This is a genomic window from Streptomyces sp. NPDC040405, assembly GCF_055595765.1.
In genome coordinates, this window is record NZ_JBVIVI010000001.1 from 836,023 (window position 1) to 891,816 (window position 55,794).

51 protein-coding genes and 2 pseudogenes (1 of these 53 only partly in view) are annotated in these 55,794 nt (G+C 72.2%); 29 read left to right on the top strand and 24 right to left on the bottom strand.

Annotated features, from left to right (window positions below):
* Positions 1–95: 95 nt before the first annotated feature.
* Both ACZ59A_RS03690 and ACZ59A_RS03695 read right to left on the bottom strand, forming a co-directional pair.
* Positions 96–329, bottom strand: a complete 234-nt coding sequence (locus ACZ59A_RS03690) for a hypothetical protein (RefSeq protein WP_470953023.1) — start codon at positions 327–329, stop codon at positions 96–98.
* Positions 330–502: 173 nt separating this feature from the next.
* Positions 503–1,321: pseudogene (locus ACZ59A_RS03695) on the bottom strand (pectate lyase family protein); the annotation flags it as partial.
* Positions 1,322–1,633: 312 nt separating this feature from the next.
* Here ACZ59A_RS03695 and ACZ59A_RS03700 point away from each other — a divergent pair.
* From ACZ59A_RS03700 to ACZ59A_RS03725, 6 genes are all read left to right on the top strand, one after another.
* Complete coding sequence (locus tag ACZ59A_RS03700; RefSeq protein ID WP_470953026.1) at positions 1,634–2,422, top strand: intradiol ring-cleavage dioxygenase; 789 nt, start codon at positions 1,634–1,636, stop codon at positions 2,420–2,422.
* Positions 2,423–2,611: 189 nt separating this feature from the next.
* Entirely contained in the window at positions 2,612–3,313 is a 702-nt protein-coding gene (locus ACZ59A_RS03705) for a FadR/GntR family transcriptional regulator (protein ID WP_468055462.1), read from the top strand.
* Between the two features lie 97 nt (positions 3,314–3,410).
* Positions 3,411–4,820 (top strand): four-carbon acid sugar kinase family protein, encoded by a 1,410-nt coding sequence (locus ACZ59A_RS03710; protein ID WP_470953029.1) that lies wholly within the window; start codon positions 3,411–3,413, stop codon positions 4,818–4,820.
* Entirely contained in the window at positions 4,820–5,665 is an 846-nt protein-coding gene (locus tag ACZ59A_RS03715; protein WP_470953031.1) for a class II fructose-bisphosphate aldolase, read from the top strand. Before ACZ59A_RS03710 ends, ACZ59A_RS03715 begins: the two co-directional genes overlap by 1 nt.
* 95 nt (positions 5,666–5,760) lie before the next feature.
* Positions 5,761–6,699: an NAD(P)-dependent oxidoreductase gene (locus ACZ59A_RS03720; protein WP_470953034.1), complete on the top strand. Its 939-nt coding sequence runs from the start codon at positions 5,761–5,763 to the stop codon at positions 6,697–6,699.
* A complete protein-coding gene (locus ACZ59A_RS03725; RefSeq protein ID WP_470953036.1) occupies positions 6,696–8,048 on the top strand; it encodes a GntP family transporter in 1,353 nt (450 codons plus the stop codon). Before ACZ59A_RS03720 ends, ACZ59A_RS03725 begins: the two co-directional genes overlap by 4 nt.
* Here ACZ59A_RS03725 and ACZ59A_RS03730 read toward each other — a convergent pair.
* The 3 genes from ACZ59A_RS03730 to ACZ59A_RS03740 form a co-directional block, all read right to left on the bottom strand.
* The gene (locus tag ACZ59A_RS03730; protein ID WP_470953039.1) at positions 8,045–10,144 is read right to left on the bottom strand and encodes an FUSC family protein; all 2,100 of its coding nucleotides are present in this window, start codon (positions 10,142–10,144) and stop codon (positions 8,045–8,047) included. The two genes, ACZ59A_RS03725 and ACZ59A_RS03730, sit on opposite strands and share 4 nt — an antisense overlap.
* A gap of 29 nt (positions 10,145–10,173) precedes the next feature.
* The gene (arfA, locus tag ACZ59A_RS03735; RefSeq protein WP_470953042.1) at positions 10,174–11,682 is read right to left on the bottom strand and encodes an arabinosylfuranosidase ArfA; all 1,509 of its coding nucleotides are present in this window, start codon (positions 11,680–11,682) and stop codon (positions 10,174–10,176) included.
* 270 nt (positions 11,683–11,952) lie between these two features.
* The gene (locus ACZ59A_RS03740; protein WP_470953045.1) at positions 11,953–12,924 is read right to left on the bottom strand and encodes an arabinan endo-1,5-alpha-L-arabinosidase; all 972 of its coding nucleotides are present in this window, start codon (positions 12,922–12,924) and stop codon (positions 11,953–11,955) included.
* A gap of 128 nt (positions 12,925–13,052) precedes the next feature.
* Here ACZ59A_RS03740 and ACZ59A_RS03745 point away from each other — a divergent pair, with 128 nt between their 5' ends.
* On the top strand, positions 13,053–14,444 hold the full coding sequence (locus tag ACZ59A_RS03745) for a glycoside hydrolase family 30 protein (RefSeq protein WP_470953047.1): 1,392 nt from the start codon (positions 13,053–13,055) through the stop codon (positions 14,442–14,444).
* Positions 14,445–14,497: 53 nt separating this feature from the next.
* On the opposite strand, the gene ACZ59A_RS03750 is transcribed toward ACZ59A_RS03745, so the two are convergent.
* On the bottom strand, positions 14,498–15,517 hold the full coding sequence (locus ACZ59A_RS03750; protein WP_470953050.1) for an NADP-dependent oxidoreductase: 1,020 nt from the start codon (positions 15,515–15,517) through the stop codon (positions 14,498–14,500).
* Between the two features lie 91 nt (positions 15,518–15,608).
* Here ACZ59A_RS03750 and ACZ59A_RS03755 point away from each other — a divergent pair, with 91 nt between their 5' ends.
* The 3 genes from ACZ59A_RS03755 (at position 15,609) to ACZ59A_RS03765 (ending at position 17,907) form a co-directional block, all read left to right on the top strand.
* Positions 15,609–16,031 (top strand): MarR family winged helix-turn-helix transcriptional regulator, encoded by a 423-nt coding sequence (locus ACZ59A_RS03755; protein WP_470953052.1) that lies wholly within the window; start codon positions 15,609–15,611, stop codon positions 16,029–16,031.
* Positions 16,032–16,150: 119 nt separating this feature from the next.
* Entirely contained in the window at positions 16,151–17,119 is a 969-nt protein-coding gene (locus tag ACZ59A_RS03760) for an ATP-binding cassette domain-containing protein (RefSeq protein ID WP_470953054.1), read from the top strand.
* Positions 17,116–17,907 (top strand): ABC transporter permease, encoded by a 792-nt coding sequence (locus ACZ59A_RS03765; RefSeq protein WP_470953057.1) that lies wholly within the window; start codon positions 17,116–17,118, stop codon positions 17,905–17,907. Before ACZ59A_RS03760 ends, ACZ59A_RS03765 begins: the two co-directional genes overlap by 4 nt.
* On the opposite strand, the gene ACZ59A_RS03770 is transcribed toward ACZ59A_RS03765, so the two are convergent.
* The 6 genes from ACZ59A_RS03770 to ACZ59A_RS03795 all read right to left on the bottom strand — a co-directional run bounded on the left by ACZ59A_RS03770 (position 17,888) and on the right by ACZ59A_RS03795 (position 24,993).
* On the bottom strand, positions 17,888–21,070 hold the full coding sequence (locus ACZ59A_RS03770) for an ATP-binding protein (protein WP_470953060.1): 3,183 nt from the start codon (positions 21,068–21,070) through the stop codon (positions 17,888–17,890). The genes ACZ59A_RS03765 and ACZ59A_RS03770 overlap by 20 nt on opposite strands.
* Before the next feature lie 53 nt (positions 21,071–21,123).
* Positions 21,124–21,615, bottom strand: a complete 492-nt coding sequence (locus ACZ59A_RS03775; protein ID WP_470953063.1) for a hypothetical protein — start codon at positions 21,613–21,615, stop codon at positions 21,124–21,126.
* 140 nt (positions 21,616–21,755) lie between these two features.
* On the bottom strand, positions 21,756–22,613 hold the full coding sequence (locus ACZ59A_RS03780; RefSeq protein ID WP_470953066.1) for an SMP-30/gluconolactonase/LRE family protein: 858 nt from the start codon (positions 22,611–22,613) through the stop codon (positions 21,756–21,758).
* Entirely contained in the window at positions 22,610–23,389 is a 780-nt protein-coding gene (locus ACZ59A_RS03785; RefSeq protein WP_470953069.1) for an IclR family transcriptional regulator, read from the bottom strand. Before ACZ59A_RS03785 ends, ACZ59A_RS03780 begins: the two co-directional genes overlap by 4 nt.
* 214 nt (positions 23,390–23,603) lie before the next feature.
* Complete coding sequence (locus ACZ59A_RS03790; protein WP_470953071.1) at positions 23,604–24,830, bottom strand: PucR-like N-terminal domain-containing protein; 1,227 nt, start codon at positions 24,828–24,830, stop codon at positions 23,604–23,606.
* 10 nt (positions 24,831–24,840) lie between these two features.
* Positions 24,841–24,993 carry a hypothetical protein gene (locus ACZ59A_RS03795; protein ID WP_470953073.1) on the bottom strand — a complete coding sequence of 51 codons (153 nt, stop codon included), beginning with the start codon at positions 24,991–24,993 and terminating at the stop codon, positions 24,841–24,843.
* Positions 24,994–25,149: 156 nt separating this feature from the next.
* On the opposite strand from ACZ59A_RS03795, the gene pgfA reads away from it, so the two are divergent.
* The 9 genes from pgfA to ACZ59A_RS03840 all read left to right on the top strand — a co-directional run bounded on the left by pgfA (position 25,150) and on the right by ACZ59A_RS03840 (position 36,475).
* Entirely contained in the window at positions 25,150–26,211 is a 1,062-nt protein-coding gene (pgfA, locus tag ACZ59A_RS03800; protein WP_470953076.1) for a cell envelope lipid trafficking protein PgfA, read from the top strand.
* 109 nt (positions 26,212–26,320) lie between these two features.
* Entirely contained in the window at positions 26,321–27,505 is a 1,185-nt protein-coding gene (locus ACZ59A_RS03805) for a glycosyltransferase family 4 protein (RefSeq protein ID WP_470953078.1), read from the top strand.
* Positions 27,506–27,511: 6 nt separating this feature from the next.
* The gene (locus ACZ59A_RS03810) at positions 27,512–28,240 is read left to right on the top strand and encodes a class I SAM-dependent methyltransferase (RefSeq protein ID WP_470953081.1); all 729 of its coding nucleotides are present in this window, start codon (positions 27,512–27,514) and stop codon (positions 28,238–28,240) included.
* Positions 28,237–32,613, top strand: a complete 4,377-nt coding sequence (locus ACZ59A_RS03815; protein ID WP_470953084.1) for an alpha-(1->3)-arabinofuranosyltransferase domain-containing protein — start codon at positions 28,237–28,239, stop codon at positions 32,611–32,613. Before ACZ59A_RS03810 ends, ACZ59A_RS03815 begins: the two co-directional genes overlap by 4 nt.
* A complete protein-coding gene (locus tag ACZ59A_RS03820) occupies positions 32,610–33,959 on the top strand; it encodes a condensation protein (RefSeq protein ID WP_470953087.1) in 1,350 nt (449 codons plus the stop codon). The genes ACZ59A_RS03815 and ACZ59A_RS03820 overlap by 4 nt, the downstream gene beginning before the upstream one ends.
* Positions 33,956–34,696: a class I SAM-dependent methyltransferase gene (locus ACZ59A_RS03825; protein WP_470953090.1), complete on the top strand. Its 741-nt coding sequence runs from the start codon at positions 33,956–33,958 to the stop codon at positions 34,694–34,696. The genes ACZ59A_RS03820 and ACZ59A_RS03825 overlap by 4 nt, the downstream gene beginning before the upstream one ends.
* Positions 34,681–35,619, top strand: a complete 939-nt coding sequence (locus ACZ59A_RS03830; protein WP_470953093.1) for a hypothetical protein — start codon at positions 34,681–34,683, stop codon at positions 35,617–35,619. Before ACZ59A_RS03825 ends, ACZ59A_RS03830 begins: the two co-directional genes overlap by 16 nt.
* Entirely contained in the window at positions 35,616–35,825 is a 210-nt protein-coding gene (locus ACZ59A_RS03835) for a Trm112 family protein (protein ID WP_470953095.1), read from the top strand. Before ACZ59A_RS03830 ends, ACZ59A_RS03835 begins: the two co-directional genes overlap by 4 nt.
* Before the next feature lie 32 nt (positions 35,826–35,857).
* The gene (locus tag ACZ59A_RS03840; protein WP_470953098.1) at positions 35,858–36,475 is read left to right on the top strand and encodes a hypothetical protein; all 618 of its coding nucleotides are present in this window, start codon (positions 35,858–35,860) and stop codon (positions 36,473–36,475) included.
* On the opposite strand, the gene ACZ59A_RS03845 is transcribed toward ACZ59A_RS03840, so the two are convergent.
* Genes ACZ59A_RS03845 through trxA form a run of 3 tightly spaced genes read right to left on the bottom strand, consistent with a single transcriptional unit; the run spans position 36,450 to position 37,916 of the window.
* Entirely contained in the window at positions 36,450–36,875 is a 426-nt protein-coding gene (locus tag ACZ59A_RS03845) for an OsmC family protein (protein ID WP_450873314.1), read from the bottom strand. The two genes, ACZ59A_RS03840 and ACZ59A_RS03845, sit on opposite strands and share 26 nt — an antisense overlap.
* A gap of 44 nt (positions 36,876–36,919) precedes the next feature.
* The gene (locus ACZ59A_RS03850) at positions 36,920–37,531 is read right to left on the bottom strand and encodes a histidine phosphatase family protein (RefSeq protein ID WP_470953101.1); all 612 of its coding nucleotides are present in this window, start codon (positions 37,529–37,531) and stop codon (positions 36,920–36,922) included.
* Positions 37,524–37,916 (bottom strand): thioredoxin, encoded by a 393-nt coding sequence (trxA, locus tag ACZ59A_RS03855; protein ID WP_470953103.1) that lies wholly within the window; start codon positions 37,914–37,916, stop codon positions 37,524–37,526. The genes ACZ59A_RS03850 and trxA overlap by 8 nt, the downstream gene beginning before the upstream one ends.
* A 163-nt stretch (positions 37,917–38,079) precedes the next feature.
* Between trxA and ACZ59A_RS03860 the strand changes: the two genes are divergently transcribed.
* The 3 genes from ACZ59A_RS03860 (at position 38,080) to ACZ59A_RS03870 (ending at position 40,547) form a co-directional block, all read left to right on the top strand.
* Complete coding sequence (locus ACZ59A_RS03860) at positions 38,080–39,645, top strand: oxidoreductase (RefSeq protein WP_470953106.1); 1,566 nt, start codon at positions 38,080–38,082, stop codon at positions 39,643–39,645.
* A 165-nt stretch (positions 39,646–39,810) separates the two neighbouring features.
* A complete protein-coding gene (locus ACZ59A_RS03865) occupies positions 39,811–40,317 on the top strand; it encodes a DinB family protein (protein ID WP_470953109.1) in 507 nt (168 codons plus the stop codon).
* Between the two features lie 89 nt (positions 40,318–40,406).
* Complete coding sequence (locus ACZ59A_RS03870) at positions 40,407–40,547, top strand: hypothetical protein (protein ID WP_470953111.1); 141 nt, start codon at positions 40,407–40,409, stop codon at positions 40,545–40,547.
* Positions 40,548–40,591: 44 nt separating this feature from the next.
* On the opposite strand, the gene ACZ59A_RS03875 is transcribed toward ACZ59A_RS03870, so the two are convergent.
* Positions 40,592–41,455 (bottom strand): helix-turn-helix domain-containing protein, encoded by an 864-nt coding sequence (locus ACZ59A_RS03875; protein ID WP_470953114.1) that lies wholly within the window; start codon positions 41,453–41,455, stop codon positions 40,592–40,594.
* Between the two features lie 128 nt (positions 41,456–41,583).
* On the opposite strand from ACZ59A_RS03875, the gene ACZ59A_RS03880 reads away from it, so the two are divergent.
* Both ACZ59A_RS03880 and ACZ59A_RS03885 read left to right on the top strand, forming a co-directional pair.
* Complete coding sequence (locus tag ACZ59A_RS03880; protein ID WP_470953117.1) at positions 41,584–42,357, top strand: SDR family oxidoreductase; 774 nt, start codon at positions 41,584–41,586, stop codon at positions 42,355–42,357.
* A 35-nt stretch (positions 42,358–42,392) separates the two neighbouring features.
* The gene (locus tag ACZ59A_RS03885) at positions 42,393–42,836 is read left to right on the top strand and encodes a hypothetical protein (RefSeq protein ID WP_470953119.1); all 444 of its coding nucleotides are present in this window, start codon (positions 42,393–42,395) and stop codon (positions 42,834–42,836) included.
* 102 nt (positions 42,837–42,938) lie between these two features.
* On the opposite strand, the pseudogene thrS reads toward ACZ59A_RS03885, so the two are convergent.
* From thrS to ACZ59A_RS03910, 5 genes and pseudogenes are all read right to left on the bottom strand, one after another.
* Positions 42,939–44,153, bottom strand: a pseudogene (gene thrS, locus ACZ59A_RS03890) (threonine--tRNA ligase); the annotation flags it as partial.
* A 244-nt stretch (positions 44,154–44,397) separates the two neighbouring features.
* Positions 44,398–45,063, bottom strand: coding sequence for a hypothetical protein (locus tag ACZ59A_RS03895; RefSeq protein ID WP_470953120.1), 666 nt, complete (start codon positions 45,061–45,063; stop codon positions 44,398–44,400).
* 149 nt (positions 45,064–45,212) lie between these two features.
* Entirely contained in the window at positions 45,213–45,983 is a 771-nt protein-coding gene (locus ACZ59A_RS03900) for a siderophore-interacting protein (RefSeq protein WP_470953123.1), read from the bottom strand.
* Positions 45,984–46,042: 59 nt separating this feature from the next.
* Positions 46,043–46,960 carry a PDR/VanB family oxidoreductase gene (locus tag ACZ59A_RS03905; RefSeq protein WP_470953126.1) on the bottom strand — a complete coding sequence of 306 codons (918 nt, stop codon included), beginning with the start codon at positions 46,958–46,960 and terminating at the stop codon, positions 46,043–46,045.
* 46 nt (positions 46,961–47,006) lie between these two features.
* A complete protein-coding gene (locus tag ACZ59A_RS03910) occupies positions 47,007–47,636 on the bottom strand; it encodes an MSMEG_1061 family FMN-dependent PPOX-type flavoprotein (protein WP_470953128.1) in 630 nt (209 codons plus the stop codon).
* A gap of 126 nt (positions 47,637–47,762) precedes the next feature.
* On the opposite strand from ACZ59A_RS03910, the gene ACZ59A_RS03915 reads away from it, so the two are divergent.
* From ACZ59A_RS03915 to ACZ59A_RS03930, 4 genes are all read left to right on the top strand, one after another.
* Positions 47,763–48,383 (top strand): TetR/AcrR family transcriptional regulator, encoded by a 621-nt coding sequence (locus ACZ59A_RS03915; RefSeq protein WP_470953130.1) that lies wholly within the window; start codon positions 47,763–47,765, stop codon positions 48,381–48,383.
* Between the two features lie 129 nt (positions 48,384–48,512).
* Positions 48,513–49,103 carry a dihydrofolate reductase family protein gene (locus ACZ59A_RS03920; protein ID WP_470953132.1) on the top strand — a complete coding sequence of 197 codons (591 nt, stop codon included), beginning with the start codon at positions 48,513–48,515 and terminating at the stop codon, positions 49,101–49,103.
* A 40-nt stretch (positions 49,104–49,143) separates the two neighbouring features.
* Entirely contained in the window at positions 49,144–50,016 is an 873-nt protein-coding gene (locus ACZ59A_RS03925; RefSeq protein WP_470953133.1) for a class I SAM-dependent methyltransferase, read from the top strand.
* Positions 50,017–50,088: 72 nt separating this feature from the next.
* Complete coding sequence (locus ACZ59A_RS03930) at positions 50,089–51,054, top strand: nucleoside hydrolase (protein WP_470953136.1); 966 nt, start codon at positions 50,089–50,091, stop codon at positions 51,052–51,054.
* Between the two features lie 9 nt (positions 51,055–51,063).
* Here the strand turns inward: ACZ59A_RS03930 and ACZ59A_RS03935 are convergent, their stop codons facing one another.
* Together ACZ59A_RS03935 and ACZ59A_RS03940 are read right to left on the bottom strand one after the other, a co-directional pair.
* A complete protein-coding gene (locus ACZ59A_RS03935; protein WP_470953138.1) occupies positions 51,064–52,368 on the bottom strand; it encodes an MFS transporter in 1,305 nt (434 codons plus the stop codon).
* Positions 52,369–52,457: 89 nt separating this feature from the next.
* Positions 52,458–53,972: an argininosuccinate lyase gene (locus tag ACZ59A_RS03940; RefSeq protein ID WP_470953140.1), complete on the bottom strand. Its 1,515-nt coding sequence runs from the start codon at positions 53,970–53,972 to the stop codon at positions 52,458–52,460.
* A gap of 166 nt (positions 53,973–54,138) precedes the next feature.
* Here ACZ59A_RS03940 and ACZ59A_RS03945 point away from each other — a divergent pair, with 166 nt between their 5' ends.
* A complete protein-coding gene (locus tag ACZ59A_RS03945) occupies positions 54,139–55,146 on the top strand; it encodes a LacI family DNA-binding transcriptional regulator (RefSeq protein WP_470953143.1) in 1,008 nt (335 codons plus the stop codon).
* Positions 55,147–55,241: 95 nt separating this feature from the next.
* Here ACZ59A_RS03945 and ACZ59A_RS03950 read toward each other — a convergent pair whose 3' ends face one another.
* Positions 55,242–55,794: the 3' portion of a hypothetical protein gene (locus ACZ59A_RS03950; protein WP_470953145.1), read on the bottom strand. 119 nt of this gene lie beyond the right edge of the window; the window shows 553 of its 672 coding nt (coding positions 120–672); the start codon falls outside the window, past its right edge — the gene reads right to left on this strand; its stop codon occupies positions 55,242–55,244.

The window sequence follows — 55,794 nt, forward strand, 5'->3', positions numbered from 1 at the left end:
CCACACCCCACCGGTTGTTTCTGACCCCCCCCCCCCCCCCCCCTCCTCCCCCCCCCCCCCCCCCCCCCCCCCCCCCCGCTCCGGACAAGCGGGGGCTACCAGGTGTAGAGCGCGTAATCCCCGTCCTTCGTGAACACACACTTGAAGCCCACGAGCTTCCCCTGCTGAGCCAGCTGGTTGCCGTAGGTCTGGCAGGCACCGATGGTGCTGAAATGCCTCGGCAAGGCGGAGGCGGCGGAGGCCGTCCCGGCGGCCCCCAGCGCGAGAACCGAAGTCGCGACCGCGGTGGCGGCGGCAGTGGCGAAGACGCGGCGCTTGTTCTTCAACATTTCTCCCGGTGAGAAGGACAACGTTCGCTGATACGGCGCTTCCGTGAAACCGCGGACGTCGCCGCCTCGTCATCGTAGGGGACCTTCACCGTGGCAACGGGTCGCTATTTCTATGGAATTCCCTATACCTTGAACCGGTCCGGGTGCGTCACAATTTGCCCGCGCCCGCCTGGGATCTGCGCGCCCATACGGGAATGCGCACCGGTTTCCGCGCCCTGGACATAGTTGTCGTAGAAGTGGCCGGTGCCGAATCGGAGGCCGGGAATCCGGGATTAGACATTCGCAAACCAATTGTGGTGGTACGTCACCTTGAGATGACCGGTGTCCTCGCTCGCGTTGTTGTCGCTGTGGCCGACCAGGCTGCCCCTTAAATGGTCGGCGAATTTGTTCCAGGAGACGGTGATTTTGTCCGAGCCGTGATCGATGTCGAGCAGACCGTCGTCATAGTCCTTGCCGTGGTCCCGGTCGGCGGAGAACGTGTTGTGGTCGACCCAGACCCGGGTGGACGCCTGGACGGTGATGCCGTCGGACGGCTTCCTCGGCTTGCTGATGGTGAGGTTGCGGACGACGACGTTGGTCACCTTCTTCAGCCGCAGACCGCCCCCGGTGAAGCCGGAGCCGGAACCGACGCCCAGGACGGTGGTGTTGGAGCCGATGTCCACCTGACCGGTGAGCGGGATCAGCCCGGAGACCCTGACCACCTTGGCCTGGTCGCCGGTGACCGCGGCGGTGAAGGCGGCCGGCGAGCTGACGGTGGTGGCGGTGGCATTGCCACCGCCGGTGGTGCCCGCGCCGAAGCCGATGGGGGTGGTCTCGGCGGCGGCCCCGCCCGCCGCGCGGGTGACGGCGTCCGCGTCCTGCGCCGAGAGCGCGGACAGGCCGCCGAGCGCGAGGGTCGCGGCCACGCCCGCGGCGACGGCCGCCAAGCGGCGCCGGTGGTGGCCGGTGGCGGTGGCGTCCGTCGTGAAGTGGTGGTCACCTGCGGAGTTCATGAAGGAGCCCTCTCAGTCGGAGGATCCCCACCCGCGGGGGCAATCGCTTGCGGGAGCGCGCGGCAAGCACACAGGCCACCGGGGCCGGTGGGGACCGTCGGGGGTGCGGCTCTGACGGCGGCGGAAGGCGCTGCCCGGGCACGGTGTGGTCAGGACCGCCCAGCAGACGACAGCCATCACAGAAGAAGCTAGTAAGCGCTTGTTGGAGATGTCAACACCACTGACCCATAAGGGAGTTGGCGATAACAAGAGTTGACGCGCGGAGACTTTGCCGAACTGACAGGCGCCCCACAGGTATCAGCCCTACTTTCCATGCCCATGACAGACTCATCTCCCGCCCCCATCGGGCGACGCAGAGTACTCATCGCCGGAAGCGCCGCCGCGGCGGCCGTCGGAATCGGCGCCGGGACCGCCGCCACCCGTCCCGGAGCGGCCACCAACGGCGAAACCGCCGCCACCGACCTGGCCCCGGCCGCCAACGCGATCTGCACGCTCACCAAGCAGCTGACCGAGGGCCCGTACTACCTCGACCACGCCCTGGTACGGGCCGATGTCACCGAGGACAAGCAGGGCGTCCCCCTGGAGCTGGTCCTCCCCGTCGTCGACAAGGACACCTGCGCACCGCTCAACAAGGCGCTCGTGGAGATCTGGTACTGCGACGCGCTCGGCGAGTACTCCGGCTTCGTGGGCAACAACGGCCACCAGGAGCCGGACAACGGGAAGTTCCTGCGCGGCGGCGTGCTCACCGGCACCGACGGCGTGGCCAAGCTGAAGGGAATCTACCCCGGCTGGTACCGCGGCCGCTGCATCCACATCCACATCAAGGTGCACACGGGCGTCACCCTCACCGCCGACGGCTCGTTCACCGGCGGCAACGAGATCCACACAGGTCAGCTCTTCTTCAGCGAGACGATCACCCAGGCGGTCGCCAAGCTGACCCCGTACTCCACCAACACCGTCCCCCGCACCCCGCTGTCCTCCGACGGCATCTACGGCAACGGCGGCACCGCCGCCGGGCTGATGGCCGTGACGGCGCTGGGCAGCACCCCGTCGGCCGGATATCGCGCCACCCTCACCCTGGGCATCGACGCGGACGCCTGACCACTGGCCTTCCGTCCCCGCTCGACCCCCGCCCGGCCCCGGCGGGGGCCGGGCGGGGTCACTTTTTCGCCAGGAAGTCCCGGAGAGGTCTTGACGGTGGCCGAAACCCTGCCTACGTTCTCCTGGACATCAGATGTCTGATGTCCACGGGAGCCGAGTCCCAGGGATCTGGCAAGGAGGTCGACAGCAATGCCGCTGTCCGACGACATCGCCGAGCGACTGCTGACCGCGATCATCGACGGTCACTACCCGCCCGGTACGGCCCTCCCCCCGGAGGGCGTACTGGCCGAGCAGCATGCCGCCAGCCGGCTCACGCTGCGCGAGGCGATCAAGGTCCTGCGCTCGCAGAACGTCGTCCGCATCCACCGCGGACGCGGTACGTACGTCAACAACCCCGACCAGTGGACCGCGCTGGAGCCGATGATCCGCGCGGCCGCCGCCGGGCCACGGGCGGGCGGGGCGATCTCCGAGAAGCTGATCGAGGCCCGGCAGATGATCGAGGTCGGCGCCGCGCAGCTGGCCGCGGCCCGGCGCACCGACGACGACCTCACCGAACTCGCCGAGCTGCTGGACGAGATGCGGGCGGCGGCCGACACCGGGGACACCGAGCAGTTCGTGACCGCCGACATCGCCTTCCACGACGTGGTGATGCGCGCCTCCGGCAACGCCTTCGTCCCGCTGCTCTTCGAGCCGTTCGGACGGCTGCTGATCGAGGGCCGTCGGCAGACGTCCGCCGTGCCCCAGATCCGTACGAACGCCATCGCCCACCACGAGACCGTCCTGGCGGCGCTGCGCGGCGGGGACCCGGACGAGGCCCGGCGGGCGATGGCCGACCACATGGCGCAGACGACGGACGACCTGCGCACGCACGTCATCGAGCCACGCGGCTGACCCCCCTTTTTCTCGTTCGCCGCCGCCCCGGCGGTGGCCCCGGCCTGCCCGGAAACCGCACGACCGCGCCCGTAGAGTCAGGAAAGTAGAGCCGCACATGCCCGACACCCCGCGCTTCCCCGAGGCGCACGAGCTGCCCCCGCCCCGCGAGGTCGATCCCGCCGAGGTGGCCGCCGCCGCTGTCGCCTCCGGCCGCCGCCTGGTCGTCCTGGACGACGACCCCACCGGCACCCAGACCGTCGCCGGAGTCCCCGTCCTCACCACGTGGACGGTCGACGACCTGCGGTGGGCGCTGCGCCAGGACAGCACGGCCTTCTTCGTGCTCACCAACACCCGCAGCCTCTCCCCCGACGCCGCCGCGGCCCGCAACCGCGAGGTCGTACGGGCCCTCGCGGAGGCGTCGGCGGCCGAGGGCGTGGGCTATGTGCTGGCCAGCCGCAGCGACTCCACGCTGCGCGGCCACTTCCCGCTGGAGACGGACGTCCTGGCCGAGGAGACGCCCGTGGACGGCGTCGTCCTCGTCCCCGCCTACATCGAGGCGGGACGGCTCACCGCCGACTCCGTGCACTGGATGCGGACGGCCGAGGGCATGCTTCCGGTCGGCCGGAGCGAGTTCGCGCGCGACGCGACGTTCGGGTACGTCAACTCCCGGCTGCCGGAGTGGGTCGAGGAGAAGACCGGCGGACGCGTACCCGCCGGGGACGTCCTGCGGATCACCCTGGAGGACCTGCGGCTGCGCGGACCGGGCCATGTCGCCCGGCTGCTGACCTCGCTGCGCGACGGCCGGACGGCGGTGGCGGACGCCCTCTGCGACGACGACCTGCGCGTCCTGGCCCTGGCGGGGGCGGCGGCGGAGTCGGAGGGCACGCGGCTGGTCTACCGGTGCGGCCCCTCGTTCGTACGGGCCCGGGCGGGCCAGGCCGCACGCGCCCCGCTGACCCCGGCCGAGCTGCGCCACCCCGGCGAGCGGGAGCCGTATGGGCTCATCGCCGTCGGGTCCCATGTCGGGCTCACCACCCGGCAGCTGGACCGGCTGCGCGAGCGCGGCGGAATCGCCGAATTCGAGCTGGACGTGCGCGCCCTGCTCGACGAGGGGTGCCGCGCGGAACACATCGCCGACGTGGCGGAGGCGTGTGCGCGGGCCCTCGCCACGAGTGAGGTCGTCGTCCGCACCAGCCGCGCCCTGGTGACCGGCGACGGCGCGGACGACTCGCTGGCCATCGCGCGCAGCGTGTCCGCCGCGCTGGTCGCCACCGTACGAGCCGTCACGGCGGCCCGGCGCCCCGCGTACGTCGTCGCCAAGGGCGGCATCACCTCCAGCGACATCGCGACCGAGGGCCTGGAGATCCGCCGGGCCTGGGCGCGCGGCACCCTGCTGCCCGGGATCGTCTCGCTGTGGGAGCCGGAGTCCGGCCCGAGCGTCGGCATCCCGTACGTCGTGTTCGCCGGGAACGTCGGCGACGACCACGCCCTCGCGGACGCCGTCGACCTGCTCAGGAGCGTCTGATGCTGCTCACCGGAACCGACGCGCTGACCGCCTCCGCCCGCGAGGGCCGGGCGATACCCGGGTTCGTCGCGTACAACCTCGAAACGGTGCAGGGCATCGTCGCGGCGGCGGAGGCATCGGGGCGGCCGGTGCTGCTCCAGGCCGGTTCGAGCGCCTTCAAGCACGCGGGGCGCGCGGCGCTGATGGCGCTCGCGATGGACGCGGCCCGCCGGTCGAGCGCGCCCATCGGCGTCCATCTGGACCACAGCCGGGACCTGGAGGAGATCGTCGCGTGCGTGGACGCGGGCTATACGTCGGTGATGATCGACGGCTCGCATCTGCCGTTCGCGCAGAACGTGGCGCTGACCCGGAGGGCCGTGGAGCACGCCCACGCGGCCGGGGTATGGGTCGAGGCCGAACTCGGCGCGCTGGCCGGTGACGAGGACGTGTCGACGGACGCGACGGCCCCCGGCGGCTCCATGACCGACCCGGAGCAGGCAGCCGAGTTCGTGGCCGCGACCGGCGTCGACGCCCTGGCCGTCGCGGTCGGCAACGTCCACGGCTTCACGGCGGACCCGGTCCGGCTGGACCTGCCCCGCCTGGAACGCATCCGGGACGCGGTACCCGTCCCCCTCGTCCTGCACGGCGCGAGCGGCCTGCCGGAGGCGGAGCTACTGGGCGCGGTGCGGCGCGGCGTCGCCAAGGTGAACGTCAACGCGGAACTGCGGCGGGCCTACCTGACGGCCGTGTCGTCGACCCTGCCGGACGCGGCAGACGGCGCGGACGCCGTCGCCACCTGGGCGGCGGGCCGAGCCGCGGTGGCGAACACGGCCCGCCGAATCGCCGACCGCCTGGCATCGGCGTAAGCGAATTGCCCACCGCCGGGGGCTTGTTCGCCACCCCGCGCCACCCGCCGCACAACAACACCCACACCCTCACCCTCACCCTCACAGGAACACGTATGCCTTCTCCCTCTCCCCAGACCGGCAACTCCCCCCGTATCGCCGTCATCGGCCTCGGGGCCATGGGGCTTCCCATGGCTCAGCATCTGGCCGCCGGTGGCTTCGCCGTGACCGTGTTCGACATCGCCGCCGGGCGGCGGGCCGCGGCCGTCGGTGTGGGGGCCGCCGAGGCGGTCACTCCGGCTGAGGCCGCGCGGGGGGCCGATGTGGTGCTTCTCGCCGTACGGGATCAGGCCCAGGTGGACAGCGCGCTGTTCGGCGAGGCCGGTGCGGCGGGGACGCTGCGGGCCGGGGCCGTGGTGGTGCTCACCAGCACCGTGGGGCCGGTCGCGGCGCGGGCGACGGCCGCCGCGCTCGCCGAGCGGGGCGTACGGCTCGTGGACGCCCCCGTCAGCGGCGGGCCGACGCGGGCCGGGAACGGCGATCTGCTGATCGTCGTCGGCGCCGAGCCCGACGCCCTCGCGACGGCACGCCCCGTGCTGGAGCGGCTCGCGTCCACGCTCACCGTCATCGGTGACAAGCCCGGCGACGGGCAGGCGCTCAAGGCCATCAACCAGCTCCTCGCGGGAGTGCACATCGCGGCGGCCGCCGAGGCCGTGGCCCTCGCGCGCGAACTCGGGCTCGACCCGCGGACGGTGATCGACAGCCTGAGCCAGGGCGCGGCGGGATCGTTCATGTTCGCCGACCGGGGGCCGCGCATGGCGCAGGTCTACGAGGACGCGGCGGACCCGGTCGAGGTGCGGTCGCGGCTGGACATCTTCGTGAAGGACATGGGCATCGTCACCGGGATCGCGAAGGACGCGCACGTCCCGGTGCCGCTCGCCTCGGCCGCCGAGCAGCTGTATCTGCTGGGCGAACGGGCCGGGCTCGCCGCGCGCGACGACTCGTCCATCGTGACCGTCCTCTCCCCGAACGTGCCGAAGGGAGCGGGACAATGAGCCACGGCGCGCTTCTCCTCGTCGCCGCGGCAGGCGTCGCCCTGCTGCTGGTGCTGATCATCAAGGCGAAGGTCCAGCCCTTCGTGGCGCTGCTCGTCGTGAGCATCGCGGTGGCGCTCACCGCGGGCGTCCCGGCCGCGGATCTCGTCACCACCATCGAAGAGGGCATGGGGTCGACGCTCGGCCACATCGCCACCATCATCGCCCTCGGCGCGATGGTCGGCCGGATCATCGAACTCTCCGGCGGTGCCGCCTCGTTGGCGCATTCGCTGATGGAGCGGTTCGGGGAGAAGCGGACCCCGCTCGCGCTCACGACGGCCGGTTTCCTGCTCGGCATCCCGGTCTTCTTCGAGGTCGGGCTGATCATCCTGATGCCGATCGTGTACGGGGTGGCCCGGGCGTCCCGTAAGCCGCTGCTCGTCTACGCCCTGCCGATGGGCGCGGCGATGCTCACGGTGCACGCCTTCCTGCCGCCCCACCCGGGCGCGGTCGCCGCCGCGACGACGATCGGGGCGGACCAGGGCTGGGTGCTGCTGTTCGGCATACCCGTGACGGCGGTCGTGATCGCGATCGGCTATCTGCTGGCCAAGCGCATGACGCGGCGTACGTACGCGATGACGGCCGATGTGCGGGAGAAGGTCCTCGAAAGCGGGGAGGACGAGAAGAGTGTCGAGACTCCGCCGTCCTTCGGCATGATCCTCACCCTCATCGTGACCCCCATCGTCCTCATACTCCTCGGCACCATCGCCACGAACACCCTCGCCGAGGGCTCCACCCTGCGCGCCGTCCTGACCGTGCTCGGCGCGCCCATGGTGGCCCTGCTCGTCGCGGCCGCGCTCAGCGCGTACTTCCTGGGCATACGCCGCGGGTGGTCGGGCGCCCGCGTCTCGGAGGTGATGGGCGCGGCGCTGCCGGGCGTGGCGATGGTCATCCTGGTGGCGGGCGCGGGCGGCGTGTTCGGCAAGGTACTGGTGAAGACCGGTATCGGCGATGCCGTGGCCGACGTCCTGGACCGCACCGGACTGCCCCTGCTGGCGCTGGCCTTCGCGATGACGGCCCTGCTGCGGGCGGTGCAGGGCTCCACGACGGTGGCCCTGGTGACGACGGCAGGTCTGATCAACCCGCTGCTGCAGCGCACGGACCTCTCCCCGCAGCAACTGGCCCTGGTGTGCCTGGCGATGGGCGCGGGCGGCCTGTCGCTGTCGCACATCAACGACGCGGGCTACTGGATGTTCACCAAGCTGGTCGGTCTGGAGGTCGGCGACGCCCTGCGCACCTGGACCGTCCTCACCACGGCGATGGGCGTGGTCGGCTTCCTGCTGACCGGCGCCCTGTGGCTGGTGGTCTAGACCCTCCTGGGCGACAGGCCGGTGGTGAAGGTGTCGACGGCCAGGGCCGTGCGGAGGCAGAGGGTCAGGGCGCGGGCCCTGGCGTGGGCGACGCCGTCCGGGGAGCGGTGGTCGGTGAGGTCGGTGAGGCCACCGCGCCGGGCGGAGTCGTCGAAGGACGCCCGCAAGGTGGCGGCCGGGACCGGGCCGCCACCGTCGAGGGCGTCGGCGAGGGCGGTCAGCCGGGTGTCGAAGAGGGCCGCGATCTCGGCGGCCTCCGGCACGGCGTCGGCCGTACGGCGCGGCTGCGCGGCGTACAGCTGCGACGCGCACCGGTTGAGGTCCGCGATCGACCGCTGGATGGACTCGATCTCGGTGGCGGTCCAGCGGGCGCGGTGGCCGCGCGGCTCGTGGCGGACCGCGGCGACCGCGGCCTCCAGCCGCTCGCGGGTGTGGCGGCTGCGGGAGCGCAGGGCGTCGATGTCCTCGTGCCGCACCACCCCCGGCTCGGTCAGCCCGCCGACCAGCACGTTCAGCAGCCTCCGTTGTACGTCCGTCCACGCGGCGACCAGTGAGGACAGCCGGTCGTGGTGATAGGTGGGCAGAACGACGAAGACCAGGAGCCCGATCATCGCGCCGAGGAGGGTGTCCGCGGGACGGCCCCAGGCGATGAGGTCGGGGGCCTTGCCCAGCCGGGTGATGAGGACGACGAGCCAGGCGGTGATGAAGAAGTTCAGCACCAACTGGCCGACGCGCAGGGTGAGGAAGACGCATACGGCGAGCACCACCGCGGCGACGACCAGCCGGTCCGGCGTCCACCAGGCGGGCAGCAGGGCGGCCCAGGCGGCGAGGCCGCCGAGGATCGAGCCGATGGGGCGGGCCCAGCCGCGGGCGAAGGTGTGTCCGTAGTCGGGGAACAGCACCAGCATGGTGGTGAGCGCCGCCCAGAAGCCGTGTCCGGGCAGGCCGTGGCCCCAGAAGTCGCCGAGGGCGCGGCCCGCCGCCTCACCGGCCGTGGTCCCGACGGCGACGCGGAGGGCGTGCGGGAACAGCGGGTCGCCGGGGCGCGCCGCGGCCCCCAGCCGCCGGAGCCCGGCGCGGGCGGGGTGTTCGGCGGGGAAGAGGGCCAGGACCGAGCCGTCAGGGTCCTCCCGGTCGGCCCAGAGGCCGACGAGGCGCCCGGCCTCGTCCAGTGACGGCAGCAGCTCCTCGGCCATCGGGCCGCGCCAGGTCCCCAGGGTCCGTACGGCGTCCGGTGCGAGGGGCTCCCGGCGGGAGGTGCGCAGGGCGCGCGCCACGGAGTCCAGCGCTTCGGCGATCTCCGCGCGGGGCGCCTTCGGGGTGTCGGACGCGAGCAGCAGGGCGCGCCGGATGCGTTCGGCCTCGACGAGCAGTCCGTAGAGCGGTGCCGCGCCGGGGCGGGTGAAGCGCGGCAGCAGATCGAGCGCCCTGCGGGCGGCGGTGAACGGCGCCGGGGCCGGGTAGCCGCCGGGCTCGGCGCGTGCGTACGCCGCCAGCGAGCCGTAGAGCGCGGCCAGCGCCTTGCGCTGCGCGGGGTGGCGCCGCCCGTACGGGGGCAGCAGCTGGGCGGCGAAGGTCAGGGCCGCGCCCGCCGCCATCCAGCGCACCATCACCAGCCCCGCCTCGACCGTGGCGGCGAGGTCGGCGGTGATCAGGCATCCGATGACGACGAGGCACGCGCGGATGCCGGGCGCCACGCCCAGCGCCCGCCACAGCCCGGCCAGGTACGAGAGGGCCGCGAGGGCGATCAGGAAGTACCACCCGGCCTGGTGCAGCCAGACACCGGCGAGGGCGGCGAGCGAGAAGCCCGCGCCGAACGCGAACGCGTTCACCGCCCGGTGCCGGACCGGCGCCAGCAGGGTGCCGATGCCGCAGATGAAGGTGCCCACCGACATCATGACCCAGGCCAGCGGATCGCCGGTCAGCCCGCCGAGCACCGTCGCGGCGACGACCGCCAGGGCCGCCCGCACGATCGCGCCGGGCTCCGAGGACACGCGTTCCATGGTCAGCGCCGCCCGGAAGCTGCGGCCGACCGCCGATGGCCACCCGCGTATCTCGCCCTGTACCTCGTCCTGTGTCTCGTGCACCGTACTCATATAGGTGCACTATACAAATTATTTGCGGCCTACCCCAAACGGATCACGTTCCAGGACATCGGCTCCAGCGTGGCGGTCAGGACGCCGTCCGCGAGCGCCGTGCCCTCGCCCGCGTGCGGGGTGACGCGCTCGGGCTCGGCGAGGGTGTTCCGGGCCTCCGGGTCGGCGTCGGCGAGCACGCTGTGCTCGACCACCCGGGCAGGCGCCATCCCGTGCAGCGCCACCTCCAGCGGGAGCGGCCGGTGCTGGTCGCGGTTGACGGCGAAGACGGTGACCGCGCCGGTCTCCTCGTCCCGTACGGCCGTGGCGTGCAGCAGCGGCACCTCGCCGTACTGCGCCGTCTCGTGCGCGGGGCCGTCGGGCGCGACCTGGAGCACCCGGCCGCGCCCGTACGCCGACGCCTGGGCGAAGGGGAAGAAGGTGGTCTGGCGCCAGGCCGGGCCGCCCGGTTCGGCCAGGATCGGGGCGATGACGTTGACGAGCTGGGCGAGGCAGGCGACCGTCACGCGGTCGGCGTGGCGCAGCAGCGCGATGAGGAGCGAGCCGAAGACGACGGCGTCGGTGACGGAGTAGTTGTCCTCCAGCAGCCGCGGCGTCTCCTCCCAGTCAGGCGGCTCGGCGTTCGCGAAGCGGCTCTGGTACCAGACGTTCCACTCGTCGAAGGAGAGGTTGATCTTCTTCTTCGACTTCAGCCGGGCGCCCACGTGGTCGCAGGTCGCGACCACGTTCTCGATGAAGGACTCCATGTCGACGGCGGAGGCGAGGAAGGAGTCGCGGTCGCCGTCGTGCTCCTCGTAGTAGGCGTGCAGGGAGATGTAGTCGACCAGGTCGTAGGAGTGCTGGAGGACCGTGGCCTCCCAGGCGGCGAAGGTCGCCATGGACTGGTTGGAGCTGCCGCAGGCCACGAGCTCGACGTCCGGGTCGATCTGCCGCATGGCGCGGGCGGTCTCGGCGGCCAGCCGCCCGTACTCCTCCGCGGTCTTGTGGCCGGTCTGCCAGGGGCCGTCCATCTCATTGCCCAGACACCACAGCCGGATCCCGTACGGGTCCTTGTCGCCGTGCCCGACGCGGCGGTCGGACAGGGCGGTGCCGGAGGGGTGGTTGGCGTATTCCTGCAGCTCCAGGGCCTCGGCGACGCCGCGCGTGCCGAGGTTGAGCGCCATCATGGGCTCGCCGCCGACCTTGCGGACGAAGTCGACGTACTCGGAGATCCCGAAGCGGTTGGTCTCGGTCGAGCGCCACGCGAGGTCGAGGCGGCGGGGGCGCTCCTCGGCGGGGCCGGTGCCGTCCTCCCACTTGTAGCCGGAGACGAAGTTGCCGCCGGGGTAGCGGAGGGCGGTGACGCCGAGTTCACGGATGAGGGCGAGGACATCGGTGCGCAGCCCGGCGTCGTCGGCGGCGGGGTGGCCGGGCTCGTAGATCCCGGTGTAGACGCAGCGGCCGAGGTGTTCGACGAACGAGCCGAAGAGACGGGGGTCGACATCGCCCACGGCGAAGGCGGGGTCGAGGGTGAACCGGGCGGGGGCGGTCGGCTGCATGGCGGCGCCTCTCTGCTGCTCTGTTCGATATGCCATTCTGTTCGAAATATCGGAGTGAGATCGCATATACGAACGAGACGGTAAGAGCTGGCCGCGCGCGCGTCAACGGCTCCACCCCGGGCCACATGCGCCCACGGTGGCACCCACCCCGCGCCGGAAGGCCGGGGCGCGCCGCGACACGGCGGCGGGCGCACGCCCCGGAGCCGGGGGCCCGGGGGTGCCCCCCGGTTCGGGAAGGGGCGGGGTGGGGAAAGCCTCGCGGGCCGCGCCTCAGTACGCGGTCGGCCAGCCGCCACTCCAGCTCAGCAGGTTGACGCCGAGCTTGGCGGTGCCGTTGTCCTGGCCGTCGTAGTAGTGGTAGACGAGCAGGTCACCGTCGCTGTCGCTCATGATCGACTGGCCGCCGGGGCCGATGTAGCGGCCGTGGGACTCCAGGACCGGGGAGCCGCCATTGCTCATCATGTTCACCCCGTTCTTGTCGTAGTACGGCCCGGTGGGCTTGGTGGCGCGGCCGACCTTGATCTTGTACGTGGAGCTGGCGCCCGCGCAGCAGGTGTCGTACGACGCGAACAGGTAGTAGTAGCCGTCGCGCTTGACGACGGACGGCCCCTCGACCGCCTTGGTGCCGGTGGGCCGGGAGGCGATGCCGTAGACGGTCTTGTCGCCCGAGTACTGCTTTCCGGTGGCGGGGTCGAGGCGGATCATCTTCAGCCCCGACCACCACGAGCCGAACGACAGCCACCACTTCCCGTCGTCGTCCACGAAGAGGTTGGGGTCGATGGCATTGTAATTACTGCTGCCGGTGGTGGCGTGGACGATGCCGTAGTCGGTCCAGGTGCCCGCCTTGCCGCTGGGCGAACTGGCGAAGCCGATGGCGGAGTTACTGGAGCCGAAGGACGAGACGGCGTAGTACATCAGGTACTTGCCGCCGTGGTACGAGACGTCCGGCGCCCAGGGGTCGTTGCCGGAGGAGTACGTCTTCCACCAGGACGGCGGGGAGTTGAAGGCGTTCCCGGAGCGGCTGAAGGCGATCCGGTCGGTGGAGGTGCGGGCCTCCAGACCGCCGTGGGTGGAGTAGAGCAGATAGGTGCCGTCGGCGGCGCGGAGCATCGTCGGGTCGTGGACGGCGATGTCGCCCGTCACCCGGCCCGGGTTCGGATAGGCGGAGGCGCTGGTCGGGAGCAGGGCGAGCAGGAGCGCGGCGGGCAGGGCGAGCCATCTGGTGCCGTGACGCGTGGTCATGCGGCGGCTCTCCTCTCGTGTGGAGTTGGCTGTGCTCTCTCTTGACCGGTGTGGGGGCCACCTCTAGCGTGCGGCCGACGTTACGGAAACGTTCCGGAAGTTTTCGGAGCCTGGGAAGGGAAGTTTTCGTGATCAAGACGGTTCGTACCGCTCTCGTCGGCGCTCTCGCCGCCGCCCTGATCCCTCTGGCCATGCCGTCCGCCGCCGCTGAGCAACCTTCCACCCCCGGCGCGGATTTCGGAAGACCTCTCCAGCCGATCGATGGCTTCGGCTTCTCGGAAGCCTTCCAGCGCGCCGATCTGATGCGGGGCGCGGGCGGGCTCACCCCCGAGCACCGGCGGGAGGTGCTGGATCTGCTGCTCAACCGGCGCACCGGCGCGGGACTCAGCATCCTGCGGCTCGGCATCGGCTCGTCCTCGGACGAGGTGTACGACCACATGAAGTCCATCCAGCCCACCGACCCGGGCGGCCCGGACGCCCCGCCGCGCTACCAGTGGGACGGCAAGGACGGCGGCCAGGTGTGGCTGGCGAAAGAGGCGAAGCGGTACGGCGTCCAGCGCTTCTACGCCGACGCCTGGAGCGCGCCCGGCTATATGAAGACCAACGGGACGGACGCCAACGGCGGCAACCTCAAGCCGGAATGGCGGCGCGCCTACGCCGACTACCTCGTGCAATACGCGAAGTTCTACCGCCAGGAGGGCATCCGGATCACCGACCTCGGCTTCACCAACGAGCCGGATCTCGCCACGTCCTACGCCTCCATGCGGTTCACGCCGAAGGAGGCGGCCGAGACCGTGAAGGCGGTCGGCCCGGCGGTCCGGCGCGCCGGGATCAACCTGGTGTGCTGCGACGCGGCCGGCTGGGACCAGCAGGCCGAGTTCAGCGCGGCGATCGAGGCGGACCCGGAGGCGTCGCGGTACGTGGGCGTGCACACGGGACACCCGTACGTCACGCCCTCGGACCAGCCACTGCCGACGACCCGGCGCACCTGGATGTCCGAGTGGAGCCCCAACGGCACGACGTGGAACGAGGCGTGGGACGACGGCAGCGGTTATGACGGGCTCGCCGTCGCCGAGGCGATCCACACCACGCTCGCGGACGCGCGGGCGAGTGCGTACGTGTACTGGTTCGGCGCCTCGGTGGGGGCGACGCGGGGGCTCATCCAGCTCGACGGCGCGGACTACCACGTCTCGAAGCGGCTGTGGGCGCTCGCCGCGTACAGCCGCTTCGTACGGCCGGGCGCGGTGCGGGTGGCGGCGTCCGCCGGGGCCGCCGCGGCGGACGGCGTGAAGGTGACGGCCTTCCGGAACCGGGACGGGGGGCGGGTGCTGGAGATCCTGAACACGGGCCGGGAGGCGGTCCGTACGGACTTCGCGGTGAGCGGCGGACGCGGCGCCGGTTCGGTCTACCGGACCGACGAGACGCACTCGCTGAGCCGGGTCGGCCGGGCGGTGGTGCGGGGCGGCACGCTGGATGTGGACCTTCCGCCGCGCGCCCTGACGACGGTGGTCCTGCCGTAACGGCGGCGGTGCCCCGGCCGCGGGCGGCCGGGGCACCTCAGGGACCTCTCCGCTCAGTCGTCGAGCGCGACGATCATCTTGCCGATGTTCTCGCCGCGGAGCATGCCGAGGAAGGCGTCCGCCGCGTTGTCCACGCCCTTCACGACGGTCTCGCGGTAGCGCAGCTCGCCGTTGCGCACCCAGGCGCCGACCTCCTCGAAGAACTGCGGCTTGAGGTGGTTGTGGTCGTTGACCAGCATGCCCTGCATGCGCAGCCGCTTGCCGATGAACAGGCCCATGTTGCGCGGGGCGGCGGGCGGCTCGGTCTCGTTGTACAGCGAGATCATGCCGCAGGTGGCGATGCGGCCGTGCACCTTGAGGCTGCTCAGGGCGGCCTCCAGGTGGTCGCCGCCGACGTTGTCGAAGTAGACGTCGATGCCGTCGGGGGCGGCCTCCTTCAGCTGCTCGGCGACCGGGCCGTTCTTGTAGTTGAACGCCGCGTCGAAGCCGTACTCGTCGAGCAGCAGCCGCACCTTCTCGTCCGAGCCCGCGCTGCCGATGACCCGCGAGGCGCCCTTGAGCTTGGCGATCTGGCCGACCTCACTGCCGACCGCGCCCGCCGCGCCGGAGACGAACACCGCGTCGCCCTCCTTGAACGACGCGACCTCCAGCAGCCCCGCGTAGGCGGTGAGGCCGGTCATCCCGAGCACCCCGAGGTACGAGGTGAGCGGGGCGACCTCCGGGTCCACCTTCACCGCGCGCTTGCCGTCCATCACCGCGTACTCGCGCCAGCCGGCGAAGGTCAGTACGTGGTCGCCGACCGCGATGTCGTCCGCGTTCGAGGCGATCACCTTGCCGACCGCGCCGCCCTCCATCGGCTGGTCCAGCTGGAACGGCGGCACGTACGACTTCACGTCGTTCATCCGCCCGCGCATGTACGGGTCCACCGACATGTACAGGTTGCGGACCAGCACCTGGCCCGGGCCCGGCTCGGCCACCGGGACCTCGCGCAGCGCGAAGTCCTCCGGCTTCGGCCAGCCCTCGGGGCGGGCGACGAGGTGCCATTCACGGCCGGTGGCGGGGATCGCGGACATGGGGGGTGCCTCCTCCTGATTACTTCACTACCTGAAACAATCATGTGCCTCGATATTTCATGTTGTCAAGTAAACGGGTAGCCTGAGCGGCATGACGTCCCCCATCGACCCGCTGACCCTCGAGGTCGTCGAGCTGATCGGCACCATCGTGGCCCGCTATCACGAGGAGTACGAGGAAGCCGCCGCCAAGCATGCCCTCACCGGCGCCCAGGCACGCGTCCTGGGCCTGCTCTCCCGGGGGCCGACGCCGATGCGGCGGATAGCGCAGCAGCTCAAGTGCGAGCCGTCGAACGTCACCGGGATCGTGGACCGCCTCGAATCCCGCGGCCTCGCCGAGCGCCGCCTCGACCCCGCCGACCGCCGCGTCAAGCTCGCCGCCGCCACGGAGACGGGCCGCGAGACCGCCGAGCGGCTGCGCGGCTCGCTGGACTTCGCGCGCGAGCCGCTGGCCGGGCTCTCGACGGAGGAGCGGACGGTGCTGCGGGACCTACTGCAACGGATGCTGGGCGCATAGCCGCGGCCCCCGTTCCGGGGCTACGCCCCCGAACCCCCGCCCGGGCGGAGTCTTCGGTTTCCGGGTGCTGAAAGCGTGCTGAAACCGCGCTGAATCCGCCTCGCCGCAAGCTGTGCGGCATGACGACGACATCGACCGCCCTCGCCATCGCGGCCAAGGGGCTGCACAAGGCTTACGACGAGAAGAAGGTCCTCGACGGCATCGACCTGGCCGTCCCCGAGGGAACGGTCTTCTCCCTCCTGGGCCCGAACGGCGCGGGCAAGACCACCGCCGTCAAGATCCTCTCCACTCTCGTCACCGCCGACGCCGGTGACCTGCACGTCGGCGGCCACGACCTCGCCGCCGACCCGCAAGCGGTCCGCGCCGCCATCGGGGTCACCGGGCAGTTCTCCGCCGTCGACGGCCTGATCACCGGCGAGGAGAACATGCTCCTCATGGCGGACCTGCACCACCTGTCCAAGCGCGAGGGCCGCCGGGCCGCCGCCGAACTCCTGGAGCGCTTCGACCTGGTCGAGGCCGCCAAGAAGCCCGCCGCCACCTACTCCGGCGGCATGAAGCGCCGCCTCGACATCGCCATGACCCTGGTCGGCGACCCACGCATCATCTTCCTCGACGAGCCCACCACCGGACTCGACCCACGCTCCCGCCACAACATGTGGCAGATCATCCGCGAGCTGGTCACCGGCGGCGTCACCGTCTTCCTCACCACCCAGTACCTGGAAGAAGCCGACCAACTCGCCGACCGCATCGCCGTGCTCAACGACGGCAAGATCGCCGCCCACGGCACCGCAGAGGAGCTCAAGCGGCTCATCCCCGGCGGCCACATCCGGCTCCGCTTCACCGACCCGGCCGCGTACCAGAGCGCCGCCTCCGCCCTGGGCGAGGCCACCCGGGACGACGAAGCCCTCGCCCTGCAGATCCCCAGCGACGGCAGCCAGCGCGAGCTCCGCTCCCTTCTCGACTGGCTGGACTCCGCCGGAATCGAGGCCGACGAACTGACCGTGCACACCCCCGACCTCGACGACGTCTTCTTCGCCCTCACCGGCGACACCAACGTCCCCCACCAGCCCAAGGAGACCGTCCGATGAGCACTCTCCCCCTCGCCGTCCGCGACTCCGCCACCATGCTGCGGCGCAACCTTCTGCACGCCCGCCGCTACCCGTCCCTCACCCTGAACATCCTCCTGACGCCGATCGTCCTGCTGCTGCTCTTCGTCTACGTCTTCGGCGACGTGATGAGCGCGGGCATCGGGGGCGGCGGCGCCGACCGCTCCGCGTACATCGCCTACCTCGTCCCGGGCATCCTGGTGATGACCATCGGCGCCACCCCGGCGGGGACCGCGGTATCCGTCTCCATGGATATGACGGAGGGCATCATCGCCCGCTTCCGCACGATGGCGATCCACCGCGGCTCCGTGCTCATCGGGCACGTCATCGGCAGCGTGCTGCAGGCGGTCATCAGCGTGGTGCTCGTCGGCGCCGTCGCCGTGGCCATCGGCTTCCGGTCCACGGACGCCACGCTCCTGGAGTGGCTGGCGGCGTTCGGGCTGCTCGTGCTCTTCGCCACGGCGCTCACCTGGATGGCCGTCGGGATGGGCATGGCCAGCCCGAACGCCGAGGCCGCCAGCAACAACGCGATGCCGCTGATCATGCTCCCGTTCATCTCCAGCGCCTTCGTGCCCGTCGACGCCATGCCGGACTGGTTCCGGCCGATCGCCGAGTACCAGCCGTTCACCCCCGCCATCGAGACCCTGCGCGGACTGCTGCTCGGCAGCGAGATCGGCAACAACGGGTGGATCACGATCGGCTGGTCCCTGGGTCTGACCGTGCTCGGCTACTTCTGGTCGAAGTCGCTGTTCAAGCGCGACCCGAAATGAGCGCGCGGGCGGCCTCCCGCAACGCGTCCCGCCCGAGGGCGGCGTACTCCGACACCGCGTCGGCGTACGCCGCCCCATCGGCGTCCTCGGCCGCCCGCCGGGCGCGGTCCGCCGACATCGTCGGCTGGAACTCGCGCAGCACCCGCAGCCGTTCGGCCAGCGCGATCATCCGTACGCCACGGGCGTCACCGGACGCGTCGCCGGACCCGTCGCCGGACGCGATCCCCGCCATGCCGAGCGCGTGCAGCACTGTCCCGAGAACAGGCAGCTCCATGGGTGGGCAGGACGGGCCGGACAGCAGCGTCCGCAGCCGTTCGGCCTGCTCCGCGACCAGCTCCGGACGACCGGCGTGGGCGTGCGCCGTCACCGCCACCGAGTGGATCTGCAGCGCCCACTGGTCGACCCAGGGGTCGCCGCCGTACGGCGAACCGGCCTCGAACATCCGCTCCACGGCGCCGCGCCACAGGCCGAGCCCAGCCTCGTCAAGCCCCCGGGCGAGCGCGATCTCGGCGCGCACGCCGAGGTCAGGGCTGTAGAAGACGTCCTGCTGCCGAGCGCTGTCACCCTCCGCCTGCGACAGCCAGTACTCGGCCTCGTCGGGATCGCCGCGCTGCAGACAGGCGAGGGCCAGGCCCCAGCGGATGCCGATGTAGTCGTGCTCGCCGCCGAGCCGCCGCAGCGTCTCCAGCGCGGTCCTGAGGTACCCGTACGCGGCCTCGCCCTCCCCCAGCTTCAAGCACAGCTCGCTCAGCCGGGAGTGGGCCATGACCCGCAGGGAAGAGTTGTCGGTCGCCGCCAGCGCGGCGATCATCCGCCGGGCCGAAGCGAGCGCGCCGTCGAAGTCGTGCTCGTACTCCCAGACGTACGTGGCGACGCACTCGGCGATGCCGACGACCAGCGGGCGCTCGCTGCCGCAGAGATTCCGCAGCACGTCGTAGCGGGGAGGCAGCATCTCGGGCACCGCGCTCAGCACCACCGAGGTGGCGCGCAGCAGCGTGTCCGGCGCGGCCGGGGGCAGCCGCCGGAGGGTGACGAGGTGGCGTACGACGTGCGGGCCGAAGTTCATGAAAAGGCCCGCCGTGCACAACACCGCCGCGGTGCGGGCGACTTCGACGTACGCGGGCTCGGGGTAGTAGTGCGACAGTGGCGGGCCGGTGTCCGCGGCGAGGGTGGCGAGGCGGGGGTAGTCGGAGTCGGTGGACCACAGGGCGGCGAGGACGGCGGTGAGGGCGGCGGTGGTGGGGCCGTCCGCACGGGCCAGGGCGTACCGCAGGGCCTGCACGAGGTTGTCCTGCTCGGGTCTGATCCGCTCCCCGGCCGCCAGGGGTTCCGGGCCGAAGAGCCAGTCGTGGTGCACGACCCCGAAGTCCCGCGCCCAGGCGAGGAACCGGCCGATGGCCGCCTCTTCCTCGCCCGCCTCCGCGCGCCGGGCCGCGCTGAACTCCCGTACGGTCTCCAGCGTCCGGAACCGAACGCCGACCGGGGTGTCGGCGACGGTCAGCAGCGACTGACCGGCCAACTGCTCCAGCAGGGACAGCGCGTCCTCCCCCAGCACCTGTTCGGCCGCCTCGCCGGAGAAGCCGCCGGGGAAGACGGACAGCGTGCGCAGCGCCGCCCTGGCGTCCTCCGCGAGCAGGTTCCAGCTCCACTCCACGACCGCGTGCAGCGTGCGGTGGCGCTCCGGTGTGTCGCGCGCGCCGCCGCGCAGCAGCGCGAACCGGTCGCCGAGGCGGCGGGCGATCTCCGGCACCGACAGCACCCGCACCCGCGCCGCGGCCAGCTCCACGGCCAGCGGCAGCCCGTCGAGGTGGCGGCACAGCCCGGCCACCGTGTCCGGCGGCAGCGCCACGCCGGGCCTGGCGGCCCGGGCCCGCTGCGTGAACAGCTCGACCGAGGTGTCGAGACCCAGCTCCGGCAGCGCGTACACCGCCTCCGAGGTGAGGCCCAGCGGGGCCCGGCTGGTGGCGAGCACCCGCAGGTCCTTCGAGGCCGAGACGAGGGCCCGTACGAGGTCGGCGGCGCCCCGGATGACCTGCTCGCAGTTGTCCAGCACCAGCAGCGCGGGCCCGGAGCCGAGCACACCGAGGACGCCGGACACCGGGTCGGCCGCGGCATGGCCGCTCAGGGCGCCGTGCCGCCGCTCCCCCGCACCGAGCGCGGAGGCCACTTCGGCGGCCACGTCCTCGTCGGCGGTGACACCCGCGAGCGGCACGCAATACACCACCCGCTGCTCGTTCCCGAAGCTCTTGGCTTCGCTCGAGCAGGGGAGACCCCATTGGCGGCTGACGGCGTGCGCGAGCCGGGTCTTGCCGAGGCCACCGGGCCCGACGACGGTGACGGCACGGGAGGCGCGCAGCAACCGCTCCACGGCCGCGATGTCCTCATCCCGGCCCAGCAGCGGGTTCGGCTCGTGCGGCACACCGTGCCGGACCACCGGCGCCTCGCCACCGCGCAGCAGCTCCCGCTGTACGGCCCGGAGCCCGGCGCCCGGATCGGTGCCCAGCGTCTCGCGCAGCTCACGGCGGTACGCCTCGTACCGGGTCAGCGCGGCGGACGGGCCCGCCGTCGCCGCCTCACAGCGCAGCAGCTCGGCGAGCACCTCCTCGTCGCGCGGACGCTCCGCGGCGGCCGCGGCCAGCGGCCCGGCCGCCTCCGCGTGCCGCCCCAGCCGGGCGAGCGCCAGCGCCCGCGCCCGTACGAGCGCGCCACGGACGGGCGCGCGCTCGGCGCGCAACGCGGCCACGGGGTCATCCGCGTCACCGCCCCCGTCAGGGGCCCCCTCCCACAGCGCGAGCCCGGCCTCGGCCGCCGCCAGCGACCCCGCGTGGTCCCCGGCCCTGGCCCGCTCCGCGCTCGCGGTGGCGTGCAGCAGCAGAGCGGAGGTGTCGACCTGAGCCTCGGCGAGGGTGAGCCGGTATCCGGTCGGCGTGCCGACGATGACGTCGGCCCCCAGCCGCGCCCGCGCCCTGGACACGAGCACCTGCACCGCCTTGCCCGGCCGCTCCGGCAATGCGTCCGGCCACAGCCCTGCCACCAGCCGTTCGATGCCACAGCCCGCCCGCACATCGCCCGCGAGCAACGCGAGGAGGGCGCGAACCCGGGGCGCGGTGACCTCCTGCCCGCGATAGGCGACACGCGGCAGCAGAGTCAGATCGGTGGTCACCCGTGCAGCGTAAGGCGCCGCGCGGCTGGGCCGCCTGGTCGCGGGCGCCCCGGTCAGGCGCACCACCACAGGAAGCGGGTGCAGCTCGGCGACGGGCTGGGGGGTGCGGGCGCTGAGGGGGGTGGGGGCGCGTGCGTGGAAGCCGGGGCGCCGCCGGACGCGGGGGCCCCGGGGGCGTCCGAGGACGACGGGCCGGTCTGATCGGCGGGCGCGTCGTCGGCGCGGGTGGGGTCGTCGGACTCGGGGTCGTGGGTGGGCCCCTCGGCCGGGGCGGTCGTGTGCCCATCGCCGCCCCGGCCGCTCGGAGCGGCCGTGGGCTCCGTACGGTCCGAGACCGGGCGGCGCTCCGGGGACTCCGGGGATTCGGGCGACGGCTTCGGGGCCGGGGTGCGCCAGTAGCCCTCGGTGGCCAGCTCCGCCACGAAGACCGCCGCCAGGACAGGCCCCAGCACCGCAGCCATGATCAGCACCCGGCGGCCACGCCCCCGGCGGGCGCGGCGGCCGCGGCGGCGGGGCTTTCGGCGGGACGTGTGCGCGTCGTTCATTTCGCCGGGAAGGCTATGTGACCTGCACAGAGCGCGGGGGACACCGGGTGTGAGGATCTTGTGCGGAGAGCCGTCGGGTCCGGCGGTGTACGGCCCGGCTCAGCCGGACCACCGCCGGGCCCGGCGGTGGCCGGGCCCGCTCAGCCCGCGAACGCAGGCTGCGCCAGCCCCCGCCCCGCATCCCCGATGACCAGCACGGAACCCGCCAGCGGCGGGGCGGCGGCGCCGAGGCCGACGCGGGCCGAGGAGACGTACAGATCGCTGAGACCGGCCCCGCCGAAGGCGCATGCGGTGGGGCGGGGGAAGGGCAGCGGGATCACCCGATCGAGTGTGCCGTCCGGGGTGTAGCGGCGGATCGCGGCGCCGTCCCAGAGGGCGACCCAGACGCAGCCGTCGGCGTCCACGCACAGCCCGTCCGGGAAGCCCGCGCCGTCCTCGATCACGGCGAGGGGGCGGCGGCCGGTGACGCCCTCCCCCGCCACGTCGAAGACGTCGATGCGGCGGGTCGGGGAGTCGACGTAGTACATGAGGCGGCCGTCCGGGCTCCAGCCGGTGCCGTTGCTGACCGCCACGTCCGGCAGGATCTCCGCCACGGAGCCGTCGGAGCCGATACGGGAGAGGGTGCCGCCGCCCGCCGTCTCGTCGTAGGCCATCGTGCCCGCCCACAGCGCACCGTCCGGGGCGACAGCGGCGTCGTTGCCGCGGCGGCCGGGGACGGGGTCCCGGACCAGCCAGCGGAAACCCTCGGAGCCACCGTCGTACAGCCCGATGCCGTCGCGCAGGTTGACCACAAGACCGCCACCTACCCGCGGCTTCGCCGCGCCGACGTGCTGCTCGGTGGCCAGGGTGGTGTTCCGGCCGGTGGCCGGGTCGTGGGTGTGGACGCGGGCGGAGAGGATGTCCACCCAGATCAGCTGCCCGGCCGTCGCGTCCCAGGTCGGGCCCTCGCCCAGTTCGGCGGTCGCCCGGACCGCCACGTCCCATCCCCGCCCGCTCATACCCCGCGTCCCCTCCGGTGTCCCAGGCGGACGGACAGCTCGCCCGCGCCCTTGGCCGCCAGTTCCTCCAGCTCCGTCTGGCGCTCTTCGCTCCAGCGGATCGTCGGCACCGAGATGGACAGCGCCGCCACCACCTTGCCCGCCGAGTCCCGCACCGGTGCGGCCACGCAGCTCACATCGGGGTTGGACTCCTGCCGCTCGACCGCGATGCCGCGCTCGCGCACATCGGCCAGGTGGCGGTGCAGCTCGGCCGGGGACGTGATGCTGTTGTCCGTCATGGCGGTCAGCGGCCGGTCCTCGGGGAACCGGGCGGTCAGCTCGTCCTCCGGGAGGGAGGCGAGCAGCATCTTGCCGACCGAGGTGCAGTGCGCGGGCAGCTTGCGGCCCGCGGCGGAGACCATGCGCACGGCATGGGTGGAGTCGACCTTGGCGATGTAGATGACGTCCGTGCCCTCCAGAATGGCGACATGGACGGTCTCGTCACAGGTCTCGGCCACGCTCCGGGCCACCTGTCGGCCCTCGGCGGCCAGGTCGAGCTGTTCCGCGTACCGGCTGCCGAGCTGGTACGGGCGCACACCGAGCCGGTAGCGGCCGGGCTGGTCGGGCACGTGGACGAGATAGGAACGGGCGGCCAGAGTGGTCACCAGCTCGTGCACGGTGGTCCGGGGCAGCCCGAGACGGCGGGTGATCTCGGGGGCGGAGAGTGTGCCGTCGCCGTCGAGAAACAGCTCGAGAATGTCCAGAGCCCGGGTCACCGCGGGCACGAGGCGTCCCATGTGGTTCGCCCACCCCTTCTGGTCCAGATGGCAAGTGTTCGAGATCCCGGCCGGTGGCCGGTATCGCGAACATAGGTTACGCGGAGGCCACTTCTCACGGCAATGGCCGCGCAAAGACCCTGAAGGCCACTGACAAGACTGCCAGGAGTGGCGCACGCGATGGCGCCCGGCGTGGCGTCCGGGGTGGCCGCCCGGAGTGGCACCGGCACAGTGGCTACGGCGTGGACGGCAGCAGGTCGCCGCGGAGCCGCTGCGCCCGCAGCACCAGCTCCAGCTCGAAGCGGCGGTCCGGGTCGTCCATCTCGTCGCCCCACAGCTCCCTGATCTGCCGGAGCCGGTAGCGCACGGTCTGCGGATGCACCCCCAGCCGGTCCGCGATCTCCGGCGCCCCGCCCCGCGTCTCCAGCCACGCCAGCAGCGTCTCGGCGAGGCGGCGCCCCTGGGCGGGGCCGCACCCGGCGAGCGGGGCGAGACGGCGCCGCGCCAGGGCGTCGATCAGCTCCTCGGGGGGCAGCAGCACCAGCGCCTCGGTGTGCTCGGTGCAGTGCAGCACCTCCCCGGCGGGCAGCAGGCCCCGCTCCATCAGCCGGACCGCGGCCGCCGCCCAGCGCAGCGACTTGGCGGCGTCGGCGAGCGGTACGGGCGGGCCGACCGCGCCCGACCACCCGGCGGTGGCCCGCCGCAGCAGCTCGGGGCGGCCCGCCTCCTCGGGGTCGGGGAGCACCATGCGCGGCTGTTCGCACTCCATGTCGAGGAGGACATCCCGGCCCACGGCGGGGGCCAGCGCCTCGCGCGCGGGGCGCAGCAGTACGGCGACGGCGACCCGCTCGGGCAGCGGCCAGCCGATGCGGGCGGCCCGCTCGGCGAGGGCGTCGGCGTCCTCGGGGCTCTTGCGGGGGCGTTCGGTGAGGAGCAGGTCGAGCAGCCTGCGCTGGAGCCGCAGCCGCTCCCCCGCCTGGCGCGCCGCGGCCTCGGCGTAGCCGCGCATGGACTCGGCGACCAGCCCGTCCAGATACTCGAAGCCGGACTCGGCGAGTTCGTACATGGCGGGCGCGGGGATCTCGACCTGCTGGCCCAGCTCGGCGAGGCGGCGCCAGGCGAGCCGTACGCCGAGCCGGTACATGGCCTGGAGCGAGTCGAGGCTGCGGCCGTGCTGCACCTGGCCGCGGCCGAACTCCTGGAACACCTCGGGGTGTGCGCGGGGGCCGCCGGAGCCGTCGGATACGTACTGGACGAAGTGTTCGAGGGCGCGCCGGATGCCCACCAGCGCCACCGGCTCGCCGCTCTCGTCCGGGACGATGACCAGGTTCGGGTACTCGCGGCGGATCTCGCGGAAGATGTCCTCGGCGAGCACCGGCACCTCGTCCAGGGCGAGCCGGGCGAAGTGGCGCACCCGCGACCGGGGCACCTCCTTCCAGGCCGAACGTAACGGCGACGCCATCCCCGGGTGCCTAGCGGGTGTCGGAGGAGGTCGGGAAGGTGACGAGGGGGACGTTCGGCTGTTCGGGCGTGACGCCCAGCAGGGCGACGATGCCGAGCGCGGCGCCGACCGCGAGGGCGGCGGACAGGACGCAGGTCACGGCGGCGGCAAGCAGTCTGGGCATGGCGCGGTGAGCCCCTTCCATATGGCGTGCGCACCGGCCCGGTCCGGCAACTCCCCAGCATGGAAGGAGGATTGACACTCCGTCAACCCTGCGCTTACGGTCCCGGCCTTAAGACTCGCCGGTAATATCCGGCCGCATCGAGACGGAGTGCCTGCCATGCGCCGCTCGGTATCATCCACTTCATCCGCTTTCTGGCCACTGTCGCTGATCCCGCTCGGGCTCGGCGTCTTCCTCCTGGTCCTCGCGCCCCTGCTGGCCTGGTACGTCGAACCGCGCGCCAAACGCACACCGATCGACACCGACGTGACCACGGTGTTCACCGGCCCGGGCAGCTACTTCGACACCGACAAGGTCAAGGAGCGACGGGACCAGCGGCTGACCATCACCCGCCGGGTGCTGGGCGACGTCCACGACAGCGACCGCACGGGGCGCGCTGTCTGGGACGTGTCGACGACGGTCGACACCCCGCGGACCCTGCCGCTGCGGGATCCCCGCCGGGCCTTCCAGTGGAAGACCGAGCGCTGGGTCACCGACCGCCGCACCAACGCGCCGGTGCACTGCTGCGGCGAGTCGCCCGGACCGTTCCAGGGGGACGCCTACCTGAAGTTCCCGTTCGACGTGAAGAAGCAGACGTACCGCTGGTGGGACAGCACGCTGGGCGACACCGTCCTGCTCCGCTTCGCCGGTACCACGAAGATCCAGGGGTACGAGGGCTACCGCTTCACCGGCACCGTGCGGCCCACCCGCACCGGCACCCGCCAGGTGCCCGGGCGGCTGGTCGCGCGGGCCAAGCAGGGCCAGGTGCAGGCCGAGGAGTGGTACGCCAACACCGGCATCGAGCTGGTGGCCGACCGCCGCACCGGCCGGATCATCTTCGCCGGGATCTCGCCCAAGGTCACCCTGCGCGCCCCCGGCGGCAACCGGGACCGGGTGACGCTGCTGCGCGGCAAGGGGCTGGCGTTCACCGAGGCCACCCAGCGCGGCCAGGTGAAGCTGGCCAGGGACGACAACCGCAGGCTGAGGCTGGTCGGCGAGACGGCGCCCGTGGCCGCGGGGATCGCCGGGGCGGTGCTGGCCGTGGGGGGAGCGGTGCTGGTGGCGCGGGGGAGGCGGGCACGCGTGAGTGATACTGCGCGAGGTGATGAAGCGTCAGCGGCCGAGGGCGGGGAATTTGTCACGCCGGTGAGTAGCCGGGGCGAACGAGGAAGCGAAAACTGACCACCCCACGAGCATCACCCCATCGCACACCCCCGGTTCGGCACGTCTCTCCCCCTCGCAGTCTTCCTACGAAGTCTCCGCACCCTGAGACGAGTTGGAGCACCCCGCCATGCCCCAGCACGTTCGACCGTCCCCCGCCGCCGCTCTCGATGCCATGCCGGAAGCGCCACTGCCGCACCGGATCGTCTTCCTCGCCCGCCGCGACCTCGGCAATCCGGCGGCCGGTGGCTCCGAGCTGCTGGTGGACCGGATCGCCGAGGGGCTGACCGCCCACGGCCACCAGGTCACCGTGGTGTGCGGCGGCCCCGCCGACGCCCGCGGCTACCAGGTGGTGTCCGCGGGCGGCCACGGGCGCACCCTCGGCGAGCTGGGCCACTTCCTGCGCACCCCGCACACCCTCGCCCACCGGGTCGGCCACTGCGATCTGCTGGTCGAAGTGTGCAACGGACTGCCCTACCTGGCCCCGCTGTGGCACCGCGGACCCACCCTCTGCCTGGTCAACCACGTCCACACCGATCTGTGGAAACTGCGCTTCCGGGGCCCGGCCGCCCGGCTCGGCAGGCGCCTCGAACACTGGGCGCTCGCCGACACCCACCGCGGCAACCTCATGGTGGCCGTCTCCGACTCCACCGCCGCCGCGCTGCGCTCCCTCGGCGTCGACCGGACCCGGATCCGGGTGGTGCACAACGGCGTCGAGGAACCCGGCCCGCTGCTGCCCACCTCCCGCGAGCCGCTGTTCCTCGCGATGGGACGGCTGGTCGAGTACAAGCGCGTCGACCTGCTGCTGCGGCTGTGGGAGCGGGTGCGGCCGGTCACCGGCGGGCGGCTCGTCATCGTCGGCGACGGCCCCGAACGGGCCCGGCTGGAGGCGATGGCCGGTCCCGGGGTCACGTTCACCGGCCATGTCACCGAGGAGGAGAAACACCGGCTGCTGTGCCAGGCGTGGCTGCTGCTGCACCCCTCCCTGATCGAGGGCTGGGGTCTGGTGGTGATGGAGGCGGCCACCCGCGGCACGCCCACGCTCGGCTTCGACATCCCCGGGCTGCGCGACTCCGTCGACGACGGGGTGACGGGTGTGCTGGCGCGCGGCGAGAGCTCGTTCGCCGCCGCCTGGTGCGCGCTCGCGCTCGGCCCGGAGCGGCGCGAGGCGCTGGGCCGGGCGGCGCGGCTGCGCGCGGAGCGGTTCCGGTGGAGCGCGACAGTACGGGGCTTCCGGGCCGTCGCCGCCGAGGCGTATCTGTCGGCGCCACCGCCCCTCCCCATCGGCTCGCCGTCGCTCAGACCCAGGCGGTGAGCGGCTGTGCGGGACCCCTCGATCCGACGCTCCGTCGCCCTCTTCCGCGCCTTCCTGCGGGAGCAGACCGACCCCGAGCACTGCTACCGGCTCCTCGCCCGGGACGCCGCACGCCAAGTGGCGCGGTACGCCGGGCCGCTGCGCGGACAGGTGGTGGTCGACGTGGGCGGCGGCAGCGGCCACTTCACCGAGGAGTTCCGCCGCCACGGCGCCCAGGCCCATCTCTTCGAGCCGGACACCGCTGAGCTGGCCGCCCGGGGGCAACCACCCGCCGGGGCCGTCCTCGCCGACGGGTATCTGCTGCCGCTCGCGGACGGCGTGGCGGACGTCGCGTTCTCCTCCAATGTGCTGGAGCACGTGGCCGATCCGTACACCTTCCTCAGCGAGCTGGCGCGGGTCACCCGCCCCGGCGGGCTGATCTACGTCTCGTACACCAACTGGCTCTCCCCCTGGGGCGGCCACGAGTGGGCGCCCTGGCACTATCTGGGCGCCGAGCGGGCCCGCGCCCGCTACCGGCGCCGCACCGGCCGGACCGCCAAGCACACGCTCGGCGAAAACCTCTTCCCCCTCCACATCGGCCCCGTCCTGCGCCACGTCCGCGGCCGCGCGGACGTGTCCGTGGTCTCGGCGCGCTCCCGCTACTGGCCGTTCCTCACCGAGGCGGTCGTGCGCGTGCCGGGGCTGCGGGAGGTCGCGACGTGGAACCTTCTCCTGATCCTTAGGCGGTCGCCATGACCCAGGTCGTCCCGTCCCCGCCCCAGGTGCGCACCCCGGCCGCCCCGCCGCCGCCCGCCCCCGGTGAACGGCCGCGCGGGCGGCGCTGGCTGGCCGGGTTCTGGGCCGCCGTCTTCGTCGCGTTCCTCGCGTCCTCGCCCGGCCGGATGACCTTCGACACCAAACTGCCGGTCGCCCTCGACCCGTTCGGGTTCCTCGCCGACCTCGGCTCGCTGTGGCACGACCGGGCGGGCTTCGGCGGGATCGCGGACCAGTACGTCGGCTACGCGTTTCCGATGCTGCCGTACTACGCCCTCACCCATCTCCTGCACATCCCGGTGTGGTTCGCCGAGCGGCTGTGGATGTCCCTCATCGTCACGGTGGCGTTCTGGGGTGCGCTGCGGCTCGCGGAGCGGCTGCGGATCGGCGCGCCTTCGGCCCGGCTGCTGGGCGCGGCCGGGTACGCGCTGTGGCCGGTGTTCACCATCGTCGTCGGCTCCACGTCCGCGGCCGCGCTGCCCGGCGCGCTGCTGCCGTGGGTCGTGCTGCCGCTCACCAACCCGGCCAGCCGCCCCCGTATCGCCGCCGCCCGCTCCGCGCTGCTCGTCCCCTGCATGGGCGGCGTCAACGCCGCCTCCACGCTCGCCTCGCTGCTGCCGGTCGCGCTGTATCTGCTCAGCCGCCCCGCCGGGCGGCGGCAGCGGGCGATGCTGGCGTGGTGGATCCCGGGGGTGCTGCTGGCCACGCTGTGGTGGGTCGTACCGCTGCTGCTGCTCGGGGTGTACGGCGAGAACTTCCTGCCGTACATCGAGCAGGCCGACACCACCACCGCCACGACGGCCGCCACCGAGACGCTGCGCGGCGCGGGCAACTGGGTGGCGTATCTGCACTTCGGCGAGGCGTGGCTGCCCGGCGGCTGGACCGTGGCCGCGTCCGTCGTGGCCGTCCTCGGCTCGGGGCTCGCCGCCGCGCTGGGCCTGGCCGGGCTGGCGCGGCGCGATCTGCCCGAGCGGCGGTGGCTGCTGCTCGTCGTGCTCTCCGTCGCGCTGATCACCCTCGCCGGGTACGGGGGCACGCTGGGCGGGCCGTTCCACGAGGCGGTGCAGGGCTGGCTGGACGGGTGGCTGCGGCCGTTCCGCAACGTCTACAAGTTCCAGACCGGGCTGGCCCTGTCACTGGCCCTGGGCCTGACCCACGTGGTGACCATCGCGGCCACCGGGACGGCCGGGGCTTCCGCGACCACCGGGACGGCCGGAGCCACCGGACCCGCTGGGACTGCCCGATCCGCCGGGGCCGCCCGGCTGCGCCGTTTTCCCGGGCGTCGTTTCCTCCCCGGGGTGCTGGCCCTGGCGCTTCTCCCGGGCCTCGCCTGGCCGTATCTCAACGGAACGGTCCTCCAGCCGGGCAGCTTCTCCGCGCTGCCCTCCCACTGGGAGAAGACCGCCGACTGGCTCGACGCACACGCCCCCGGAAGCCGCGCCCTCGTCGTGCCCGCCACCGCGCACGGCCTCTACACCTGGGGCAGCCCCATCGACCAGCCGCTCGACGTGCTCGCGAAATCCCGCTGGGCGCAACGCGACTTCGTCCCCTTCGGCACCGCCGGATCGCGGCGGGCCATGGACGCGGTCGAGCAGGCGCTGATGAGCGGCGGCGAGGTGCCGGGGCTGCGGGACTTCCTCGCCCGGGCCGGGCTGTACGAGGTCGTCGTACGCAACGACCTCGACCCGGACCAGCTCGGCTACGTACCGCCGCAGACCGTCGCCCGCACCCTGGAGTCCTCCGGCTACCGCAAGGTCGCCGGGTTCGGGCCGCTCATGACCGGCGGCCGGATCGCCGCCAACACCCCGGTGCAGGTGCAGGGGCTGTTCCCGCGCCGTCAGGCCGTCGAGATCTACCGGCCGGAGGGCGTGGCGCGGCCGGGCGCGGTGGCGGCCAAGCCGGTGTCCGCCACGGCCGCCGTCAGCGGTGGCCCCGAATCGCTGCTCCAGCTCTCCGCCGACCCCTCGATGGCCGACCGCCCCACCGTCCTCACCGGCGACCGCCACCCCGGCACCACAACCCCCGCCCTCCAGGCGGTCGGTGACGGCATGCGGCGCGCCGACACCCGCTTCGGGCTCGTCAACTCCAACACCTCGTACACGTACACCGCCGACGAACGGAATCCGTCCGGCAGCCTCACCGACCCCGGCGACGCGCCGCGCCAGATCCTGCCGAAGACGGGCACCCGGCACCAGACGACCGCCACGCTGCGCGGAGCGCTCTCGGTGACCGCCTCCAGCAGCGGCAACTGGCTTTTCCAGCTGCCGCAGTACGACCCCGTCGGCGCCTTCGACGGCAACCCGGACACGGCGTGGACCGAGGGCAGCGCGGGCAAACCGGTGGGGCAGTGGCTGCGTATCGAGTTCGCGCAAGAGCTGCGCCTGCCGGACTCACTCCAGCTGACCCCGCTGCCCGGCGACGGCCTGCGCGCCGCGCCCACCTCCGTACGTATCGAGACCGACAACGGATCGGCGGACAGCCCGCTCCAGCCGCACGGCACCCCGCAGTCCGTCAAGGTTCCGTCCGGCCCGGCGAAGTGGCTGAAGATCACGATCACCGGCTCGCAGACGCCCAAGCCGGGCCTGTCGGGGGCCGGGTTCTCCGAGGTGTCCGTGCCGGGTGTGCAGGTCACCCGGCTGCTCTCGCTTCCGGCGGACGCCGAGCGGAGTGACGCCGAGGCCGAGGTGGTCTCGCTGCACCGGTCCGCCGACCCGGGCGGCCTCTCCCCCGCGTCGGCGGAGGTCGGGCTGCACCGCCAGTTCCGCAGCGGGAGCGGCGGTACGTACGCCCTCGCGGGCCAGGCCCTCGCCGTCCCCGGTGGCGCGCTCGACACCCTGCTCGCCCGGGTGGCGCCCGGTCAGCGGCCCCGCGTCGAGATCAGCGCCGACTCCACCAGCCGCACCGGCACCGCGCTCGGCGCCCGCAACCTCATCGACGGCGATATCACCACGGCGTGGATCGCGGGCGACTCCCCCGTCCTGCATCTGCGCTGGCCGGGAAAGAAACGCATCAGCGAAATCGTCCTCGCGGCGGCGGGCGGGCTCTCCACCCGCCCCGAGGAAGTGCTCATCAACTCCCCCGACGGCGCCGCCACCGCCGGAGTCGACGCCAACGGCTGGGCCCGCTTCCCCGCCATCACCACCGACCGGCTCGACATCACCATCAGCAAGACCGCGCCGCTGACCCTCCACAACCCGGTGGCCGGGCAGGAGTTGCAGCTCCCGGTGGGGCTGAGCGAGCTGTACCTCCCCGAGCTGGGCAGCATGCTGCGCACGACCCCGCCCTCGGCGAAGGCCCGTTTCTCGCTGCCCTGCGGCCAGGGCCCGGCGCTGGCCGTGGACGGCACGCTGCACGCCACGAAGGCGTCGGGGCGGATACGGGATCTGACGGAGCGCCGTCCGGTGAAGGTCGAGCTGTGCGGTGACGAGGCCAAGGGCGGCAAGCTGCGGCTGGACGCGGGCCGCCACACGGTCGAGGCGGGCGACGCGGGCCCGCTGGCCCTGACCGATGTGACGCTGACCCGGGGCAAGCCCGCCGCCGCCGCGGTGGAGACCCGTACGGTCCAGGCCAAGGACTGGTCGGGCGACCGCAGAACGGTCAAGGTCGCCCCGGGCCAGGCCGTCTACCTCCAGACGTACGAGAACCACAACGACGGCTGGAAGGCCACGCTCAACGGCCGCGACCTCACCCCGCTGCGCGTCGACGGCTGGCAGCAGGGCTTCCTCGTCCCGGCGGGCGAGGGCGGCACGGTCACGCTCACGTACGAACCGGCGACGACGTACCACGCGGGCCTCATCGGCGGCGCGGCCGCGCTCCTGATCCTGGCCGGTCTGGCGTTCGCCCGCCGCCGCGACCCCGAGCCCCCGGCCCCTTGGGCGCCCGCGGCACCTGGCTGGGTGCTCGGCACGGTGGCCGTCACGGCGGTCATGGTCGCCGTGGCGGGCTGGCTGGCCCTGGCCGTCCCCGCCCTGGCCCTCCTCGCCTGGTACCGCCCCCGCTGGCTCGCCCCCACGGCCCTGACGGCGATGGCGGCCGCGGCGGTGGTGGCGGCCACGGGCGCGGGCGAACCGGCGGCGGCGGGCGAGGGCGCGTTCAGCGGGGCGGCGCAGGTGCTGGCCGTCGTGGCCCTGACGGCGGCGGTGGTGACGGTGCCCCTACGCGGTGGCGGGCGCGGGGAGGGCGTACCGGCGTACGACGCCCCGACCGCGCCACCGCCACCGCCACCGGGCCCCGGCGCGCCCGCCCGCCGCGCGGCGGACGACGATGCCCCGACCCTCATCGCCCCGCCCCTCGAACACCCGCCCGCGAGCGACGGGCGGGGCGCACGGGACCGGGAGAAGGACGGTGGCCGATGAGCGCGCTCGACCATGGCACCGGCAACGACGCCACCCCGCGGCGAATCCCCTTCCCCACCGTCGACGAGATCTCCCGGCACACCGTGCGGACCGACGAGCCCGAGACCGTGCACATCGAGGTGCATCTGCCGGGGCGGCCCGAGCCCGACCGGCTGCGGGACGCCTTCCGGGAGGCGTTGCGGCGGCATCCGCGGATCCTGGTGCGGGAGGCGCCCGGGCGCTGGTGGCGGCGGCGGTACGAGTGGGAGGTGACCGACGGGCCGGACATCGATCCGGTGTCCTTCCCCCCGTGCGCCGCCGACGCCCTCACCCGGGCCCGGGAACGGGCGCTGGCGGCGTGTCCGCCGCTGACGGCCTCGCCGCCGGTGCGGCTGGAGGTGGTGACCGAGCCGGACCGTACCGGCTGTGTGCTGGTCCTCACCGTCAACCACACCGCCCTCGACGGGCCGTCCTGCATGCGGGTGCTGGCCACCGCCGCCACCCTGTACGACGGTGGCGCCACCCCGGACCCGCCACCCGCAACGCGGCCACCACGCACGGTGGCCGCCACCGCACCCGACCGGTCCGGCACACGCGGGCTCGCCCGCCCCGTACGGATCGCCAAGGACACCCACACGCCCCGCATCGGCAACGCCATGCTGCTCACCGAGCTGCCCGTACCGCCCCGAGCACCCGGCGGCCCCACCGTCAACGACCAACTCCTCGTCGCCACCTGCCTGATGGCCGCCCGCTGGAACGCGTTGCACGGCCGCGCGCCCGCGCCCGTACGGATCACCATGCCCGTGGACGACCGGCCGCGCGGCGCGTCCGCCATGGCCATCGGCAACGGCACCCGGCTCGTGGAAGTCGGCTTCGGCCCCGAGGAGCGGGCGGAAACACGCCTGCTGACCCGGGAGACGCCCGACCCGGCCGCCGTGGCGCGGCTGCTGCATCGCACCGCGGCCCGCACCCTGGCGCTGAAGGCCGCGCCGGGGGCGCAGTTGGGGATGGCGGGGACACTGCTCACGGTGCCCGCCGTGCCCGTCGGGCTGCGGGCGGCGGTGACGCGCGGGCTGCGGCGCGCGGCCGGGCCGTGGACGTCCACGACGCTGCTGAGCAACATCGGCCGGATCCCGTACGCACTCCGCTTCGGCGAGGCGGGCGTGGCCACCGCCGTCTGGTTCTCGGCCCCGGCCCGCATGCCGCGCGGACTGACGGTGACGACGGCCTCGACCGGCGGACGGCTGCATGTGACGCTGCGCTGGTCACGGGCGCTGCTGGACGACGCGGCGGGGGCGGGACTCGCGGGCCTCTTCCGACGGGCGCTGGCCGCCACCGCGCGAGCACACGCGGAAGACACCGCATGAGCCCGGCGCTCCGGGACTTCTACGAGAACCCGGCCGTACCCGTGGCGTCCGGGCCGGACCGCAGCCGCCGCCAGGCGCGGATGCTGGCACACGCGCTCGCCACGGGCGGAAACGCACCCGCCACCGTCCTCGACATCGGCTGCGGCGACGGCACCGCGGCCGCCACCGCCCTCCCCCTCCTCCGCGGCCACCGCCTCATCGGCGTCGACTGGTCGCAGGACGCGCTGCGCCGCGCCGCGCGCCGCCTGCCCACCGTCGTACGGGGCGAACTCGACCACGGCGGGCTGCCGTTCGCCGACGGGAGCGCCGACGCGTGCGTGTTCAGCGAGGTGGTCGAGCACCTCGTCGACCCGGACGCGGCGCTGGACGAAATACGCCGCGTGCTGCGCCCCGGCGGCCATCTGCTGCTGTCCACGCCCAACCTGGCGGCCTGGTACAACCGCGGGCTGCTGCTGGCCGGGGTGCAGCCGGTGTTCTCGGAGGTCAGCCTGCGCGGCATCCACGGGCGCCCCGGCCGCGAGGTCGTCGGCCATCTTCGGCTGTACACGGCGCGGGCGCTGCGCGGCTTCCTCACCGCGTCCGGTTTCGAAGTGGTACGGCTCGCGGGGGCGCCGTTCCATGGCGTTCCGCGCGGCTTGCGGCCCCTGGACCGGGCCGTGTGCCGGGTGCCGTCGCTGGCGTCGATCCTGCTGGTGCACGCGAGGCGGACGGAGGGCGGCGCATGGGGTGGGGCGTGATGGCGGCGCTGCTCGCGAACGTGGCGTACAGCACCGGTTTCGTACTGGAGAAGCGCGCCCTGTCGGCCCTGCCGCCACTCAGCACCACCCGCCCGGCGCGGCTGCTGCGGCTGCTGCTGGGGAGCCCGCTGTGGCTGGCCGGTTCGGCGGCGCTCGCGGCGGGGTTCGCGGCGCAACTGGTGGTGTACCGCACGTTGCCGATCGCGGCCGCGCAGGGCCTGTTCGTGTCCGGCCTGGTGCTGCTCCTGCTGCTGTCCTCCCGAGTGCTGGGCGAGCGGACCAGTGGCCGCGAACGGGCCGGGATCGGGCTGATCCTGTGCGCCCTGGTGATGGTGGTGGCATCGCTACGGGGCAACAGCGACGTCAGCCGCACCGCCCCCACCGGAACCCTGCTCGCCATCTGCGTCCCGTCCCTGGTGGCGGGGGTGTGGCTGTACGGAGCCACCGAGCGCCGCGCCCGCCACTCCGGCCGTCGGCCGCCGACCGGCGTGGAGTACGGGGTGGCCGTCGGACTGCTGTACGGGGTCAGCTCGCTCGCCATCAAGGGCGTGTCCGGGCTGCTGACGACGGACGGCCTCGGCACCCTGGCGCTCACGCTGCTGCGCGGCCCGTATCCGTATCTGCTGCTGTTCACCGGCGCGGCGGGCCTGGTGCTGTCGCAGACCGCGCTGCAACGCTGCCGCGCGTCGCTCATCGTGCCGGTGTGCACGACGGTGACCTGCGTGTTCACGGTGGTGTGCGGGACGGTCGCGTTCGGCGAGCCACTGCCGCACGAGCCGTGGCGGCTCGCCCTACGGCTCGGCGGGACGGCGCTGGCGGTGTGCGTGCTGCTGACCCTCCCCCGCCACGACGCCGACCGCCCTGATCCAGGCCGCCCTGATCCGGCCCACCCTGATCCGGCCCGCGAAGGAAGTGGACGATGACCCCCGACGACCCGGTCCTGAGGATCCTGGCCTGCCCGCTCGACAAGGGCCCGCTGACCCTGCTGCTGCCCGAGGACGTCCTGTACAACCCGCGGCTGCGCCGCCGCTACCCGATCGTGGACGGCGTGCCGCAACTGCTGCCGTCGTCCGGGGAACGTGTCCCGGACGAGGAACACGAACGGCTGGCGCAACGCCTCGGGCCCTGAGCCCGCCCCGGCCGTACGCCACGATGGAAACCATGGACTCCGCACCCGGCCTGTCACCCGACGCGTTCCCCGCCCCCTTCCCCTTCGTCCTCGTGCTGCTGCGCCGCATGGCCGACTACCAGCCGGGCCTGGTCGAGGACGCGCTCCGCGAACTGGGCCACGGGCGGGCCGTGATGCGCGAGGCCAACCGCCGCTGGCAGGCGATGCAGCGCTCGCCGCGGCGGCGCCCCGCCGTCGCCCGCTACCGCTCGGTGCTGGGCCCGCCCGAGACCACCGCGCGGCGCCGCATCGGCGATCTGACGTGTGACGCGCTGAGCTGGCCGGTCCCGCTGTGGCCGGATCTGCGGTTCGAGGTGCTGACCGCGCCGGGCGGGGCCGTGTGGAACGAGTGGCTGGTACGCGCCCCCGGCGCCCCCGCGCCCGACCTGCGCACGGCCGCCGACCTCGCCCCTTGGTCCTGCACGCTGGACGACGTGGCGCGCGCCTTCCCGCCCGCACGCCCGATGGAGGGCTCGGCGCCGACCCGCTCCCGGCTGACCTTCGACGCCCCGGCCACCGAAACAGGTGAACTCCGCCACTATGTGGCGGAGTTCACCTGGGGACTGCTGCAGCGGGTGGAGGACGTCAGGCCAGCTTCGCCGTCAGCGTGATCTCCGTGCCGGTGAGCGCCTGGCTCACCGGGCAGTTCTTCTTGGCGTCCTCGGCGGCCGCCGTGAACCCGGCCTCGTCCAGCCCCTCGACCGTGCCCTCCACCGTGAGGTGAATGCCGGTGATGCCGGTGCCCGGCTGGAAGGTGACGTCGGCCTGGGTGGTGAGCTGCGTGGGCGGGTTACCGGCCTGGGTCAGACCGTGCGACAGCGCCATGGAGAAGCAGCTGGAATGGGCGGCGGCGATCAGCTCCTCGGGGCTGGTCTTGCCGTTCGCCTGCTCGGCACGCGACGGCCAGGAGACCGGCTGCTCGCCGATCCCGGACGAGTCGAACGTGACCGTCCCCTGGCCCTCGGCCAGATTGCCCTGCCAGACGGTGTGCGCGGTACGCGTCGTAGCCATGCTCGCTGTTCCCTGCTTCCTGTACGGGTACGGGGTTACGGAACTTACGGGACCTGCCGCTCCGAGCCTACGTTCCACGCCACGAGGGCCGGACGCCCGTGCTCGGTTCCCAGTCGACTGACGGTCGCGGTGTCCAGCCGGAACAGCGCCCCCGCGGACGGTGGCAGGCCGAGGCGGCGGGCGGTGAGCACCCGCAGCACATGCCCGTGCGCCACCAGGACGACGTCCCCGCCGTCCGCGCGCAGCTCCGGCTCGATGCTGGCCAGCACCCGGTCGACCCGCGCCCCGACCTGCCCGGGCGACTCCCCGGGGTGCTCGGCGTCCCCCGGGGCGCCCCCGTCGCTCCACAGATCCCAGCCGGGCCGCGTCTGGTGGATCTCGGCCGAGGTGATCCCCTCGTACCCCCCGTAGCCCCACTCCCGCAGGTCGGCCTCGGTGCGTACGCCCTCCCCCAGCCCGGCCAGCCGCGCGGTCTGCACGGCCCGCCCGAGCGGGCTCACCAGCGTCAGCCCGACCTTCCGCCCCGCCAGCAGCGGCCGCAGCGCCCGGGCCTGCTCCTCACCGCGCGCCGTCAGCGGCAGATCGGTCCAGCTGGTGTGCTTTCCGGCCCGGCTCCACTCGGTCTCGCCGTGCCGGATCAGCACCAGCTCAGCCACCGTCCGCGGCCTTCGATTCCCCGGCGGGCGTGGCGACGGAGGCCCGGACCGCGTCCATGTCGAGATCCCGCGCCTGGCCGATGACGTCCTCCAGCCCCTGCTCGGGCAGCGCACCGGGCTGGGCGAAGACGGCGATGTTGTCGCGCACGATCATCAGCGTGGGGATCGACTGGATGTCGAACGCGGCGGCCAGCTCGGGCTGCGCCTCGGTGTCGACCTTCGCGAAGATCAGGTCGGAGTGCCGCTCCGCGGCCTTCTCGTACACCGGTGCGAACATCCGGCAGGGGCCGCACCAGGAGGCCCAGAAGTCGATCAGAACGAAGTCGCTGCCGGAGACGATCTCGTCGAAGTTGTCCTTGGTGAGTTCCACAGTGCTCGTGCCCATGCGTCCGGAAACCCCGATCCCGCCCCCGATATTCCTGCCCACCCCCCTTCCGCAGGTCAGCCCTCCCTTCCCCACCCGCTCCGATCTTGATTCTGCCCTCGTCCTGGCCTGGATACGTGTGGTGGTCCAAGGCGGCGCCGAGGGGGATCACTACTCTGCACGAGTGCTTTCCTACGACGAGTTGACTTCACCTGAGCGTGAGCTGTGGGACGCGTTCCCCGAGGGGCGGCGGGTGGACCTGCGTACGGGGACGCCGGAGGAGGACCGGGTCGCCGACGGCGGACGGTGGGGACCCGAACGGACGGTGCGGGCGGCGGTGGTCGCCGCGTTGTTGCTGGGTGCGAACACCGGGCAACCGGGTGTGGTGGCATGTCTGCGGCTCACCGGGGCACGGATCTCCGGACATCTGGACCTGGCCGGCGCACAGATCACCCATGCCCTCTGGCTGGAAGCATGCTGGTTCGAGGAGGCGGTGAATCTCCTCGGCGCGTCGACGCAGACCCTCGTGTTCACGGGCAGCCGAATACCCGGCGTCGAGGCCGATTCGGCCCGCATCGAGGGCAACCTCTCCTTGCGGCACTCCGTGGTGGAGAGCGGCGCCCCCACCCCCTTCAACCTTGTGAGCACCGCCCTGTCGCTCACCGACGCCCGGGTGAACGGCGGATTGCTCCTCAACGGGGCCGAGTTGATCGCACCGGACGGGTGGGCCCTGTCGGCCGGTGGCCTGGCCATGGAAGGGGGCGTCTTCTGCCGAAACGGGTTCGTCGCCTACGGGGAAGTCCGGCTGGTGGGAGCGAAGTTACCCGGCACTCTGGTCATGCAGGGCGCCCGGCTGGAAGGACCCGGTCCACGCGGCGTGGCCCTCGCCCTCGACAACGCCGTGGCCTCGTCGCTCAAGTTCTCCGAGGGATTCACCGCGAACGGCACGGTGCGGCTGCGAGGCACCCAGGTCAGGGACAACGTGACCTTCCGCGGAGCCGTCCTGAACGGCCCGCCCGCCGACGACGGAAGCACCCCGGCCCTGATCGCCATGCACCTGCAAACCGTCGACCTCGATCTCACCCTCGCCCGACCCCCGTCCGGCACCCTCGACCTGCGGGGCGCCCAGGTGTCGTACCTCTACGAGAACGAGCACAGCTGGCCGGAGAGGGTGGAGCTGGACGGCTTCGTCTACGGATCCATCAAGACGGCGGACGCGAACGACGAGCGCCACGAGGCCGTGGGTGACCGGGAGTCCGTGGCCCGACGCGTGGCATGGATACGCAGCAGCCCGGGCTACAACCCACAACCGTACGAGCAGTTGGCGGCCTGGTACCGCAAGGCCGGGCACGACGATGACGCCCGGCGCGTCCTCCTCGCCAAGCAACGCCACCGGCGCCGCGCCCTGCCCCCAGCAACCCGCGCATGGGGTCATCTCCTCGACGTGACCGTCGGCTACGGCTACCGCCCCTGGCTGGCCGGCGTCTGGCTCCTCGCGCTGGTCCTGCTGGGCACGCTGTCCTTCGGCACCGACTCCCCCACCCCGGCCAAACGAGGCGAAGGCGCCCCGTTCCAGCCCCTCGTCTACACACTCGACCTCTTGATCCCCATCGGGGGCCTGGGCCAGCGCACCGCCTGGTACTGGCCGAACGACACCCTCCAGTGGCTGGCCTACCTGCTGATCGCCTTCGGCTGGGTGCTGACGACCGCCGTCATCGCGGGTGTCACCCGCGCCCTCCAGAAGAACTAGCGGTCGACAGCTGAGCGCAGACGTCGCCAGCGCATGGGGAAGGGGCGGGTGGGGACACATCCCGCCACCGCCGACCCGCCCCGGCCGCGAAATCGCTTGTCCCGCAACCCGCCCCACACTGATCGTTGTCCCACACGCCCACCCGCCCCTGGAGGACCCACCGTCATGCCCACCGAAAGACCCGTCCCGCCCCTCATCGCGGGGGAACGCGAGACGCTGCGGGGCTTCCTCGACTTCCACCGCGCCACGCTCGCCATGAAGTGCGACGGCCTCTCCGACGAGGAGTTGCGCCAGCGGTCGATGCCGCCCTCGACGCTGTCGCTGCTCGGCCTCGTACGGCACATGGCCGAGGTGGAGCGCACCTGGTTCCGCATCGTCGTGAACCGCGAGGACGTGCCGCTCGTCTGGTCCGATCAGCGCGATTACCAGGTGGCGTACGACGCGACGGCGGCCACCCGCACGGAGGCGTTCGACGCCTGGCAGCGCGAGGTGGAACACGCGCGCCGGATCGAGCGGGAGGCGAAGTCGCTGGATGTCGTCGTGCACAGCGCGCGGTGGGACAAGGACATGTCGCTGCGGCTGGTCATGACGCACGTACTGCTGGAGTACGCCCGGCACAACGGCCACGCCGACTTCCTCCGCGAGGGCGTCGACGGAACGGTGGGAGCCTGAGACGACCGCACAGAACCCCGCCGGCCCGACCGCCCTCCCTGGCCCGCTTCGCCGAGGCCCGCGGCGCGGCGCGTGAGGAGGAGGTGGCGGTGGACCTCACCGAAACCGAAGCCGCGGAGATCCGCGCCGAAGCGGAAGCCACCACACGAACCAGCACCGCGCACGGCTACCTTCCGCCCGCGGAGTTCAACGAAGCGGTGACGGCACGGCGCAGTGCCCCGAGGATGTAGCGCCGACTCCCCAGCGGCAGCAGCCGGTGGCGAACCGGGAGTCCTCACTGTTCTCGCGGCGACGCTTCCCGCTCCGCCGCCGCGCTGTCCCCGGCGGTGAGACTGCCGAGCAGGGACAGCGCGTGTGCGGAGGGGCTGCCCGGGGCGGCCTGGTAGACGACCAGTTGCTGACCGGGGGCGCCGTTCACGGACAGCGACTCGTAATCCAGCGTCAGCTCGCCGACCACCGGATGCCGGAAACGCTTGGTCTCGTGCGCCTTCCGGCGGATGTCATGGCGGGCCCACAGCCGCCGGAACTCCTCGCTGCACAACGACAGTTCGCCGACCACCTCGATCAGCTGGGGGTCGTCGTAGTCGGTGCCGACGGCCGCCCGGAGCCCGGCGACGCTGCTGACGGCCACCCGCTCCCACTCCGGGTAGAACTCCTTCGCGTCCGGATCGAGAAACACCAGCCGCATCAGATCCCCGCTGTAGGCGTGTCCATCGAACAGGGCCCGGCCCAGGACGTTGTGGGCGAGCACGGTCAGACAGCGCCCCAGCACCACGGCCGGGGTCCGGTGCCAGCCCTCCATCATCTCCACCAGCACCGGACTGACCCGCTCGACCCGTACGTTCTTCCGGCGCCGCGCGGGAACGGGACGCGCCAGCTGGTGCAGATGCCCCGCCGCGTCCTCCTCCAGCCCCAGCACCCGGGCCAGCGCGTCGACCACCTGCGCCGACGGATACCGCTCCCGGCCCTGCTCCAGCCGTACGTAGTAGTCGGTGCTCACCCCGGCGAGCATCGCCACCTCTTCCCGCCGCAGCCCGGCCACCCGGCGCCGCACACCGGGCGGCAGTCCCAGATCCTCGGGTCGCAGCAGCGCACGGCGGGCCCGCAGAAACTGCCCGAGCAGGTTCTCGCTGTCCATGTCTTCGACGCTACGCCGCCGCTACGCCGCCGGGGAGGCCGAAAGGTGGCAGGAATACTCCCAGGATCAGGCCACCCGGGTGGATCGCAGCCTGGAGCCATCCGGAACCCCCGGAAACCCTGGGCCTCATGACCAATCACGACACGTACCCCCTGTCCGGGCGGATCGCAGTGATCACCGGCGCCACCAGCGGAATCGGCGCGGCAACCGCCCGCCACCTGGCGGCCGACGGGGCCCACGTCGCCCTCCTGGGCCGCCGCGAAGACCGCCTGAAGGCCCTGGCCGACGAGCTGCGCGGGTTCGCCCCCGGCACGGTCCTCCCCCTGGCCGTGGACCTGACCGCCCCCGAGGCCCTCACGACCGCCGCGGACACCATCCGCGCCACACTGGGCCGCGTCGACCTCGTCGTGGCCAACGCGGGCGTGATGCTCGGCGCCCCCTTCGAGACCGCGGCCACGGACGAATGGGACCGCATGCTCGACACCAACCTGCGCGCCCTCCTGCACACCGACCGCGCCTTCACCGACGACCTCATCGCCACCGCCGCCGAAGGCCACCCCGCGGACCTCGTCCACGTGGGCTCCGTGGCCGGACACAGCCTCTACCCCAACTGGTCCGTCTACTCGGCCACCAAGGCCGCCGTAGCCCACCTGACCCGCAACCTCCGCGCCGAACTGGGCCCGCGCAACGTACGCGTGAAGAACGTGGAACCCGGCGTCACCCTCACCGAACTGGGCGAGGACATGCGCGATACGCAGATGCGGGCAACCCTGGCGGGGATGCGCACCACCCTCCGCCCCCTCACCGCCGAGGACATCGCGGCGGCGATCGCCTTCGCGGTGGCGACCCCGCCACACGTGAACATCGCCGACCTGGTGGTGGTCCCCACCCAACAGGGCTGACCGCTGGCCACCACCATCGGACATAGCCTTCCGGGGTGAGCGATCTCTACGAATTGCAGCTGTCCCTGGACCTCCCCGGCTCCCTGCCCGCCTCCGACCTCGCCCTGATCCGCCGACACCTGGGCGAGGGCGGAGACCAGGCGCCGGACACGTCCGACCCCCTGGCGGAGTACCCCGTCCTCTCCGCCAGGGGCCCGGCCCACCGCATCGGCGGATCCCTGACCGGCGAGCTGCTCCCCAGCCCGCGCGGCTGGGCGCTGACCGTACGCCAGGAGGTGCACCCGGACGAGTTCGACGCCCTGCGGACCCTCCTCACCTGGCTGGCCACCAGGACGACGACCGTCGGCACCATCGGCTATCTCCGCTTCCAGGAATCCGACGTCCCCGACGTCCTGATCGCTGCCCCGGACGGCATCCACCGCCTGCCCCTCCACCTCGGCTCACCCGCCCGGCACCTGCTGCCGGACGGCGAGGAGTAGCGCACACAGCCAGGAGGCACGCCACCGGGATCACGACCGTGAGCCCTCACCACCGGGATCACACCCGGGAGCCCGCACCACCGGGATCACACCCGGGAGCGCTCACCACAGCTCAACCCGATGAGCCCCCACGACCCCACCGATACGCCCCACCACCTCCTCGGCAGCCATCACCCCCACCTGCCGCCCACCCCGCAACCGCAGCGCCACGTGCCCCTCGGCGGCCTCCTTCGCCCCGATCACCACCTGATACGGCACGAGCCGAGCGCCCCGCACCCGAGCCCCCAGCGACCCGCGCTCCGGCCCGTCGACCCGAGCCCGAAGCCCCCGTTCCACACACCTCTCCACCAACGCATCGGCATGCCGCACCTCCCCCTCCGAAACCGGCAGAACCACCACCTGCACGGGTGCGAGCCACCCCGGAAACGCGCCCCCGTGCACCTCCAGGAGCTGGGCGACGGCCCGCTCGACACTGCCGATGATGCTGCGATGGACCATCACCGGCCGGTGCTTCGCACCGTCGGCCCCGATGTAATGCAGACCGAACCGCTCCGGCTGATGGAAATCCACCTGGACAGTCGACAAAGTCGACTCCCGCCCAGCCCCATCCGCAACCTGCACATCGATCTTGGGCCCGTAAAACGCGGCCTCCCCCTCCCCCACCTCGTAGTCCACCCCAGACCGTGCCAGCACCTCCCTCAGCACCGAAACCGACCGCTCCCAACCCCCAACTCCCTCGACATACTTCCCACCCGCCCCCGGCAGCGAGAGCCGATACCGGACCGCCCGGATCCCCATCGCCTCATACGCCCGCCGAATCATCCCCAACGCGCCCTCCACCTCCTCCGCGACCTGCTCAAGAGCACAGAAGATGTGCGCGTCATTGAGCTGGATCGCCCGCACCCGGGTCAACCCACCGAGCACCCCCGACAACTCGGCCCGGTACATTCCGCCCAACTCCGCCATCCTCAGCGGCAGTTCGCGATAACTATGCGCGCGAGACCGGTAGATCACCGCATGGTGAGGACACAGACTCGGCCGCAGCACGACCTCCTCCCCGCCCACATCCATCGGTGGAAACATGTCCTCGCTGTAATGCGACCAGTGCCCCGACACCTCGTACAGCTCCCGCTTGCCGAGCACCGGCGAATACACATGCCGATACCCCGCCCGCCGCTCCTCCCCGCGGATGTACTCCTCCAGCGCCTCCCGAACAGCCGCCCCATCCGGCAACCAATACGGCAGCCCCGCCCCGATCAGCGGATCGGTCCCGAACAGCCCCAACTCGCGCCCGAGCTTGCGATGGTCATGCATGGTGTTCCCCTCACGTCTGCCGAGACGAGCACCACCACAAGCAGAAGCCCCGGGGCACTCGCCCCGGGGCTTCGGATCAAGACATCGATCAGCGCGCCGGGACTCTCTCCGGCGTCGTCGTCATACCAGCGCGCTTCATGCCCCGAACCTACCAACCCCCACCCTCCCCCGCCGCCCCTTTTCCACCCACCCGCAACACCACACCGACGCACCGTCGAGGCGGGCACCGCGACTTCCTTCCGTGTGGCTAGTTCTGCGGTACCGGTGATCCGGCCGGGGCGAGCCGCGCGGCGCTGCGGTAGGTGGCGATGCCCAGGGCCAGCAGCCAGTAGCTGAGGATCGCGCCCATCAGGGCGGTGGTTCCCCAGCCGTTCGCCGCGTAGAAGTTCGCGGGGGTGTTGCCGAAGAACAGGGACGGCACGAAGGCCAGGTTGATCCCGGCCAGGACGTAGGCCGACCGGCCGGTCCACCGCGGGAGCAGGCTGGTGCGGGAGATGACGTAGCCCACCGAGGTCAGGAAGAACGCCAGCATGAGGCGGGAGATCGAGCCGTAGAGGATGTACGTGCCGCTGACGGCGATGGTCGGATCGATCGAGTGGTCGACGGCGATGACCTCACCGGCTTCCAGGCCGCTGGAGACCAGCGTGATCGTCGCGTAGACCAGCCCCGTGGTGAAGGCCATCGAACCGGCCCACTCGTACGCGGGGCTCACGCGCTTGACCAGTTCCCGGAAGGCCGTCACGAACACGATCAGGAACGCGAGCGCGACGATCCCGATCAGCAGCCTGGCCAGGACGTTCGAGTCCGGCGGCGGACCCGAGTAGATGAAGTACAGGGGCACTTCGATGATGAAGGCGGCCGCGGCGGAGATGCCCGCGATGCCGGTCAGGCGTCTGGCAAAGGTCTCGTTCATGAGTGCCCCCGGTTGTCTTCCTCGTCGGTTCGACTGCTGACGAGATAAATCCTGCCAACCGCGGCGCTCGCCGTCGGTGGGCCTGAACACCGGATACGGGGTGGTCCTACCGACACCCCGTGGTCCCCACGTACGCGGGGGCATCGGCGTCAGCCGGGGCTGGAGCGGCCGTGGCGCCAGTAGCCGTAGAACGCCACGTCCGGCTTCGGGACGCCGCGGTCGCGTACCAGGTGGCGGCGCAGGCCGGTGGCCAGGGTGGACTCTCCGGCGACCCAGGTGTAGAAGCGGCCCGGTGGTGGCAGGGGGAGGACCTTGGCGGCTTCCAGGGCGAGTCTGCCGGGCAGGGTGGCCGCGTCGTCGCGGGGCAGCCAGTGGATGCGGGCGGCTTCGGGGGCGGTGATGTCCGGGCGGATGTCCGCGGTGGTGGGGACCTCCAGGACGACGTCCGCGACCAGTGCCGCGGGAGCGTGTTCGAGGATGGCCAGGATCGCCGGGACGGCGCTCTCGTCTCCGACGAGGAGGTGGCGTTCGGCGTGGGCGGGCGGCAGGTAGGACACACCCATGTCGAAGATGCCCGCCGGGTCTCCGGGCCGGGCGCGGCGGGCCCAGGCGGAGGCCGGGGCGTCGCCGTGCAGGGCGAACTCGATGTCCACTTCGCCGAGTTGGGGCCGTACCTGGCGGATGGTGTAGTTGCGTACCCACGGCCTGCGTGATTTCGGCAGGAGGAGCACTTCCGCCATCCACGCCTCGTTGGAGAGGGTCGGCATCCTCAGCCGGTCCTGTCCTTCGCGGGGGAAGAACAGCCGTACGGTCTGGTCGAAGCCCATGGGCTTCAGGTGTTCCAGCTCCGCACCGGCGAGCGTGATGGTCGCGAAGTTGGGGGTCGTCCTCGTGTTTTCGCGCACCTCCAGCGTGATCATTCGCCGCGTTTCGGGGGTGCGTATTTTCGGCAGCATGGCGTGGTCGGTTCCGTCCGGAGTCAGAGGTCCACTACGAGTTGGGGGGACCGGGCGCGGGACACGCAGGCGTACATGCGGCCCGCGGGGGCGCCTATGTCGTCGCGGTGTTCGGGTTCGCCGCCGACGACGCCGACTTCGCAGCTGCCGCAGACGCCTTCGCGGCATCCGGACGGCACCGGGTATCCGGCGTGGGTCAGGGCGTCCAGCAGGGATTCGTCCGGTGGCACCTGGACCGTACGCCCGGACCGGGCGCACACCGCCTCGAAGGGCGTGTTGGGCGCGAACGTCCTGGTCAGCGGCTGGAATCGCTCTACGTGAAGCCGTTCGGCGGGGAACGTGGCCTCCGCCGCGGCGAGCATCGGCGCGGGGCCGCAGCAGTAGACCAGGGCATCGGGGGCGAGGGCGGACCGCAGAGCGGTGAGGTCCGGCCTGCCCTGCCGGCGGGTGGCGACGATCCGTACCCGATCCCCGTACAGGGCGCGCAGTTCGCCGGCGAACGGCATGGTGGCGGGCGACTGGCCCACGTACACGAGGGACGCCGGGACACCGGCCCGGGCCGCCGCCCGCAGCATCGGCAGGATGGGGGTGATGCCGATGCCACCGGCGAGGAAGAGGTACTCCGGCGCGGGGACGAGCGGGAAGTGGTTCCGCGGCAGCGACACGTCGAGGGTGCGGCCCCGGCGCAGGAACCGGTGGAGGTACTCCGAGCCGCCCCGGCTGAGGGGATCGTGCCGTACGGCGACCCGGTAGGTGTCCCGGTCCGCCGGGTCCCCGCACAGCGAGTACTGCCGGGTCAGCCAGATGGGCAACGTCAGGTCGATGTGGGCTCCCGGCTCCCAGGGCGCCAGCGGGCCGGTGGCGCCGCGCAGGACGAGGGAGACGACGCCCTCGGCGACCTGCTCGATGTGGTCGACGGTGGTGTGTTGCGTCTGCTGCATCGCTGATTCACCTTGTGGCCTTGTGGCGTGGACAGTTGACGCTGAGTCAGTAGAGCTTCCGGTAGCCGTCTTCGAGGGCGCGTTCGAGGATCTCCGGGTCGACCCCGGACCCCATCTGGGCGGCGACGATCTCGCCGACCGACGGCATCTCGTCGGCGAGGGCCTGGCTCGCGGGGTCCCACATCCGGGACCGGATGAGCGCGCGGCCGCAGTGGAAGTAGGCTTCCGTGACCTCTACGACAATGGCCAGCTCCGGCGTCTTGGCCTCGGTCCGCATCCGGGCGAGGACATCGGGCTCGTCGGTCGGATAGCCGCGGCCGTTGACCCGCAGCGTCTCTCGCAGCCCGGGGATGAAGAAGAGCAGCCCGACGCCGTCGTTCTCGGCGAGATTGCGGAACGAGTCGGCGATCTTGTTACCGGGCCGGTCGGGAATCGCGAGGGTGTGGTCGTCGAGGACCTTCACGAACCCCGGGTAGTCGCCACGGGGTGAGCAGTCGGCGCGCCCCGCGGCGTCCGCCGTGGCGAGTGTCAGGAAAGGCGAATGGGCGATGAAGTGGCGGAAGTAGTCGTCGATGCGGTCGCGGATCTTGGACTCGACCATGGCTTCGGGGTTCCCGAGCCGGGCGCGGACCTCGGCCGGTGACACCCGCCGGGGGCGGGCAGGGGCATACGTCACGAAGACTCCTTCCAGGATGCCGCCGGTGGCGGTCGTACACCGCTCAACCGCAGGTCATGGCATCATTGTGAGCAATCATTCAGGTTCTGCGCCACTCGCTTTTCGCGGGGTCGCCCAGGAGGTGTCATGACGTCAGGCCACCGTGGCCTTCGGCCACGTAAACAGCCACGCCAGGCCCGGGCCGAGCTCACCCGGCAGCGCATCCTCACGGCCGCTGCTCACGTTTTCGCCGAGTACGGCTACGCCGCCGGGACCACCAACCGCATCGCCGAACACGCCCGGATCTCGATCGGCTCGCTGTATCAGTACTATCCGAACAAAGATGCGATCCTGGCCGAGCTGGTGACCCGGCACCTCGACGCCGGAGCGGCCGCCACCAAGAGCCGCCAGGACGCGGAGCAGCCCGAATCCATCGAAGAGATCCTCCGCGGTTTCGTCCGCACCGTGATCGAGAACCACCGGGACGACCCGCAGCTGCTCCGCGTCATGGTCGAGCAGGGCCCCCGGTCGCCCGAGCTGCTCGAAAAGATCACCGAGTTCGAGCGCGAACGGATCGCGTACACAAGGGAGTTGCTCGAAAGCCACCCCGAGGTCCGGGTCGCCGACACGGACGTCGCCACCCGGCTCGTCGTGGCCACGGTGGAGCTGACCGTCCACGTACTCATCGCCGCGCCCGACCCCGTCGACGCCATCCGCCTCGAAAACGAACTCGTCGCGATGCTCACCCGCTACCTCACCCTCGGGTAGAGCGCGGCGCCGTCCACGTTCGGCCGCCAGAAGGGACCGGCGACGACCGATGAGTTTTCCCACGCCCCGCGGTCATAGATCCCGTGTGGTGCGCCATACGGTCACGTTTCACCAGTGGGAAGGAGTGCCATGAGGATCGTCGCCATCAACCACGTCACCCTCGACGGCGTCATGCAAGGGCCCGGCCGCGCCGACGAGGACACCCGCGACGGGTTCACTCACGGCGGCTGGGCCGCCGAACGGGGCGGGGACGACGCCATCGGGCGCGCGTGGGGCCAGCAGCTGGCCGCCAGCAGCGGGTACCTCCTGGGCCGCCGCACCTACGAGGACGTGCTGGGCCACTGGAACACCCAGGACAGCCCGTTCCGCGACGCCCTCAACAACGCCCCCAAGTACGTCGCGTCCCACACCCTCACCGAGCCCCTTCCATGGCCGAATTCCACACTGCTCAGCGGCGACGTCCCCGCAGCGGTCGCCGAGCTCAAAAAGGCCCCGGGCAACGCCCTGCACATCATGGGCAGCGGCGCGCTGATCCAGTCCCTCGCCCCGCACGGCCTCATCGACGAATACCTGCTCTGCGTCCACCCGCTCACCCTCGGCACCGGACGCCGCCTGTTCCCCGAGGGCTTCGGCCCCACCACGTTCGACGTCGCCGACATGACCTCCACCGCCACCGGCGTCGTCATCGCCACCTATCGGCCCCGCCCTCGGCCTTCCTGACCTCACCCCGCCACCCCCGGGGGCCTGGGATAGTGAGCCCATGACCGACGCCCATGAGCGGATGATGCAGGCCAATCAGGCGAACTGGGACGCCCGGACCCCCGTCCACCTCGCCAGCCGGTTCTACGGGGTCGAAGGGGCGAACGGGGCCGACGGGGCCGACGGGACCGACGGGACCGATGAGGTGCCCGACCCGTCCCGCTGGTTCGCCCCCTGGGAGTGGGACGACCTCGGCGAGCTGGCCGACCGCGACGTACTGCACCTGCAGTGCCACCTCGGTACGGAGACGATCGCCTTCGCGCAGCGCGGGGCGCGGGCTGTCGGCCTCGACTTCTCCGCGGCGTCCGTGGCGGCGGCGACCGGCATCGCGGCGCGCGCGGGCTTCGATGATGTGGCGTATGTGCGGGCCAATGTGTACGACGCCGTGGCGGCCCTCGGCGGGCGACGGTTCGACGTCGTCTACACCGGCAAGGGCGCCCTGTGCTACCTCCCCGACCTGGACCGCTGGGCCGGTGTCGTCGCCGAGCTGCTGCGCCCCGGCGGCCGCCTGTACCTCGTGGAGTTCCATCCGCTCCTCAACGCGCTGGGCCCGAAGCCCGCCCCCGGAGAGGGCCCCGAACTCCTGCTCCGGCACGACTACCTGGGCGGCAGCGGCCCCGTGCACCGCGATGGGACCCACACCTACACGGACGGCCCGGCCGTCGAGGGCGCCACCGACAGCTACGAGTGGGTGCACGGGCTGGACGAGGTCGTCAACGCCCTGGTCGGAGCGGGTCTGAGCGTCCGACGGCTGCGCGAGTCACCGGAACTGCCCTGGCCTCGCTGGCCCCACATGACGCGCGCCGCGTCCGGCTGGTGGCAGCTGCCCGAGCCGCGGATCCCACTGTTGTACGGGCTGCTGGCGTCCCGTTGAACAGCATGCAGAGCATGAACAGCGTGAACACCTTGAACGGCCCACTGACAAAAGGCATCAAGAGGAGACCGCATGCCACCCGCCGCTTCCCCGCGTCTGTCCGTCGTCATCGATACGGACCCCGGGGTGGATGACGCCTGGGCCCTCTTGTTCCTGGCCGCCCAGCCGGACGTCGAGATCGTCGCCATCGGCGCCGCGCACGGCAACGTGCCCACTGCCACGGCGGCGGCCAACGCGTTACGCGTACTCGACGTCGTCGGCCTGGACCACATACCGGTTGCCGTCGGGCAGCCAGCCCCTCTTCAGCAGCCTCTGCGGACATCCGAGTTCGTCCACGGGGTGGACGGCCTCGGCGGCAACGCCGGTCCCGCGTCACCGCGCCCCACCAGCCCGGAATCAGCAACGGAACAGCTCGTACGGCTGGCCAGGCAGCGGCCGGGCGAGCTGACGCTGCTCGCGCTGGCCCCGCTGACCAACATCGCCCTCGCCCTCCGCATGGAACCGAACCTCCCCCGCCTCCTGCGCCGCGTGGTGCTCATGGGCGGCGCTTTCCGCGTCCCGGGCAACGTCACCGCCTGGGCCGAGGCGAACTCCGTCCACGATCCGGAGGCAGCGGAAGAGGTGCTGCGCGCGGGGTTCGACCTGGTCATGGTGCCGCTGGACATGACCGACCACGCGTGGGCCGACGACATCTGGCTGAAGCGGATCGCGGACGCGGCCACCCCGGCGGCCCGTTTCGCCTCAGCCGTGCTCGACACCTACGTCGCCCTCTACAGCAACGCCCGCGGCACCGTCGGCTGCGTTCTGCACGATCCGCTCGCCGCGGCCATCATGGTGGACGAGTCCTTGGCCACGTACGAGGAGCGCCAGGTCATGGTCGAGCTGGCGGGGCACACGCGTGGCGCCACACTGCTGGACGAACGGAAGTTCAGCATCAGCCACGGCGGCATCCCCGACCAGCGCCCTCCCGTGCGGATAGCGGCCACCGTGGACGCCGCCACCGCCATGGACCGCATCCACCGCGCGCTCACCACCTGATTTCGATCGTCATCTGGCCCCTTTCACGAACATGACGGCGAAGGCACCCAGGAGGGCGAAGCCCGCGGCGCTGAGGTAGAGAACCGCGTAGTTCGAGCCGCCTCCGATGGCGAGGAACGCGGGCGCGATGGCGGGCGCGACGCTCTGCGGGAGGGCGTTGGCGATGTTGAACAGCCCCATGCCCTTGGCGGCTTCGGTCTCGCTGTCGGGCAGTACGGAGACGACCAGCGCGTAGTCGACGCCCACGTAGACGCCCTGCCCCAGGCTGGCGACGGCGATGCCCGCGATGAAGCCGGTCAGCGTGGAGGAGAGCGCAATGACGCCCATACCGGCGCCGAACAGCAGGGACGCCACCACGATGAAGATCTTGCGGCGCTGAAGCCGGTCGGACAGCCAGCCGCTGACGTTGCTGCCGAGGACGACGCCGATGGCGAGGACGAGCATGGCCCAGCTCAGGATCGAGGCGGCCTGGTCCGAGGTGTACCCGAGGTGGTCCATCAGGAAGTACGTCTTGTAGGTGAGCAGCAGGGCCTTGCCCGTCCACACGAGGAAGCGGCTGACGAACGCCCAGGCGAAGTCGCGGTGGCGCAGGGGGTTGATCCACAGGCTGCGTGGAATGTCGAGCCATGTCCGGGGAGGCACTTCGCCCTTTGTCCGGGGGACTTCCTTCAGGTAGAGGGCGAAGACCACGACCAGGACCAGTCCGATGGCCGCGGGGAGAATGAACATCCCCAGGCCCTGGGTGCCCGTGGTGGCGATCAGGAAGGTGCCGCTGACGGTGGCTACCTGGTTGGTCATTCCCATCAGGCCGGAAACGGTGCCGCGGCGTTCCTCCGGCACGCGGTCGGGGAGGATGGCGATGAGGGCGGCCATGGCGGCGTTCATCGCGATCTGGGTCAGGCACCAGCCGACGAGGACGACGGGGATGCTGGGCGCCGTACCGATGATGAAGAGGGACGCGCCGCCCACGAGGGTGCCGATGACGACGAACGGCCGCCGCCGTCCCCACCGGGAGGTACAGCGGTCGCTGAAGTGCCCGAAGACCGGGTTGGCGACCATCGCGAATATCGCTCCGACGCCCGCCACCAGGGCCAGCGACGACGTCTTGCCCTCGGGGTCGAGGTCGGCGATGCGCAGGGACAGCGTGACCGAGGCCGGGGTGAGCAGGGCGGTCCAGACGCCGATGATGGCGAGGATGTAGAGGGCGGTGAAGACGCCGCCGACACGCTGGCCGGTCAGCCGGGCGGATCGTTCCGGGCTGGTTTCGGTGGCGGCGGCCGCGACAGGGGCGGCGTGGGGTGCGGGTGCGGACACGGGTGACTCCTTGGACGAGCATGAGCGAACGGGCCGGGGCGTCCCCGACGCAGAGGCGGGGCGTCCCCGACGCCGAGGGGCGGCAGGTTTCAGACGTGGTGGGGCGGCTGCCCGTCCAGGAGGGCCACGGCGTCACGTACGAGCCGGTCCTCGGCCTGTGCCGCCTCGGCGGTGAGTGCGGCGACGGCGTCCTGGTGCTCCTTGAGGTCACCGGCCGCGTCGCTCGCCAGCTCCGCACGCCGTGCCGGGCTGGTGCCACCGGCGCTGTGGCGGCCGTCGACGAAGGACTGCACGTCGAGGAGTTGACGCAGCTGGTCCGGGGTGTAGTCGCGCAGGGGGCCGTCGGCGAGGTCGGGGCGGATCGCTCCCTCACTCACTCCGGCCGCCTCATGGGCGGTGACGAAACGGGCCACCGCCTCATGGGCGTCGCGGAAACTCAGGCCGTGGACGCGGACAAGATCGTCCGCCAGGGCGCTGGCCGTCGACCAGTGCCGTTCCGCGGACCGGCGCAACCGCTCGGTGTCGACCTCCAGCGTGGCCACCGCCTGGGCCAGCAAGGCGATGGCGCCCGCCGTCTCACGGCAGTACCCGGGCATGCGGTTGTGCACGTATCCCTGGTCGGCATCGGTGGACGTCGCGAAGTGCAGCACACCCAGCTGGCTGGCCGTCCAGCCCGCCGCGTCCCCGGCGAGGCCCCGGATCCGCTCCAGCACGATCGGGTTGCGCTTCTGCGGCATCATGCTCGACGTGCCGCACAGGGAGGGATGCAGCCGTACCAGGGCGACTTCGGAGGACGACCAGTAGAACAGGTCGGACGCGCACCGGCTGACACCGGACAGGGTCAGGCCCAGCACGGCGGCGAGCTCGGCCCCGGCGTCCAGCGCGGACAGCCCCGCGTCCCGCGCGTTGCGGACCGGCCGGGCGAATCCGAGGTAGGCGGCGGTGGCCTCGCGGTCGATGGGCCAGTCCGTCCCGCTGTGAGCGGCACCGCCCAGCGGGCACTCGTTAAGCCGCTCGTACAGCTGCGCCATCCGCGCGAGGTTCCGGGACACCGTCCAGTAGTGGGCGTTGAAGTAGTGCCCCAGGGTCGTGGGCTGGGCGTGCTGGAGATGTGTGTAGCCGGGGGCGATCACCGCGTCGTACGCGGCGCCCGCGTCCAGCAGGACCTGCCCGAGCCGCAGCAGCTCCCCCATGACGTGCAGCAGCGCGCCACGGTCGGCCATGCGCACACCGGTGGCCTTCTGGTCGATGCGGCTGCGGGCACGCTGGATGTCCAGCCCCGACGGGCCGCACTCCTCCTCCAGATGCCGTTCCAGTTGCAGCGTGATCGTGCCGACCGCCGCGTCACCGGCCAGCACCTTCTCGGCGTCCCCGTCGAGCAGCCGCAGCAGCGCCGCCACCAGCGGCCGACCCTGCTCGGGGGCGAAGACGCGCTGCTGGGTGAGCATCAGGGCGTGCGCCAGGTCGATCTTGACGAAATGGTCCGCGGCGGCGACTTCGTCGTCCAGTTCGACGGCGTTGACGTGGTCGACGAGGGCCGCCGCCGGACTCGCGCCCAGTCGGCCGTCGGTGAGCAGGGGCTTCATGGGCTTCATGGCCTTCATGGCAACTCTCCGCATGATCGTTCGGACTGCAGCATGTAAACGTCAACATGGCTATGTAAACGTCAACACGGCCCTCAGTGTTAGGCTCGCCCCGGAGCATGTCAACGGTTACATCGCGGTGAAACCACTCGGCGACACCCAGTGGTCACCACGGGAGGGGCACACGATGCCGGGCAGGGCAGAGCAGCGGGTCACTCTCCGTGACGTGGCGAAGGCGGCAGGCGTGAGCACCGCGACCGTCACCCGGACACTGCAGAACTCCCCCCGCGTCGAGCCCGCGACCCGCCGGCGCGTCATGGAACAGGTCGAGCTCCTGGGCTATTCGCCCAACCCCATCGCCCGCGACCTGCGTTACGGCCGCCGCGAGGCGGCCGTCGGACTGGTCACCGCCGGGTTCACCAACCTCTTCCAGGCCGGAGTCGCCTCCGGCGCCGAACGGGAACTCCGCCACGCGGGACTGCAGCTGATCATCGGCTCCACCGACGACACCCCCGCACGGGAACCCGAACTCGCCCGGGCCATGATCGACCGCCGCGTCAGCGCCCTGCTGATGATGCCCGACGGCGACCACCGCGACTTCCTCTCCCCCGAGCACACCCACGGCACCGCCGTCGTCCTGGTCGGCCGCCCCGCCACCGGCCTGACCGCCGACGTCGTCATGACCGACGACGACCACGCCGTCCAGCAGGCCACCCAGCACCTCATCGGCCTCGGACACCACCGCATCGCCGCACTCACCGGACGCCTGGGCTCCTTCCGCGCCGCGCAGCGCCTGCGCGGCTACCGGAGCGCCCTCTCCGAATCCGGGGTCCGGGAGGAACCGGAGCTGGTCGTCGGCGATCTGACGACCCCTCAACAGGCCCGCGACGCGGTCGTGCGCCTGCTGGAGCTGCCGTCACCCCCGACGGCCGTCCTCGCGCTCAACCTCGGCATCAGTACGGGCGTCCTCATCGAACGGCTCGCGGGACGCCACGCGTTCGCCTTCATCGGACTCGACGAAACCGACGTCTCCAAGGGGCTCGGCGTCTCGGCCGTCGTCCGCGACCCGCAGGAAGTCGGCCGTCAGGCGGCGCGCCTGGCCATCGACAGAATCGCCACCCCCGACCGCCCGCCCCGCACCGTCACCGTCCCCAGCACCTTCGTCCGCCGAGGCACCGGCGAAATGGGGCCTTGAGGGTCTGTCCCTGCTGCGGACGCCCACCACGGGGAGCCGACTGCCCTCCGGCCGCGCAGGCCGGAGGACAGGTCACCAGACGTCCGTAGGAAAACCTAGAACAGGCGGTTCAGGCGGAGCGACAGGTAGCAGCCTCCGGCGCGGCCGTCGGTGTCATCGCTGATCGTCACGGGGTGGCCCTCATAGGCCGTGTCGTAGGTGTCCTTCGGGCGGTAGTTCTTGCACTGTCCTGAGGCATCGGCGCCGCCGTCGCCGTAGAACTGCACATCGAGGCCGATGTCCGAGCGACCGGAGAGGGCGAAGGTGAGGTTGCACCAGCCCGCCCGGCCGTCGGTGTCCACCCGGATGAGGTCGCCGAAGGTCTTGAACGGCTTGATCGGGATCGTTTTCGTGCCCCCGTTCTCACACTGGGAATCATCGCTGCCAGGCTCCGCTTCCCACGTGTAGGTGGCGTTCAGGCCCGCGAGGGAGTTCGACGGATCGTAGATGCCGAAGGCCAGCTGACAGCCGCCCGCGCGGTTGTCGGTGTCCAGGCGGATGGCTGTGGTCCAGTCGGGCGCGGTGACCCACCGCTCCGGCGGATTCGTCGGCCCGTCGCACTGGCCGTTCCCGTCGGGGTAGAACCGAACGCCCAGTTCGGGCGCGGCG

What these genes read in the sequence shown, in the direction of transcription:
- ACZ59A_RS03830 (WP_470953093.1), top strand. Translation starts at nt 34,681, where the DNA reads ATGGGGTGGGGCGTGATGGCGGCGCTGCTCGCGAACGTGGCGTACAGC.
- ACZ59A_RS03925 (WP_470953133.1), top strand. Translation starts at nt 49,144, where the DNA reads ATGACCGACGCCCATGAGCGGATGATGCAGGCCAATCAGGCGAACTGG.
- pgfA (WP_470953076.1), top strand. Translation starts at nt 25,150, where the DNA reads ATGCGCCGCTCGGTATCATCCACTTCATCCGCTTTCTGGCCACTGTCG.
- ACZ59A_RS03715 (WP_470953031.1), top strand. Translation starts at nt 4,820, where the DNA reads ATGCTGCTCACCGGAACCGACGCGCTGACCGCCTCCGCCCGCGAGGGC.
- ACZ59A_RS03895 (WP_470953120.1), bottom strand. Translation starts at nt 45,063, where the DNA reads ATGAACGAGACCTTTGCCAGACGCCTGACCGGCATCGCGGGCATCTCC.
- trxA (WP_470953103.1), bottom strand. Translation starts at nt 37,916, where the DNA reads ATGGGCACGAGCACTGTGGAACTCACCAAGGACAACTTCGACGAGATC.
- ACZ59A_RS03805 (WP_470953078.1), top strand. Translation starts at nt 26,321, where the DNA reads ATGCCCCAGCACGTTCGACCGTCCCCCGCCGCCGCTCTCGATGCCATG.
- ACZ59A_RS03730 (WP_470953039.1), bottom strand. Translation starts at nt 10,144, where the DNA reads ATGAGTACGGTGCACGAGACACAGGACGAGGTACAGGGCGAGATACGC.
- ACZ59A_RS03930 (WP_470953136.1), top strand. Translation starts at nt 50,089, where the DNA reads ATGCCACCCGCCGCTTCCCCGCGTCTGTCCGTCGTCATCGATACGGAC.
- ACZ59A_RS03775 (WP_470953063.1), bottom strand. Translation starts at nt 21,615, where the DNA reads ATGAACGACGCGCACACGTCCCGCCGAAAGCCCCGCCGCCGCGGCCGC.
- ACZ59A_RS03785 (WP_470953069.1), bottom strand. Translation starts at nt 23,389, where the DNA reads ATGGGACGCCTCGTGCCCGCGGTGACCCGGGCTCTGGACATTCTCGAG.
- ACZ59A_RS03900 (WP_470953123.1), bottom strand. Translation starts at nt 45,983, where the DNA reads ATGATCACGCTGGAGGTGCGCGAAAACACGAGGACGACCCCCAACTTC.
- ACZ59A_RS03825 (WP_470953090.1), top strand. Translation starts at nt 33,956, where the DNA reads ATGAGCCCGGCGCTCCGGGACTTCTACGAGAACCCGGCCGTACCCGTG.
- ACZ59A_RS03765 (WP_470953057.1), top strand. Translation starts at nt 17,116, where the DNA reads ATGAGCACTCTCCCCCTCGCCGTCCGCGACTCCGCCACCATGCTGCGG.
- ACZ59A_RS03815 (WP_470953084.1), top strand. Translation starts at nt 28,237, where the DNA reads ATGACCCAGGTCGTCCCGTCCCCGCCCCAGGTGCGCACCCCGGCCGCC.
- ACZ59A_RS03875 (WP_470953114.1), bottom strand. Translation starts at nt 41,455, where the DNA reads ATGGACAGCGAGAACCTGCTCGGGCAGTTTCTGCGGGCCCGCCGTGCG.
- ACZ59A_RS03840 (WP_470953098.1), top strand. Translation starts at nt 35,858, where the DNA reads ATGGACTCCGCACCCGGCCTGTCACCCGACGCGTTCCCCGCCCCCTTC.
- ACZ59A_RS03845 (WP_450873314.1), bottom strand. Translation starts at nt 36,875, where the DNA reads ATGGCTACGACGCGTACCGCGCACACCGTCTGGCAGGGCAATCTGGCC.
- ACZ59A_RS03820 (WP_470953087.1), top strand. Translation starts at nt 32,610, where the DNA reads ATGAGCGCGCTCGACCATGGCACCGGCAACGACGCCACCCCGCGGCGA.
- ACZ59A_RS03880 (WP_470953117.1), top strand. Translation starts at nt 41,584, where the DNA reads ATGACCAATCACGACACGTACCCCCTGTCCGGGCGGATCGCAGTGATC.
- ACZ59A_RS03835 (WP_470953095.1), top strand. Translation starts at nt 35,616, where the DNA reads ATGACCCCCGACGACCCGGTCCTGAGGATCCTGGCCTGCCCGCTCGAC.
- ACZ59A_RS03725 (WP_470953036.1), top strand. Translation starts at nt 6,696, where the DNA reads ATGAGCCACGGCGCGCTTCTCCTCGTCGCCGCGGCAGGCGTCGCCCTG.
- ACZ59A_RS03755 (WP_470953052.1), top strand. Translation starts at nt 15,609, where the DNA reads ATGACGTCCCCCATCGACCCGCTGACCCTCGAGGTCGTCGAGCTGATC.
- ACZ59A_RS03920 (WP_470953132.1), top strand. Translation starts at nt 48,513, where the DNA reads ATGAGGATCGTCGCCATCAACCACGTCACCCTCGACGGCGTCATGCAA.
- ACZ59A_RS03760 (WP_470953054.1), top strand. Translation starts at nt 16,151, where the DNA reads ATGACGACGACATCGACCGCCCTCGCCATCGCGGCCAAGGGGCTGCAC.
- ACZ59A_RS03720 (WP_470953034.1), top strand. Translation starts at nt 5,761, where the DNA reads ATGCCTTCTCCCTCTCCCCAGACCGGCAACTCCCCCCGTATCGCCGTC.
- ACZ59A_RS03940 (WP_470953140.1), bottom strand. Translation starts at nt 53,972, where the DNA reads ATGAAGGCCATGAAGCCCATGAAGCCCCTGCTCACCGACGGCCGACTG.
- ACZ59A_RS03750 (WP_470953050.1), bottom strand. Translation starts at nt 15,517, where the DNA reads ATGTCCGCGATCCCCGCCACCGGCCGTGAATGGCACCTCGTCGCCCGC.
- ACZ59A_RS03740 (WP_470953045.1), bottom strand. Translation starts at nt 12,924, where the DNA reads ATGACCACGCGTCACGGCACCAGATGGCTCGCCCTGCCCGCCGCGCTC.
- ACZ59A_RS03945 (WP_470953143.1), top strand. Translation starts at nt 54,139, where the DNA reads ATGCCGGGCAGGGCAGAGCAGCGGGTCACTCTCCGTGACGTGGCGAAG.
- ACZ59A_RS03795 (WP_470953073.1), bottom strand. Translation starts at nt 24,993, where the DNA reads ATGCCCAGACTGCTTGCCGCCGCCGTGACCTGCGTCCTGTCCGCCGCC.
- arfA (WP_470953042.1), bottom strand. Translation starts at nt 11,682, where the DNA reads ATGCAGCCGACCGCCCCCGCCCGGTTCACCCTCGACCCCGCCTTCGCC.
- ACZ59A_RS03710 (WP_470953029.1), top strand. Translation starts at nt 3,411, where the DNA reads ATGCCCGACACCCCGCGCTTCCCCGAGGCGCACGAGCTGCCCCCGCCC.
- ACZ59A_RS03790 (WP_470953071.1), bottom strand. Translation starts at nt 24,830, where the DNA reads ATGGCGTCGCCGTTACGTTCGGCCTGGAAGGAGGTGCCCCGGTCGCGG.
- ACZ59A_RS03705 (WP_468055462.1), top strand. Translation starts at nt 2,612, where the DNA reads ATGCCGCTGTCCGACGACATCGCCGAGCGACTGCTGACCGCGATCATC.
- ACZ59A_RS03915 (WP_470953130.1), top strand. Translation starts at nt 47,763, where the DNA reads ATGACGTCAGGCCACCGTGGCCTTCGGCCACGTAAACAGCCACGCCAG.
- ACZ59A_RS03905 (WP_470953126.1), bottom strand. Translation starts at nt 46,960, where the DNA reads ATGCAGCAGACGCAACACACCACCGTCGACCACATCGAGCAGGTCGCC.
- ACZ59A_RS03780 (WP_470953066.1), bottom strand. Translation starts at nt 22,613, where the DNA reads ATGAGCGGGCGGGGATGGGACGTGGCGGTCCGGGCGACCGCCGAACTG.
- ACZ59A_RS03690 (WP_470953023.1), bottom strand. Translation starts at nt 329, where the DNA reads ATGTTGAAGAACAAGCGCCGCGTCTTCGCCACTGCCGCCGCCACCGCG.
- ACZ59A_RS03700 (WP_470953026.1), top strand. Translation starts at nt 1,634, where the DNA reads ATGCCCATGACAGACTCATCTCCCGCCCCCATCGGGCGACGCAGAGTA.
- ACZ59A_RS03865 (WP_470953109.1), top strand. Translation starts at nt 39,811, where the DNA reads ATGCCCACCGAAAGACCCGTCCCGCCCCTCATCGCGGGGGAACGCGAG.